The sequence below is a fragment of the Nocardia sp. NPDC049190 genome (genome assembly GCF_040648115.1).
In the GTDB taxonomy this organism is placed as follows: Bacteria; Actinomycetota; Actinomycetes; order Mycobacteriales; family Mycobacteriaceae; genus Nocardia.
Genome location: NZ_JBEZDE010000004.1, coordinates 108250 through 165920 on the forward strand (window position 1 = coordinate 108250; position 57671 = coordinate 165920).

At 67.1% G+C, this 57671-nt stretch carries 56 protein-coding genes (1 of these 56 running past the window's edge); 39 read left to right on the top strand and 17 right to left on the bottom strand.

Going from position 1 to position 57671, the window contains the following annotated elements; all coding sequences use genetic code 11:
- Positions 1-3297, top strand: a 3297-nt coding sequence (locus AB0B25_RS05835) for a HAMP domain-containing protein (protein ID WP_357175291.1), incomplete at its 5' end; no start/stop codon positions are given.
- A gap of 111 nt (positions 3298-3408) precedes the next feature.
- Here the strand turns inward: AB0B25_RS05835 and AB0B25_RS05840 are convergent.
- Positions 3409-3882, bottom strand: a complete 474-nt coding sequence (locus AB0B25_RS05840; protein ID WP_357175293.1) for an A24 family peptidase — start codon at positions 3880-3882, stop codon at positions 3409-3411.
- Between the two features lie 235 nt (positions 3883-4117).
- Here AB0B25_RS05840 and AB0B25_RS05845 point away from each other — a divergent pair, with 235 nt between their 5' ends.
- The 4 genes from AB0B25_RS05845 to AB0B25_RS05860 are packed head-to-tail and all read left to right on the top strand — an operon-like array spanning position 4118 to position 6652.
- Positions 4118-5245, top strand: coding sequence for a Xaa-Pro peptidase family protein (locus AB0B25_RS05845; protein ID WP_357175295.1), 1128 nt, complete (start codon positions 4118-4120; stop codon positions 5243-5245).
- Between the two features lie 48 nt (positions 5246-5293).
- Positions 5294-5857, top strand: coding sequence for an elongation factor P (efp, locus tag AB0B25_RS05850; protein ID WP_357175298.1), 564 nt, complete (start codon positions 5294-5296; stop codon positions 5855-5857).
- 31 nt (positions 5858-5888) lie between these two features.
- On the top strand, positions 5889-6392 hold the full coding sequence (nusB, locus tag AB0B25_RS05855) for a transcription antitermination factor NusB (protein WP_357175301.1): 504 nt from the start codon (positions 5889-5891) through the stop codon (positions 6390-6392).
- Positions 6389-6652 (top strand): YciI family protein, encoded by a 264-nt coding sequence (locus tag AB0B25_RS05860; RefSeq protein WP_357175304.1) that lies wholly within the window; start codon positions 6389-6391, stop codon positions 6650-6652. Before nusB ends, AB0B25_RS05860 begins: the two co-directional genes overlap by 4 nt.
- A gap of 28 nt (positions 6653-6680) precedes the next feature.
- Here AB0B25_RS05860 and AB0B25_RS05865 read toward each other — a convergent pair whose 3' ends face one another.
- Positions 6681-7937 (bottom strand): SLC13 family permease, encoded by a 1257-nt coding sequence (locus tag AB0B25_RS05865; protein WP_357175306.1) that lies wholly within the window; start codon positions 7935-7937, stop codon positions 6681-6683.
- Between the two features lie 203 nt (positions 7938-8140).
- On the opposite strand from AB0B25_RS05865, the gene AB0B25_RS05870 reads away from it, so the two are divergent.
- Both AB0B25_RS05870 and AB0B25_RS05875 read left to right on the top strand, forming a co-directional pair.
- On the top strand, positions 8141-8674 hold the full coding sequence (locus AB0B25_RS05870) for a DUF4334 domain-containing protein (protein WP_357175309.1): 534 nt from the start codon (positions 8141-8143) through the stop codon (positions 8672-8674).
- A 120-nt stretch (positions 8675-8794) separates the two neighbouring features.
- Complete coding sequence (locus AB0B25_RS05875) at positions 8795-10024, top strand: FAD-dependent oxidoreductase (RefSeq protein WP_357175311.1); 1230 nt, start codon at positions 8795-8797, stop codon at positions 10022-10024.
- 55 nt (positions 10025-10079) lie between these two features.
- Here the strand turns inward: AB0B25_RS05875 and AB0B25_RS05880 are convergent, their stop codons facing one another.
- The gene (locus tag AB0B25_RS05880) at positions 10080-11252 is read right to left on the bottom strand and encodes a serpin family protein (RefSeq protein ID WP_357175314.1); all 1173 of its coding nucleotides are present in this window, start codon (positions 11250-11252) and stop codon (positions 10080-10082) included.
- A gap of 79 nt (positions 11253-11331) precedes the next feature.
- Positions 11332-12315, bottom strand: coding sequence for a zinc-binding dehydrogenase (locus tag AB0B25_RS05885; RefSeq protein WP_357175316.1), 984 nt, complete (start codon positions 12313-12315; stop codon positions 11332-11334).
- A gap of 89 nt (positions 12316-12404) precedes the next feature.
- On the opposite strand from AB0B25_RS05885, the gene AB0B25_RS05890 reads away from it, so the two are divergent.
- A complete protein-coding gene (locus AB0B25_RS05890; protein WP_357175320.1) occupies positions 12405-12980 on the top strand; it encodes a helix-turn-helix domain-containing protein in 576 nt (191 codons plus the stop codon).
- A gap of 139 nt (positions 12981-13119) precedes the next feature.
- Here the strand turns inward: AB0B25_RS05890 and AB0B25_RS05895 are convergent, their stop codons facing one another.
- Together AB0B25_RS05895 and AB0B25_RS05900 are read right to left on the bottom strand one after the other, a co-directional pair.
- Positions 13120-13833: an HD domain-containing protein gene (locus tag AB0B25_RS05895; protein ID WP_357175323.1), complete on the bottom strand. Its 714-nt coding sequence runs from the start codon at positions 13831-13833 to the stop codon at positions 13120-13122.
- A gap of 51 nt (positions 13834-13884) precedes the next feature.
- A complete protein-coding gene (locus AB0B25_RS05900) occupies positions 13885-14511 on the bottom strand; it encodes an alpha-ketoglutarate-dependent dioxygenase AlkB (protein ID WP_357175326.1) in 627 nt (208 codons plus the stop codon).
- Positions 14512-14752: 241 nt separating this feature from the next.
- On the opposite strand from AB0B25_RS05900, the gene pyrR reads away from it, so the two are divergent.
- The 13 genes from pyrR to AB0B25_RS05965 all read left to right on the top strand — a co-directional run bounded on the left by pyrR (position 14753) and on the right by AB0B25_RS05965 (position 30568).
- Positions 14753-15385 (top strand): bifunctional pyr operon transcriptional regulator/uracil phosphoribosyltransferase PyrR, encoded by a 633-nt coding sequence (gene pyrR, locus AB0B25_RS05905; protein ID WP_357175329.1) that lies wholly within the window; start codon positions 14753-14755, stop codon positions 15383-15385.
- A gap of 61 nt (positions 15386-15446) precedes the next feature.
- Entirely contained in the window at positions 15447-16406 is a 960-nt protein-coding gene (locus AB0B25_RS05910) for an aspartate carbamoyltransferase catalytic subunit (RefSeq protein WP_357175331.1), read from the top strand.
- Positions 16403-17719, top strand: a complete 1317-nt coding sequence (locus AB0B25_RS05915; protein WP_357175334.1) for a dihydroorotase — start codon at positions 16403-16405, stop codon at positions 17717-17719. Before AB0B25_RS05910 ends, AB0B25_RS05915 begins: the two co-directional genes overlap by 4 nt.
- 124 nt (positions 17720-17843) lie before the next feature.
- Complete coding sequence (locus AB0B25_RS05920) at positions 17844-18365, top strand: transporter (protein WP_357175337.1); 522 nt, start codon at positions 17844-17846, stop codon at positions 18363-18365.
- A complete protein-coding gene (gene carA, locus AB0B25_RS05925) occupies positions 18362-19474 on the top strand; it encodes a glutamine-hydrolyzing carbamoyl-phosphate synthase small subunit (protein ID WP_357175340.1) in 1113 nt (370 codons plus the stop codon). Before AB0B25_RS05920 ends, carA begins: the two co-directional genes overlap by 4 nt.
- Positions 19474-22782 (top strand): carbamoyl-phosphate synthase large subunit, encoded by a 3309-nt coding sequence (gene carB / locus AB0B25_RS05930; RefSeq protein ID WP_357175343.1) that lies wholly within the window; start codon positions 19474-19476, stop codon positions 22780-22782. Before carA ends, carB begins: the two co-directional genes overlap by 1 nt.
- Positions 22775-23629 (top strand): orotidine-5'-phosphate decarboxylase, encoded by an 855-nt coding sequence (gene pyrF / locus AB0B25_RS05935; protein WP_357175345.1) that lies wholly within the window; start codon positions 22775-22777, stop codon positions 23627-23629. The genes carB and pyrF overlap by 8 nt, the downstream gene beginning before the upstream one ends.
- Before the next feature lie 577 nt (positions 23630-24206).
- Entirely contained in the window at positions 24207-24527 is a 321-nt protein-coding gene (gene mihF, locus AB0B25_RS05940; RefSeq protein ID WP_014986450.1) for an integration host factor, actinobacterial type, read from the top strand.
- An 8-nt stretch (positions 24528-24535) separates the two neighbouring features.
- Positions 24536-25120, top strand: a complete 585-nt coding sequence (gene gmk, locus AB0B25_RS05945) for a guanylate kinase (RefSeq protein WP_357175348.1) — start codon at positions 24536-24538, stop codon at positions 25118-25120.
- Between the two features lie 80 nt (positions 25121-25200).
- Complete coding sequence (gene rpoZ, locus AB0B25_RS05950; RefSeq protein WP_357067712.1) at positions 25201-25482, top strand: DNA-directed RNA polymerase subunit omega; 282 nt, start codon at positions 25201-25203, stop codon at positions 25480-25482.
- A 43-nt stretch (positions 25483-25525) separates the two neighbouring features.
- Positions 25526-26749 carry a bifunctional phosphopantothenoylcysteine decarboxylase/phosphopantothenate--cysteine ligase CoaBC gene (coaBC, locus tag AB0B25_RS05955; protein ID WP_357175351.1) on the top strand — a complete coding sequence of 408 codons (1224 nt, stop codon included), beginning with the start codon at positions 25526-25528 and terminating at the stop codon, positions 26747-26749.
- 222 nt (positions 26750-26971) lie between these two features.
- On the top strand, positions 26972-28183 hold the full coding sequence (gene metK, locus AB0B25_RS05960) for a methionine adenosyltransferase (RefSeq protein ID WP_357175354.1): 1212 nt from the start codon (positions 26972-26974) through the stop codon (positions 28181-28183).
- Between the two features lie 93 nt (positions 28184-28276).
- Positions 28277-30568 carry a primosomal protein N' gene (locus tag AB0B25_RS05965; protein ID WP_357175758.1) on the top strand — a complete coding sequence of 764 codons (2292 nt, stop codon included), beginning with the start codon at positions 28277-28279 and terminating at the stop codon, positions 30566-30568.
- A 33-nt stretch (positions 30569-30601) separates the two neighbouring features.
- Here AB0B25_RS05965 and AB0B25_RS05970 read toward each other — a convergent pair whose 3' ends face one another.
- Positions 30602-31447, bottom strand: a complete 846-nt coding sequence (locus tag AB0B25_RS05970) for an NAD(P)H-binding protein (protein WP_357175357.1) — start codon at positions 31445-31447, stop codon at positions 30602-30604.
- Positions 31448-31516: 69 nt separating this feature from the next.
- On the opposite strand from AB0B25_RS05970, the gene AB0B25_RS05975 reads away from it, so the two are divergent.
- The 3 genes from AB0B25_RS05975 to AB0B25_RS05985 all read left to right on the top strand — a co-directional run bounded on the left by AB0B25_RS05975 (position 31517) and on the right by AB0B25_RS05985 (position 33897).
- On the top strand, positions 31517-32098 hold the full coding sequence (locus AB0B25_RS05975; protein ID WP_357175360.1) for a TetR/AcrR family transcriptional regulator: 582 nt from the start codon (positions 31517-31519) through the stop codon (positions 32096-32098).
- Positions 32099-32188: 90 nt separating this feature from the next.
- Positions 32189-32830, top strand: coding sequence for a PadR family transcriptional regulator (locus AB0B25_RS05980; protein WP_357175363.1), 642 nt, complete (start codon positions 32189-32191; stop codon positions 32828-32830).
- 59 nt (positions 32831-32889) lie between these two features.
- Positions 32890-33897, top strand: a complete 1008-nt coding sequence (locus AB0B25_RS05985; protein ID WP_357175366.1) for an alpha/beta fold hydrolase — start codon at positions 32890-32892, stop codon at positions 33895-33897.
- Between the two features lie 63 nt (positions 33898-33960).
- On the opposite strand, the gene AB0B25_RS05990 is transcribed toward AB0B25_RS05985, so the two are convergent.
- From AB0B25_RS05990 to AB0B25_RS06010, 5 genes are all read right to left on the bottom strand, one after another.
- The gene (locus AB0B25_RS05990) at positions 33961-35088 is read right to left on the bottom strand and encodes an FAD-dependent monooxygenase (protein ID WP_357175369.1); all 1128 of its coding nucleotides are present in this window, start codon (positions 35086-35088) and stop codon (positions 33961-33963) included.
- A 166-nt stretch (positions 35089-35254) separates the two neighbouring features.
- Positions 35255-36334: a methyltransferase gene (locus AB0B25_RS05995; RefSeq protein ID WP_357175372.1), complete on the bottom strand. Its 1080-nt coding sequence runs from the start codon at positions 36332-36334 to the stop codon at positions 35255-35257.
- A 161-nt stretch (positions 36335-36495) separates the two neighbouring features.
- Positions 36496-36939, bottom strand: coding sequence for an SRPBCC domain-containing protein (locus AB0B25_RS06000; protein WP_357175375.1), 444 nt, complete (start codon positions 36937-36939; stop codon positions 36496-36498).
- Positions 36940-36987: 48 nt separating this feature from the next.
- The gene (locus tag AB0B25_RS06005; protein WP_357175377.1) at positions 36988-37263 is read right to left on the bottom strand and encodes a hypothetical protein; all 276 of its coding nucleotides are present in this window, start codon (positions 37261-37263) and stop codon (positions 36988-36990) included.
- A 315-nt stretch (positions 37264-37578) separates the two neighbouring features.
- Positions 37579-38805, bottom strand: a complete 1227-nt coding sequence (locus AB0B25_RS06010) for a cytochrome P450 (protein ID WP_357175379.1) — start codon at positions 38803-38805, stop codon at positions 37579-37581.
- A 768-nt stretch (positions 38806-39573) separates the two neighbouring features.
- On the opposite strand from AB0B25_RS06010, the gene def reads away from it, so the two are divergent.
- The 4 genes from def (at position 39574) to AB0B25_RS06030 (ending at position 43304) form a co-directional block, all read left to right on the top strand.
- Positions 39574-40143 carry a peptide deformylase gene (def, locus tag AB0B25_RS06015; protein ID WP_357175382.1) on the top strand — a complete coding sequence of 190 codons (570 nt, stop codon included), beginning with the start codon at positions 39574-39576 and terminating at the stop codon, positions 40141-40143.
- Complete coding sequence (fmt, locus tag AB0B25_RS06020; RefSeq protein ID WP_357175385.1) at positions 40143-41066, top strand: methionyl-tRNA formyltransferase; 924 nt, start codon at positions 40143-40145, stop codon at positions 41064-41066. Before def ends, fmt begins: the two co-directional genes overlap by 1 nt.
- A 425-nt stretch (positions 41067-41491) precedes the next feature.
- The gene (locus AB0B25_RS06025; RefSeq protein WP_357175388.1) at positions 41492-42838 is read left to right on the top strand and encodes a transcription antitermination factor NusB; all 1347 of its coding nucleotides are present in this window, start codon (positions 41492-41494) and stop codon (positions 42836-42838) included.
- Positions 42839-43043: 205 nt separating this feature from the next.
- On the top strand, positions 43044-43304 hold the full coding sequence (locus AB0B25_RS06030; RefSeq protein ID WP_357175391.1) for a hypothetical protein: 261 nt from the start codon (positions 43044-43046) through the stop codon (positions 43302-43304).
- Here AB0B25_RS06030 and AB0B25_RS06035 read toward each other — a convergent pair.
- Both AB0B25_RS06035 and AB0B25_RS06040 read right to left on the bottom strand, forming a co-directional pair.
- Positions 43248-44141, bottom strand: coding sequence for an RNA polymerase sigma factor SigF (locus AB0B25_RS06035; protein WP_357175394.1), 894 nt, complete (start codon positions 44139-44141; stop codon positions 43248-43250). The genes AB0B25_RS06030 and AB0B25_RS06035 overlap by 57 nt on opposite strands.
- Positions 44141-44563 (bottom strand): anti-sigma factor, encoded by a 423-nt coding sequence (locus tag AB0B25_RS06040; protein WP_357175397.1) that lies wholly within the window; start codon positions 44561-44563, stop codon positions 44141-44143. Before AB0B25_RS06040 ends, AB0B25_RS06035 begins: the two co-directional genes overlap by 1 nt.
- A gap of 96 nt (positions 44564-44659) precedes the next feature.
- Between AB0B25_RS06040 and rpe the strand changes: the two genes are divergently transcribed.
- Positions 44660-45316 (top strand): ribulose-phosphate 3-epimerase, encoded by a 657-nt coding sequence (rpe, locus tag AB0B25_RS06045; RefSeq protein WP_357175761.1) that lies wholly within the window; start codon positions 44660-44662, stop codon positions 45314-45316.
- Between the two features lie 6 nt (positions 45317-45322).
- Here rpe and AB0B25_RS06050 read toward each other — a convergent pair whose 3' ends face one another.
- Positions 45323-45793 carry a hypothetical protein gene (locus tag AB0B25_RS06050; protein WP_357175400.1) on the bottom strand — a complete coding sequence of 157 codons (471 nt, stop codon included), beginning with the start codon at positions 45791-45793 and terminating at the stop codon, positions 45323-45325.
- Positions 45794-46356: 563 nt separating this feature from the next.
- On the opposite strand from AB0B25_RS06050, the gene AB0B25_RS06055 reads away from it, so the two are divergent.
- The 4 genes from AB0B25_RS06055 to AB0B25_RS06070 all read left to right on the top strand — a co-directional run bounded on the left by AB0B25_RS06055 (position 46357) and on the right by AB0B25_RS06070 (position 49698).
- A complete protein-coding gene (locus AB0B25_RS06055) occupies positions 46357-46977 on the top strand; it encodes a riboflavin synthase (RefSeq protein ID WP_357175403.1) in 621 nt (206 codons plus the stop codon).
- A 460-nt stretch (positions 46978-47437) separates the two neighbouring features.
- A complete protein-coding gene (locus AB0B25_RS06060; protein WP_357175406.1) occupies positions 47438-48682 on the top strand; it encodes a bifunctional 3,4-dihydroxy-2-butanone-4-phosphate synthase/GTP cyclohydrolase II in 1245 nt (414 codons plus the stop codon).
- 32 nt (positions 48683-48714) lie between these two features.
- Positions 48715-49194 carry a 6,7-dimethyl-8-ribityllumazine synthase gene (gene ribH / locus AB0B25_RS06065; protein ID WP_357175409.1) on the top strand — a complete coding sequence of 160 codons (480 nt, stop codon included), beginning with the start codon at positions 48715-48717 and terminating at the stop codon, positions 49192-49194.
- A gap of 3 nt (positions 49195-49197) precedes the next feature.
- Positions 49198-49698, top strand: coding sequence for a PH domain-containing protein (locus tag AB0B25_RS06070; RefSeq protein ID WP_357175412.1), 501 nt, complete (start codon positions 49198-49200; stop codon positions 49696-49698).
- 191 nt (positions 49699-49889) lie between these two features.
- Here AB0B25_RS06070 and AB0B25_RS06075 read toward each other — a convergent pair whose 3' ends face one another.
- Positions 49890-49988: an SEC-C metal-binding domain-containing protein gene (locus AB0B25_RS06075; RefSeq protein ID WP_357175415.1), complete on the bottom strand. Its 99-nt coding sequence runs from the start codon at positions 49986-49988 to the stop codon at positions 49890-49892.
- Between the two features lie 303 nt (positions 49989-50291).
- Here AB0B25_RS06075 and AB0B25_RS06080 point away from each other — a divergent pair, with 303 nt between their 5' ends.
- Positions 50292-50489, top strand: a complete 198-nt coding sequence (locus tag AB0B25_RS06080) for a hypothetical protein (protein WP_357175418.1) — start codon at positions 50292-50294, stop codon at positions 50487-50489.
- Positions 50490-50508: 19 nt separating this feature from the next.
- Here the strand turns inward: AB0B25_RS06080 and AB0B25_RS06085 are convergent, their stop codons facing one another.
- Positions 50509-52458 (bottom strand): gamma-glutamyltransferase family protein, encoded by a 1950-nt coding sequence (locus AB0B25_RS06085; protein WP_357175421.1) that lies wholly within the window; start codon positions 52456-52458, stop codon positions 50509-50511.
- Between the two features lie 144 nt (positions 52459-52602).
- Between AB0B25_RS06085 and AB0B25_RS06090 the strand changes: the two genes are divergently transcribed.
- The 5 genes from AB0B25_RS06090 to yvcK all read left to right on the top strand — a co-directional run.
- A complete protein-coding gene (locus tag AB0B25_RS06090) occupies positions 52603-53292 on the top strand; it encodes an HAD family hydrolase (RefSeq protein WP_357175424.1) in 690 nt (229 codons plus the stop codon).
- Positions 53293-53428: 136 nt separating this feature from the next.
- On the top strand, positions 53429-53854 hold the full coding sequence (locus tag AB0B25_RS06095; RefSeq protein ID WP_357175427.1) for a hypothetical protein: 426 nt from the start codon (positions 53429-53431) through the stop codon (positions 53852-53854).
- 53 nt (positions 53855-53907) lie between these two features.
- Positions 53908-55914, top strand: a complete 2007-nt coding sequence (gene uvrC / locus AB0B25_RS06100; protein ID WP_357175430.1) for an excinuclease ABC subunit UvrC — start codon at positions 53908-53910, stop codon at positions 55912-55914.
- Positions 55915-56025: 111 nt separating this feature from the next.
- Positions 56026-57006 (top strand): RNase adapter RapZ, encoded by a 981-nt coding sequence (rapZ, locus tag AB0B25_RS06105; protein WP_357175432.1) that lies wholly within the window; start codon positions 56026-56028, stop codon positions 57004-57006.
- On the top strand, positions 57003-57671 hold the 5' portion of the coding sequence (gene yvcK, locus AB0B25_RS06110; protein WP_357175435.1) for a uridine diphosphate-N-acetylglucosamine-binding protein YvcK. The gene runs 378 nt beyond the window's last position; the window shows 669 of its 1047 coding nt (coding positions 1-669); its start codon is at positions 57003-57005; its stop codon lies off the right edge, out of view. The genes rapZ and yvcK overlap by 4 nt, the downstream gene beginning before the upstream one ends.

The window sequence follows — 57671 nt, forward strand, 5'->3', positions numbered from 1 at the left end:
GCCGATGTGAAGGGCGTGTCCGGCACCTGGAAGGGCTTGACCGAGTCGGTCAACGTCATGGCGGACAACCTGACCGACCAGGTGCGTTCGATCGCCCAGGTCACCACCGCGGTCGCGCAGGGTGATCTGTCGCAGAAGATCCGGGTGGATGCCCGTGGGGAGATCCTGGAACTGAAGGACACCATCAATACGATGGTCGACACGCTGTCCTCGTTCGCCGATGAGGTGACCCGTGTGGCCCGTGAGGTCGGTACCGAGGGGCGGCTCGGTGGCCAGGCCGATGTGAAGGGCGTGTCCGGCACCTGGAAGGGCTTGACCGAGTCGGTCAACGTCATGGCGGACAACCTGACCGACCAGGTGCGTTCGATCGCGCAGGTCGCCACCGCGGTGGCCCGCGGCGATCTGTCGCAGAAAGTCACCGTCGAGGCCAAGGGCGAGGTCGCGGTGCTGGCGCAGACCATCAATACGATGGTCGACACGCTGTCCTCGTTCGCCGATGAGGTGACCCGCGTGGCCCGTGAGGTCGGCACCGAAGGCATCCTCGGCGGGCAGGCGCGCGTGCCCAATGTCGCGGGCACGTGGAAAAATCTCACCGACAATGTGAACTCGATGGCGGGCAACCTGACCAGCCAGGTGCGTTCGATCGCGCAGGTCACCACGGCGGTCGCGCGTGGCGATCTGTCACAGAAGATCGACGTCGACGCGCGTGGCGAGATCCTGGAACTCAAGACGACGATCAATACGATGGTCGACACCTTGTCGTCGTTCGCTGCCGAGGTGACCAGGGTGGCGCGTGAGGTGGGTAAGGACGGCCGGCTCGGCGGACAGGCCGAGGTGGAGGGGGTGTCCGGCACCTGGAAGCGTTTGACCGAGAACGTCAACGAACTGGCGGGCAACCTGACCCGTCAGGTGCGTGCCATCGCCGAGGTCACCAGCGCGGTCGCGACCGGAGACCTGACCCGCTCGATCGCGGTCGAGGCGAAGGGCGAGGTCGCCGAACTCAAGAACAACATCAACTCGATGGTGCAGTCCCTCCGTGAAACGACTCGCACCAACGAACAGCAGGCATGGCTCAATACCAACCTGGCGCGGATTTCCGGACGTTTACAGGGGCACCGCGATCTCAGCGCCGTCGCCCAGTTGATCATGAACCAGCTCACTCCGCTTGTCGGCGCGCAATACGGCGCGTTCTTCTTCATGGAGTCGGAGCAGAAGCCTGCCCAGCTGCGGCTGATCGCGGGGTACGGGCGTAACGAAGACGGCACCGTATTCGAGCTCGGACAGTCGCTGGTCGGACAGGTGGCGCTGTCCAAAACGGCGATCGTGGTCGACCGGACGCCGCCGGACTATATCGAGATCTGCTCCGGTCTCGGCGGTGCACGGCCGGTCAACCTCATTGTGTTGCCGATCGTGTTCGAGGACCAGGTGCTCGGCGTCATCGAACTGGCCTCTTTCAGCCGGTTCACGGTCGTACAGCAAGATTTTCTCGAACAGCTGATGGAGAGCATCGGCGTGAATGTCAATACGATAATGGCCAGTGCACGCACCGACTCCCTGCTCGAAGAATCTCAGCGACTCGCGGGAGAGCTCCAACACTCCAACGCGGCTCTCGAAGAAAAAGCGGAATTGCTCGTCCGACAGAACCGTGATATCGAAATAAAGAACTTCGAAATCGAACAGGCCCGGCGCGAAATAGAGGAACGAGCGCAACAACTCGCGCTGGCATCGAAGTACAAGTCGGAATTTCTCGCGAACATGTCGCACGAGCTGCGCACGCCGTTGACCAGTCTGCTGATTCTGGCGGGCATCCTGACGCAGAACTCGACCCGGAATCTGACCCCGAAGCAGGTCGAGTTCGCCAACGTGATCCAGTCCGCCGGTAGAGATCTTCAGCAGTTGATCGACGACATTCTCGATCTGTCCAAGGTCGAGGCGGGGAAGATGGAGATGCAGAAGGAGCCCGTTCCGCTGCGGGAATTGCTGGAGTACGTGCAGACGACTTTTCAGCCACTCACCAGCCAAAAAGGCCTCGAGTTCGATATCGATGTCGAACCGGCCGTTCCCACCCATATCGACACCGATGAGCAGCGGCTACGCCAGGTACTGCGCAATTTGCTGTCCAATGCGGTCAAGTTCACCGAGAAAGGCATGATCCGGCTTCGGGTGCGGCGGCTGGACAACCACATTGCGTTCTCCGTGAGTGACACCGGGATCGGTATCGCCGAGCAGAATCTGGAGACCATCTTCTCCGCCTTCCAGCAAGCCGATGGCACCACCAGTCGGCGATACGGCGGCACCGGTCTCGGCCTGTCGATCAGCAGACAGGTGGCGAATTTGCTGGGTGGTGAGATCCGGGCCGAAAGCCAGTTCGGTGTCGGCAGCACGTTCACCCTCTACTTGCCGGTGACGACACAATCGGAGGTCACCGTCGATGCGACACGGTTGACGTCCATGGAATGTTCGGTGCTCGTGGTAGAGGACCACGGCGATAGACCGCTGACAAAGCTCGTTCGTGAGATCGTTCCGGCGCTGGCGGACACCGCGGGACCGGTCCGTATCGATTCCGTCGGTACCGCCGAGAAAGCGCTGGATATGTTGCTTTTCTGTCCATACCGGTGCGTCTTGCTCGACGCGAGCCTGCCGAGTGCGGCTGCACCGGAGTCGCTACGCGGGCTTCGCGAGGGCACCCAAGCACGAAGTATTCCGTTGCTTGCGTATCCGGTCCATGAGCTGGAGCCTGACCAGGAACGGCTGACCGAGACAGTTGCCCGAAAACATCGGGTCGACCTGCTGGCGTCGCAGGATGAGTTTCGCGAACGGTTCATCCTGGTGCTGACTCATCCGCACCGGACGAAGCTCGAAGCGCCGGCCCACCGCAGGGGGCAGCTCAGGCTGACGGGGCGCAAGGTCCTCATCGTCGATGACGATGCGCGCAATGTCCTGGCGCTGGTAGGACTGCTGGAACTGAACGGGATGTCCGTCGATCATGCGCCCAATGGCCGCAAGGGTATCGAGATGTTGCGGGCCGATCCGGATGTCGACGTGATCCTGATGGACGCGATGATGCCGGAGATGGATGGTTACGCCACCACCGCGGCGATACGGAAGATGCCGCGCTTCGACCGACTCCCGATCATCATGGTCACCGCCAAGGCCATGTCAGGCGATCGGGAGAAGAGTTTGGCCTCCGGCGCCACCGACTACATCACCAAACCCGTCGACGCCGACGAACTCCTGGACTGCATCGACCGCTGGTTGCAGGCCGTCGAGCAACCGAGTGCCGAATCGGCCGGATAGCCGATCTCGGGTTCGGGAATGGGATCTGCCTCGGGCGACCTTCGCCTGCGGCGCTGGTATAGCAGCGTGTGCTCGCCGGACGTCGACTTCGCGCGGCTGCGTCGGTCGCGTTCAGTTCGCCCCCGGTGTGGACGATAGCAGGGCCAGCAGCGTGGCCAGGCACATCGCAGGCCCGTGCGGCACGGTGATCCGGTTGCTCGAGCGGTGGGCGGTGGTTGGTGTTACCACACGCCGCGCGACCAGCACGACCACCGCGAGGCTTGCCGTGAGTGCTGGTGCGCCGAGTGCCGCCCGCACCCACGCCTGGGCGCCACCCAGCGCGGCGGCGGCTCCGAGCCCCGCCGCGAGCTTCACATCGCCGGCGCCGAGCGCCGTGGGGGCGCTCAGGTGCATCAGCAGATACGCCCCCGAAAGGAGTGTCGCGCCGAGTACTGCGACAGTGAATTGCCTTGTAATCAGGGCATATCCGAGAATCGCCAGCGCACCGGGGCCGGTGAGAGTGTTCGGCAGTCTGCGCTCTCGAAGGTCGTACATGGTCAGTGCGGCACACCAGGCGGCGAGCGCGGCGAACACGAGCGGGGGCATGCCTCCCACTCTGGCCGAATTCGACGCCGGACATCCGGGCACCACCGAAATGTGCACAACCGGTCCGGATGTGAACAGCGACTGATCAGCAGTACATCTCCCGCGCATGGAAATTGCCCGGCGCCAACGCATCCTGTCCGGCGCGCCGCAATCCGACCGGTGGGCTGCGGGTGGATCGGGAGCGCCGGCAGGTGTTGCTCGTCGACCCGTGGTGCGTCGGCGGTAGCTTTGAGGTATGTGTGCTGATCACGTTAGCCACGCGCCCGACTACGCGGCGCGACGTGGCGCGCTGCGGAGCTTGCTGGTGGAAAACGGGGTGGATGGTCTGCTGGTCACCGATCTGGTGAACATCAGGTACCTGACCGGGTTCACCGGGTCCAACGCGGCGCTACTTGTGCATTCCTGGGAAACACGCAACGCCGAGGACCGCACCGTGATCGGCACCGACGGGCGGTATCGCACCCAGGTCGCCGAGCAGGTTCCCGACCTGCGAGCCGAGATCGCGCAGGCCACCGCACGCCGGATCGTGGAACTGGCGGGCGAGTGGCAACTCGGCCGGGTCGGCTTCGAGAGCCAGGTCGTCACGGTCGACCAGCACCGCGGCTTCGTCGAGCAGCGCACCGGCCTGGAGTTCGTCGCCACGCCGGGACTGGTCGAGCAACTTCGGATGGTGAAAGACGCCCACGAGGTGGAGCAGTTGCGGGCAGCGTGCGCGGCGGCCGACGCGGGTCTTGCCGCGCTGCTCGAACGCGGTGCGCTGCGTCCCGGGCGCACCGAACGCCAGGTGGCCAGGGACCTGGAATGGGCCGTGTTCGAGAACGGCGCCGAAGGGATGTCGTTCACAACGATCGTGGCGACCGGCGCGAATTCGGCTGTCCCGCATCATCGCCCTACCGAAGCCGTGCTCGCCGCGGGCGATTTCGTCAAGCTGGACTTCGGCGCGGTGGTCGGCGGTTACCACTCCGACATGACCCGTACTTTTGTGCTAGGTACGCCGACGGAGTGGCAGCGGGAGGTGTATGCGCTGGTCGAGGAGTCGCAGCGGGCCGGACGCGAGGCGCTGCGACCCGGGGTGAAGGTCGCCGATGTCGACGCGGCGTCGCGGTCGGTGATCGAGGCAGCCGGGCACGGCAAGCTGTTCGTGCACAGCCTCGGGCACGGCGTCGGACTACAGGTCCACGAAGCGCCGGGAATCGCGAAAACGGGAACCGGTACACTTCTGTCTGGCGTGGCGGTGACCGTCGAACCAGGTGTGTACTTTCCCGGCCGCGGCGGGGTCCGGATCGAGGACACGCTCGTGGTGCGTGAAGGGGGCCCGGAGCTGCTCACCCACACCAGCAAAGACCTGACCGTCGTCGAGTGACGCCGGTCTGCCCGAAACCGAGCGGTAGAACGAGGAGATCCGAGGACAGTGGCGGACACCAGCGACTTCAAGAACGGGCTTGTGCTGAAGATCGACGGTCAGCTCCAGCAGATCGTCGAGTTCCAGCATGTGAAGCCGGGCAAGGGCCCCGCATTCGTGCGGACCAAGCTGAAGAACGTCGTGTCCGGCAAGGTGGTCGACAAGACCTTCAACGCCGGTGTGAAGGTGGAGACCGCCACCGTCGACCGCCGCGACATGACCTACCTGTACCACGACGGTTCGGACTACGTCTTCATGGACGGCCAGACCTTCGACCAGATCTCCATCTCCGAGGAGACGATCGGCGACGGCGCCCGCTTCCTGCTCGAGAACATGACCGTACAGGTCGCTACGCATGAGGGCGAGCCGCTCTACGTCGAGCTTCCGGTGTCGATCGAGCTCGTCGTGCAGCACACCGATATCGGCTTGCAGGGCGATCGCTCCACCGGCGGCACCAAGCCGGCCACCCTGGAGACCGGCGCCGAGGTCCAGGTCCCACTGTTCATCAACACCGGCGACAAACTGCGGATCGACTCGCGTGACGGTAGTTACCTCGGCCGGGTCAACGCCTGATCGCCGGGTACGGCGACCGGGATCTGTGACAGTGGCAGAACAGGACAAGAAGTCCACGTTCAAGAAGCTCGGCGCGCGGCACAAGGCCCGCCGTCGCGCGGTCGACCTGTTGTTCGAGGCCGAGGCCAGGGATATCGACGCAGCCGACCTGCTCGACGAGCGGTCCGAGTTGGCCTCGCACGACCAGGCGGTCGCGCCGGTGCACGCTTACACCCGCACACTGGTCACGGGTGTGGCCGACGACTTGGACCGGGTGGACAACACCATCGAGTCCTATCTGCAGGACTGGACGTTGTCGCGGCTTCCCGCCGTTGATCGCGCTATTCTGCGGATCGCGGTGTGGGAGTTGTTCCACGCGGGGGACGTCCCTCCGATCGTCGCCGTGGACGAGGCGGTGGAGCTGGCCAAGGAGCTGTCCACCGACGACTCTCCCTCGTTCGTCAACGGCGTGCTCGGCCAGGTGGTCCAGGTGGCGCCGCAGGTACGCGCAGCGGCGGCGGCGACCCGCGCCCCGCGCGACGAGCCGGAAACGTGAGCACGTACCTCGTTCTGGTGATGCGCACGCCGCACTTCGACGCCGCCGTGATCGAGCCGCACCGGCAGTTTCTCCGGTCGCTGCGCGAGCGTGGGCAGTTGCGGGACAGCGGTCGCTTCACCGACGGCACCGGCGGCGCCTACGTTATCTACGCCGAAAACCTGGACGCCGCACGGGCAATCGCGTTTACCGATCCGGTGCACACGACCGCCTCCTCGGAACTCACCGTTCACGAGTGGGAAATCACCACGCCGCACTGACCGTTGTCGGTCTCGGCGCTGGTCCCGGCTATCCCACGAGCAGCAGCGTCGTGACCGAGCCGGTTGTGGCGACGGCGGCGAGGACGAGGCCGGTGAGCAGGAACCGCGACCTGGGGACATGCACGTGGTGAGTCCGGCAGAACTCCAAGCACAGCAGCGTGGCCAGCGACGCCCACGGCGTGACGATCGGGCCGATATTCGTGCCGATCAGCAGGGCGAGCAGCTGGTTCTGGTTCGCTGCGGGGACCACCGCTTCCCCCGCGGTGTAGGCGGGCAGGTTATTGGCGACATTGGCGAGGGCGGCGCCTGCCGCCGCCGCCCGGTAAGCCCCTGCGGCGCCGGCGTCGGTGCCGATCAGGGCGTGCATCAGATCGGCGAGCCCGAACCGGCTCAGCGTGGGCACCACCAGGAACAGCCCGACCACGAAGACGAGCAGCTGCCACGGGATGAGGGACAGCCGGAGTGCGCGACGATCGAAGACGGCGAATGCCAGCACCGCGATAGCTGCGGCGAGCGTGGCTGCGATCCCGATCCGGTCGCCGACGACCGGGATCGCCAGGATGAACAGCAGACATGCCCCCGCGGTGGTGCCCATCAGCGCGCGTTCGCGGAAGTTTTCCGGGCGGATCGGCTCGGGCGGCACATAGCGTTCTGTCGCGCGTCGCCCGCGCCGCCAATACCAGACCCACAGGCACACCATGGTCGCCGCGAGCGAAACCAGCTGTGGCGCCCACATCCTCGCGGCGAACCCGGTCGCGGTCAGTGCCACCCGGTCGGCGGCGAGCAGATTGGTGAGGTTGGACACGGGCAGCAGCAGGCTCGCGGTGTTCGCCAGCCATAGCGTGGTCATGGCCAGCGGCAGTGGTGGAATTCGGGCGGGCGCGGCGAGTGCCAGCATGACGGGCGTGATCAACACGGCCGTGGTGTCGAGGTTCAGCAGGATCGTGGTGGCCGAGGCGAACAGCACACACAAGAAGAACAGCGCCGGGTAGTAACCGCGGCCGAGGATCGCCAGACGATGGGCGATGACGTCGAACACCTTGGCCTGCCTGGTGAGCTCCGCCAACACGATCACACTGCCGAGGAATAGCAGCAGCGGGCCGATGCGGCGCATGTTCGCGGCGGCTTCGGCACGCGGCAGCAAGCCGGTGAGTACGCACAGCAGTCCGGCCAGCAACAATGCGAGTCGGACCCAGTCGAGGACACTGAGCCGTCGCCGCGAGCACGACGGCGTCGTGGCAGGCGAGGACAGTTTCCGTTCGAGGGAGTCGACGGGTTCGGGCACGCTGCCATTCTGGCAGCAATGCCATCCACCCCTTGATTGTTGGGGCTGGGCGTTCGCCTCTTCGACCGACCGCAAGCGTCGCGTCCGGTCGCCGGTGTTCCGCTGTCCGATGGACCCGGGTCACCGACGGTCGCATGGGCTGCCAGATTGAGAGACAGATGGGATTACTATCGCAACGTTGCTATCGGGAGGAAGTGGGAGCCATGGCCGCGAACGAGCAGACTCCGATGGATGTCCGCACGGCGGAGGAGGCGTGGGCGCTGTTCGATCGTCTGCCTGCGGTACGGATCGACGAGATCACGACGGGGCGATGGCGTGGTGACGAACTACACACCGGGCACCCGTTCGACGGCGTTCTGGTGGCCTCGGGGTGGTACGGCAAACAGTTCGACGGTCCCGACAGCGTGCATCCGCTGCTGTTCACCGCGGGCGGCACCGTGTTCGCGGTCGATCCGCGTCGCGTTCCGCTCACCCTGGCCGGGCGGGTGCCGCTGTCCGGAGTGCGCGTCGCGCGCAGGTTGCTGGCCTACGTCCGCCCCGCGCTGCGCGCCCACCGACCCGCAGCGCGACTGCGTCACGTCGAATACCGCGGCGTCACCAGTACCGCGATGGTGTACGACCACCTGCCGATCATCGATCACTTTCGTCGTGCGGACGAGCACACCGTGCTGGGGGTGATGGATATGCGCGGGATTACCCAGCCGTACTTCTTCCTCCTGCACCGGGAAAACGGCTGAGTATCCCGCGGGTCCGGACCGCGGTTCTCGATCCAGGTCCGGCGCGGCGCGCCCCGCACTAGTATTCGCGCAAACAGGCGACACCTTGCGGCGATGCGGCGACCGAGGGAGGGACAGTCGATGGAACGCACGACATGCCTTGTGGTCGGTGGCGGTCCTGCCGGCATGATTCTCGGACTGCTGCTGGCTCGCGCTGGCGTCGATGTCACCGTGCTGGAGAAACACAAAGACTTCTTGCGCGACTTTCGCGGGGACACCGTGCATCCCACCACCCTCGACCTCCTCGACGAACTCGGTCTCGGGGCCGAGTTCGCGAAGCTGCCTGCGCGCAAACTGGATCAAGTGCAGTTGCCGACCGCGGCAGGGGTGCAGACGTTGGTCAGCCTCCGAAACCTGCCGGGCAAGCACAAATACATCGCCATGGTGCCGCAGTGGGATCTCTTGGATCTGCTCGCGCGCGCCGCGGAATCGGAGCCCACCTTCCGGCTGCGGATGTCCACCGAGGCCACTGACTTGATCTGGATCGACGGCAAGGTGGCCGGCGTCGGCTACCGGACCGCCGACGGCGCCACCGGCACGATCGAGACCGAGCTCACGGTGGCCTGCGACGGACGCGGTTCAGTGCTGCGATCGGCGGCGGGACTGCCGACCCGGAAGTGGCTCACACCGATGGACGTGTGGTGGTTCCGTCTGCCACGCACCGACATCGACCCGGCGGGTGCGCTGCCGCTCGTCACCGCCCATCGTGCGGCAGTCCTACTCGACCGCGGCGACTACTGGCAATGCGCGACGCTGATCGCCAAGGGCGCCGACAAGGCGGCCCGGAGCGGACCGGTCCAGGACATCATGCGTGTCATGGTCGACGCCGCGCCCTGGCTCGGGGACCGCGTCGACGCGCTGACCAGCTGGGACGAGGTGAAGCTGCTGGAGGTGAAGCTCGACCGCCTGACCAGGTGGTACACCAACGGCCTGCTTTGCCTCGGCGACGCGGCCCACGCCATGTCTCCGGTCGGTGGTGTCGGCATCAACCTGGCCGTGCAGGACGCCGTGGCGGCGGCCCGAGTTCTGGCCGCGCCGCTGCTGTCCGGCGCGGTCGGTACCAGGGATCTGGCGAAGGTGCAGCGGCGCAGGACCTTTCCCACTGTCGTGACGCAGGGCATGCAGCGCTTCCTGCACGCCGTGGCGATCGCCCCGGCGCTCGATGGACGAATCGACATCGCGACCGCCCCGCGGGCACCGCTGGCGGTCCGCGTCTTGCGTCGGATCCCCGTATTGCGCGATGTCCCAGCGTTTCTCGTCGCTCGCGGCGCGCTGCCGGAGCACGCGCCGGATTTCGCTCGACGTCCCTGACTCGGCCACTCGCCTCGCGTGCCCAGCTGTGTCGGCTGCTTCGGACCGTGCGTGACTATCTCGAGCCAGCGGTACCGAATGCTGAATCAGGCGGTGTGGCAACCCATCCCGTGACAACCGCCATGCCGGTCGGTCGATGCACCGCGAGAAAACCGAATGGCCGGTCGAATATCGCGGACACGACGGTCGCGCGATGCCGTCGCAGTGGGGCGCTGGCCGCCCGCAGGGTGAACGTGGTCATCGCGGCGGCCTCGAAGCCTTCGTGGGTGAACCGGGCGAGGACCTCTTGAACTCCTTGGCCGACACACAGCGGCAGGGGGGAGATGGCCGGAAAATGACCATGGGTGCAGTCGCTCGCGGTGGCCAGCCCGAACAATCCGGCTCCGGCCAACAGGTCATGCGTGGATCGAATCTCGAAGGGCGGCACCTGGATTCGTAGCTGGTCGGAATTCGACATGATCGACTCCGTACGCACGGTCAGTCCGGGTGCTTCGGTGCCGACCGGCAGATCGGTGCGGATCGGCACCGCATCGGCCAAGGCCGCCAGCCCCGTGTCGAGTACGGCGTCCGGCGTGCCCGCGCCGATCAGCAGGTGTACATCGAGGTCGGCGACGCCTTCGACGACGACGCGGGTGACGGGCTGTGGCGCGTCCAGAATCGCGGCGTTCGTCGGATCGTTGCTCGTCCGCGCCAACCCTGGGCCGCGATGTCCCTGCCACGGACCATTTTTCGGCATCAGCGTCCCGACCTCGAAGGGGACGCGCCACCGGGTCTTCGCGACAAGGGCGGTGGCGAGGACCAGTAACGCGTCGGGATTTACCTCGAGCGGGAATCGCTCGATGAGTCCGTCGGTATGCCGGGCTGCCCAGGCGTCGAGCACATCCTGCCCGGCCAACCGTGCGATGGTTCCGGCGGGCAAACGATCCGACCACTCCTCGTGTAATGGAAGGTCACGACGTACCCAGATGCCGAGCGCCGCGGAGACCGCCTCGGCGCGTTCGAGGTCTCGCAGCAACCCCAGCGCCGCGTCCTGGCCGGTCTGGATGGGTACGCCGATCGCGGCCGCCAACTCGTCTCGCGCCGGGCCCGCCGCCGCCGACGCGAGCAACGCCAGCAATGGGTACACCCCGGCGCCGGAGACCACGAAGTCATCCGCGCGCACCTGCGCACACCATCGCGCTGTGAGAGCGTTGGCCGCGCTGACATGGGATTGCAGCGATGTCCGCATTACACCCACCCTACGACCCCGCCGACCCGGCACCCTCGCAGCGGGCCGAGACGCCGCCTTTCGGTCCGATGGTGTGGTCTTATCGTCGACTGGGCTCCGGCCGCAGCACGATCTTGCCCAGCGGTACGCGATCCTCCACCAGTCGGTGCGCCTCGCTCGCCTGGTTCAGCGGCAGCACCGCCTCGACCAGTGGGACCAATCCGCCGTCGGCCGTGTGGGCCAGAACCGCGGTGCGCGCCGCGGCGACTCGGCTGAGCCACGCGGGTCCGGCACATCCGGTGAAGGTGAGTCCGCGCATGGTCAGATCGGTCGCCGACACCTGTGCCGGCACGCCGGACAGCCAGCCGTATCCCAGCATTCGCCCGCGCGCGGGCGTCATCAGGTCGAGTAGGTCGAGTGCGGTCGTGCCGCCGATCGAATCGAAGACCACGTCGAGGGTCGCATCGGCGAGAACTTCGCTCAGCCTCGCCGTCCAGGCCGGGTCGTTGTGGTCGATCACCTCATCGGCGCCCAGTTTCCTGGCCTGCGCTACCTTCCCCGGACCGCCGGCCGTGGCGACAACGCGGGCCGCGCCGTAATTCTTGGCCAGCTGAGTCAAGGCGCTGCCGACGCCCGTTGCCCCCGCTTGGATCAGGACGGTCTCGACGCCGGTGAGCGCGGCGGTTTCCAGCAGTGGGATCGCCACCGACCCGTTCATCAGCACAGCCGCCGCGTCCACCGAGGACAGTCCGTCCGGAATGGGCACCACGGATTCCGCTGGTGCGGCAACGAACTCGGCGTAGGCGCCGAAGCCCGTGGTGCTAACGACGACACGCTGTCCGACCAGCGCGGGATCGATATCGATCCCTACCTCGGTGACCACGCCTGCCGCCTGGAACCCGAACACCAGCGGCGGCGGTGCGGCGAGTGGGAACTCACCGGAGCGCAGTCTGGTCTCCGGGAACAGCACGGGGATTGCCTCGGTGCGGATCACCACCTCGGCCGCGGCCGCTTGCGGGGCCGGGACCTCCCGCGCGACCAGCACATCCGGTCCGCCGGTGTCCGTCATTACGATTGCCTGCATTGCACACTCCATAAGTTGACTGATGGTCCATTTAGGTGCATGCCGAACGATATGGACCGTTGGTCAACTTGTCAATGAAAGCGGGCGTGATGACCGACGGAAGGCCGAAGGAACGGGCGGATGCGGCGCGCAACCGCCGCGCGATCCTGGAGGCGACCACGGCATTGCTCGCCGAACACGGCGCCGAGGCGATCACCATGGAGCGGGTGGCGGCCGCCGCCGGGGTAGGCAAAGGCACGATTTTCCACCGTTTCGGCAGTCGCGCCGGACTGCTGCATGAAATGGTCGCCGAGAGCGCGCTCACTCTCATGGATTCGATCACCGGCGGCCCGCCGCCGCTGGGCCCAGGCGCCCCCGCCGCCGCGCGCTTGATCGCGTACTTCGACGCGATGGCACGGTTGGTGGTCGACAATTCCGAGCTGATGGTCGCCTATCGCACGGTGCCACCGCATCCGCGAACCGCGGAGTTCCATGCGTTCTGGGACAACCACATCGTCGCGCTGCTGCGCGAGGCGCGGCCGGATCTCGATGCCGAGGTGGTCGGTCGGCTGCTGCTCGGAACGCTCAGTGGCGAGCTGGTGGCGCGCATGGTCCGTGCCGACGAGACCGACCGGCTGCTGGCCGGTGTCCGCGAGTTGGTCGAATCGGTGGTTCGCGCGCGGTGATCGCCGCCACGAGCGCGGCGCTCGGAGCGTTGATCACCTGGTGGACGAGGAACTGCAGCCAGGCGCTGTCATAGCGCGATCGCGGACAGCGCTGCGACGAATCGCTCGCGCAGATTCCGTGCTTCGTGTCGACCGGTGATCACTCCCGCGCCAGGATGGCGTCGAAACGTTCGTCCGCGCGCCCGAGCTGTTCGAGAATGTGCTGTTTGACATGATCGACCAACGGCGTGTCGGCCCGGGTGACCAACTCGCGGTAGACCTTGGTGAGCGGGCGATACTTGGCCGCGAGTTTGTGCATGGTCGGACCGGTCGCATACAGGATGCCGACACCGTTGTCGGTGAAGTCGGAGAGCTTGATGATCCGCGCCCACGGGTTATGATCCAGGTTCGCGGCGACATGTTCGCGGTACTGGACCTGTCGGTCGATCGACGGATCGGGTTCGGGGTTGGTCACCGCGGCGACGAGATCGGAGACTCGCGCGCCGAATCGTTCGGTGAGCGCTCGCAACGCGGCGGGGACGGCGGGACCGTCCCGGCCCGCGGCCAGCTCGGTCGCATGGTCTTCGACCGAATCATGCAGTAGTCCGGCGGCGACCACGTCCGGGTCTCGGATTTCGTAGTGGCTGATGATCCGAATCGCCACACGGAGGAGATGATTGAGATACGGTTCGCGTCCGTAGCGATCTTCGCGGTGCAGATCGGCTGCCACATCGAGCGCGGCGGCGAGCCGCGCCGGATCGGGCAACCCATCGATCTCCAACAACAGTCGGTCACGCAGCCCCGACTCGCCGTAGACCTCGCTGATCGTGTGCAGCGGCATCACGGCCAAGACTCCCGCCCCGGGATTGCTCATGCTGCCAATCTAACCGCGCCAGGTGGCATACGACATCCGGTTCGGAACGAACTACCGCACGCCACGCGGGCGGAACTGGATGCTGATGCGCGGGCCGGCGGGTCTGCGCGTCTTCGGTACGGCGTGCTCCCACGTCCGCTGACATGAACCGCCCATGACCAGCAGATCGCCATGTCCCACAAAGAATCTGCGGCTCGCCCCGCCGCCGCGGGGACGCAGCATCAACGCTCTCGGCGCCCCGATCGACACGATGGCGACCATGGTGTCGCCGGTCGCGCCCCGGCCGACGGTGTCGCCGTGCCACGCGACGCTGTCACGCTCGTTCCGGTAGTAGCACAGCCCAGCCGTTCGGAACGGTTCGCCGAGCTCGCGGTGGTAGTGGGTGCTCAACGCCGCGCGCGCCGCGGCCAGTGCCGGGTCGGGCAGCGGTTCGTGCTCCTCGTAGAACTTCACGAGCCGGGGTACGTCGACCACCCGGTCGTACATCGGCCTTCGCTCGGCTCGCCACGGCACGTTGTCGACCAGCCGATCGAACAGCGCGTCCGCGCCGGCGAGCCATCCCGGCAGCACGTCCACCCAGGCGCCGCGGTCGAGCCCGGTACGGCGCATCCGGCGCAGCGACCCGAGTTCGGTGTCACCGAATCCGTCGAGCAGCGATCCCTGCAGTGGTGTCGACATGTCGTCGAGCGTAGCGCCGATCGAACATATGTGCTAGTTGATTGCGGCCGGCGTCGTGCGCGGCCCTCAGGTGATGGTCGGCGCCAGCCGTGAACGGAGGGGTGGTGCGGCCCATATCGCGGTCGTGGTCCTGCTCACAGGGTGATATGCCTGGGTAACGCACGGGAAAGTTCGCTGTTACGCTGCTGCCCGTAAGACATCCTTTAACGGACCGTCCGGTGAGGCGGGGAAGGAGGTCGGCATGGCTGTGCCCGAACAGCGGGCCGCCAAGTCCGGCGCTGCCGAGAATTCGCAGCGACACACCCCGGAGTGGGTAGCGGCGGGGCGGGAGCTGTTGTCGCCGTCGGATGTCGGCCGGACCATCGCGCGCATCGCGCACCAGATCATCGAGAAGACCGCGCTGGACGCGGGTGAGCCGGACGCTCCTCGCGTAGTGCTGATCGGCATTCCTACCCGGGGCACCACCCTGGCCGCGCGGCTCACCGACAAGATCGAGGAGTTCTCGGGTGTACGCCCGGCGCTCGGCTCGCTCGACATCACCCTCTACCGCGACGATCTGCGTAGCCGCCCGCATCGTCCGCTGGAACGCACCTCGGTCCCTGAAGGCGGCGTCGAGGACGCGCTCGTCGTCCTGGTCGACGATGTCCTGTTCTCCGGCCGCACCGTCCGCTCCGCGCTCGACGGTCTACGTGACCTCGGCCGTCCGCGCGCCGTGCAGCTCGCGGTACTGATCGACCGCGGCCATCGCGAACTGCCGATCCGCGCCGACTACGTCGGCAAGAACGTGCCGACGAGCCGGTCCGAGGACGTCTCGGTGCTGCTCACCGAGCACGATGGTCGCGACGGCGTCTACCTGCACCAGGAGGAGGCGTGATGTGCCACCTCCCCATGGTGTCGCCGGGCGCGGTGGTCCAGGTGGCCACGGAGGTACGGGCGTGAGGCATCTGCTTACCGTCGCCGGCCTGGATCGTGCTGCCGCGACCGAACTACTCGATGAGGCCGAGCGGTTCGAGCAGGCATTGCTCGGGCGCGAGGTGCACAAGCTGCCTACGCTGCGCGGACGCACCGTGATGACGGTCTTCTACGAGAACTCCACCCGCACCCGGGTGTCGTTCGAGGTCGCGGGCAAATGGATGAGCGCGGATGTGATCAACGTCAGCGCAAGCAGTTCGTCGGTCTCCAAAGGCGAATCCCTGCGCGACACCGCGCTGACTCTGCACGCCGCGGGCGCCGACGCGCTGATCGTGCGGCACCCGGCCTCCGGCGCCGCACACCAGATCGCGCGCTGGATGGACGAGTGGGCGGTCTCGGCGGGACGCGCCGGCGGCCCGGCGATTGTCAACGCGGGCGACGGCACTCACGAGCACCCGACCCAGGCCCTGCTGGACGCGCTCACCCTCCGGCAGCGGTTGGGTGACATCGAAGGCAAGCGGGTCGTCATCGTCGGTGACATCCTGCACAGTCGGGTCGCCCGGTCGAACGTCTTCCTGCTGGCCACGCTCGGTGCCGAGGTGGCTCTGGTCGCGCCGCGCACGCTGCTGCCGGTCGGTGTCGAGGCCTGGCCCGCCCGTGTCTCGCACAGCCTGGACGCCGAGTTGATCGGCGCCGACGCGGTGCTGATGCTGCGGGTGCAAGCGGAGCGGATGAATGGCGGGTTCTTCCCGTCGGCCCGCGAATACTCGATCAACTATGGATTGTCCGAGCGCAGGCTGGCCCTGTTGGACGACCACGCCGTCGTGCTGCACCCCGGCCCGATGCTGCGCGGCATGGAGATCGCGTCCTCGGTCGCCGACTCCGCGAAAGCCGCTGTGCTGCAACAGGTGACCAATGGCGTGCACATGCGGATGGCGGTCCTGTTCCGTCTGCTCGTCGGGACACAGGAGGCCCTTGTATGAGTGTGAACACCACGGTGCTGATCAAGGGCGTACTGCTCTACGGCCAAGGCGAACCGGTCGACGTACTGGTCGCCGACGGTGAGATCCGCCGGATCGGCACCGATCTGGGCGTCGAGGATGCCGAGATCATCGATGCACCGGGACAGATTCTGCTGCCCGGCTTCGTCGACCTGCACACCCACCTGCGCGAGCCGGGCCGCGAGGACACCGAGACCATCGAGTCGGGTTCCGCCGCCGCCGCGCTCGGCGGGTACACGGCGGTATTCGCGATGGCCAACACCACTCCGGTCGCCGACTCGGTCGTCGTCACCGACCACGTATGGCGGCGCGGACAGGAAGTCGGCCTGGTCGACGTGTATCCGGTCGGGGCGGTCACCGTCGGGCTGGCGGGCGAGCAACTCGCCGAAATGGGCACGATGGCCGCGGGTGTCGGCGCGGTACGCATGTTCTCCGACGACGGCCACTGCGTCTACGACCCGCTCATGATGCGGCGCGCTCTCGAGTACGCGAACTCGCTCGGCGTGCTCATCGCCCAGCACGCGGAGGAGCCGAGGCTGACCGAGGGCGCCGTCGCGCACGAGGGCCCTACCGCCGCCCGGCTCGGCTTGGCGGGCTGGCCGCGCGCGGCCGAGGAGTCGATCGTGGCCCGCGACGCGCTGCTGGCCCGGGACGCGGGCGCGCGGGTGCACATCTGCCACGCTTCCACCGCCGGGACCGTGGAGCTGGTGAAATGGGCCAAGTCTCAGGGCATCTCGATCACCGCCGAGGTCACCCCGCACCACCTGCTGCTGGACGACTCCCGGCTGGAGACCTACGACGCGGTCAACAAAGTCAACCCGCCGCTGCGCGAGGCATCCGACGCCGCCGCGCTGCGGCGGGCACTGGCCGAGGGGATCATCGACTGCGTCGCCACCGATCACGCCCCGCATGCCGAGCAGGACAAGTGCTGCGAGTTCGCCGCGGCCCGCCCCGGCATGCTCGGGCTGGAGACCGCACTGTCGATCATCGTGCGGACCATGGTCGAGCCCGGACTGCTGGACTGGCGCGGCGTCGCGCGCGTGATGAGCGAGCGCCCCGCCGAGATCGTCGGCCTCGACGAGCACGGCAGGCCGCTCGAGGTCGGCGAACCGGCCAATCTCACGCTGGTCGATCCGGCCGCCACCTGGACGGTGCGCGGGGCCGAACTCGCCAGCATCTCGAACAACACGCCCTTCGAAGCGATGACGTTCCCGGCCCGGGTGACCGCGACGCTGCTGCGCGGCCGGGTGACCGCCCGTGCGGGCATGGTGGTGGGGAATCGTGCGGAGGTGTAATCGTGCGGAGGCAGGGATGAGCGATCGGGCCGGTGCCGCGCACCGAACCCCGTCGGGTGCGGGTGTCTCGCGGAATACCGCCGGGCATCGGGAGCGTCGCGGATCGAGCACAGGAGGTTCGTGAGTGGAAAGAACACTGTGGGTGGTCGGCTTGCTGGCGCTGTTCCTCGGATGCCTGTGGCTGATGTATCGGGGATGGCAGAACCGCGCGGCGCGGCAGGCGGCGCGGATCGGTGAACTGCCCGCTGCGCCTGCCGAACTCGGTGCGCAGGTGGTGGAGCCGACGACCGGTCTCTATCTCGGCAGCACTATCGCGCCCAGCTGGCAGGACCGGATCACGGTGGGTGATCTGGGTTTTCGGGCCACAGCGGAACTCACGCGATTCGAACGAGGAATTCTGCTCGAACGCCACGGCGCGACGCCGCTGTGGATTCCGCAGGAATCCATCGTGGCGGTGCGCACCGAGCGCGGCCACGCGGGCAAGGTGATGACGGAAAACGGTGTGCTGGTCATTCGCTGGAAGTTGCCCACCGGAACCGACATCGATACCGGTTTCCGAGGTGACGACAAGTCGGTCTACCCGGCATGGACGCAGGATCCGACAGCGGATCAGACCAGGACGACAACGGGAGATGATGAGGGATGACAGCTGAAGCAGCGCTCGTGCTGGAGGATGGCCGGGTGTTCCGCGGTCAGGCCTACGGCGCGGTCGGCCAGACGCTCGGTGAGGCGGTGTTCTGTACCGCGATGACCGGGTACCAGGAGACCCTCACCGACCCGTCCTACCACCGCCAGATCGTGGTGGCCGCGGCACCGCAGATCGGCAACACCGGGTGGAACGACGAGGACGACGAGTCTTCGAAGATCTGGGTCGCCGGGTACGCGGTGCGCGATCCCGCCCGGCGCGCGTCCAACTGGCGCGCCACCACGACCCTGCCCGAGGAACTCGAGCGCCAGCAGGTCGTCGGTATCGCGGGTATCGACACCCGCGCCCTGGTGCGCCACCTGCGTACGCGCGGCTCGATGAAGGCAGGCATCTTCTCCGGCGCCGCCCTCGCCGCCCTCGACGAGCTGGTGGCCAGAGTCAATGGTCAGGCTTCTATGCTCGGCGCCGACCTGGCTGGCGAGGTGAGTACCGACACGCTGTACACGATCGAGCCGGACGGCGAGCACCGGTGCACTGTCGTCGCGGTCGACCTCGGCATCAAGACCAACACACCCCGCATGTTCGCCCAGCGCGGCATGCGGGTGCATGTCGTGTCGTCGAATACACCGCTGGACCAGATCCTGGAGTTGAACCCCGACGGCGTCTTCCTCTCCAACGGCCCCGGCGACCCGGCCACCGCCGACGGCGCGGTCGCGCTGACCCGCGGCGTGCTGGAGCAGGGACTCCCGCTGTTCGGTATCTGCTTCGGTAACCAGATCCTCGGCCGGGCGCTCGGCCGCGACACCTACAAGATGAAGTTCGGCCACCGCGGCATCAACATCCCGGTCGTCGAGCACGAGACCGGCCGGATCTCGATCACCGCGCAGAATCACGGCTTCGCCCTGGAGGGCGAAGCGGGTGAGCGATTCGATACTCCGTTCGGCACGGCCGAGGTGAGTCACATCTGCGCCAACGACGGCACGGTGGAGGGCATCCGGCTGGTCGACGGCCGCGCCTTCTCGGTGCAGTACCACCCGGAGGCCGCCGCCGGCCCCCACGACGCCGCATATCTGTTCGACCGTTTCGCCGGTCTCATGGAAGGAGCCTGATGCCTCGCCGCGAGGATCTCGAGCACATCCTGGTGATCGGCTCTGGCCCGATCGTGATCGGCCAGGCGTGCGAATTCGACTATTCCGGTACGCAGGCGTGCCGGGTACTGCGGGCCGAAGGTCTGCGGGTGTCGCTGGTGAATTCCAACCCGGCGACCATCATGACCGACCCGGAGTTCGCCGATGCGACGTACGTGGAACCGATCACGCCCGAGTTCGTCGAGAAGGTGATCGAGAAGGAGCGGCCCGACGCCATTCTCGCCACCCTCGGCGGGCAGACCGCGCTGAATACCGCCGTCGCGTTGCACGAGCGTGGCGTACTCGCGAAGTTCGGTGTCGAGCTGATCGGCGCCGACTTCGAGGCCATCCAGCGCGGTGAGGACCGGCAGAAGTTCAAGGACATCGTCGCCAAGGTGGGTGGCGAGAGCGCTCGGTCGCGCGTCTGCTTCACCATGGACGAGGTCCGTGAGACGGTTGCCGACCTCGGCTTCCCCGTGGTGGTGCGGCCGTCGTTCACCATGGGTGGACTGGGTTCGGGCATGGCCTACAACGACGAGGACCTCAACCGCATCGCGGGCGGTGGTCTGGCCGCCTCACCGACGGCGAACGTCCTCATCGAGGAGTCGATCCTCGGCTGGAAGGAGTACGAACTCGAGCTGATGCGCGATGGCCGCGACAATGTCGTGGTGGTCTGCTCGATCGAGAACGTGGACCCGATGGGCGTGCACACCGGTGACTCGGTCACCGTCGCCCCGGCCATGACGCTCACTGACCGCGAGTATCAGAACCTGCGAGATCTCGGCATCGCGATCCTGCGCGAGGTGGGTGTCGACACCGGCGGGTGCAACATCCAGTTCGCGGTGAACCCGGAAGACGGCCGGCTGATCGTCATCGAGATGAACCCGCGCGTCTCGCGGTCCTCCGCGTTGGCGTCCAAGGCGACCGGCTTTCCGATCGCCAAGATCGCCGCCAAGTTGGCCATCGGCTACACGCTGGACGAGATCGTCAACGACATCACCAAGGAAACGCCGGCCTGCTTCGAGCCGACGCTGGACTATGTGGTGGTCAAGGCGCCGCGGTTCGCCTTCGAGAAGTTCCCGGGCGCGGACCCCACGCTGACCACGACCATGAAGTCGGTCGGCGAGGCGATGTCGCTGGGCCGCAACTTCGCCGAGGCGCTCGGCAAGGTACTGCGCTCCTTGGAGACCAAGGCCGCCGGCTTCTGGACCCAGGACGACGGCGACTGGACCGACGCCGAGGCCATCCTCGCGGATTTGCGGACCCCCACCGAGGGTCGGATCTATCAGGTCGAGCGGGCGCTGCGCCTGGGTGCGAGCATCGAGGACGTCGCCGCGGCCTCGGGTATCGACCCGTGGTTCGTCGCGGAGGTGGCTGGTCTGGTCGATCTGCGCGACGAGGTCATCGACGCGCCGGTGCTGGACGAGCCGCTGCTGCGCCGTGCCAAGCACTACGGCCTGTCCGACCGTCAATTGGCCGCGTTGCGGCCGGAACTGGCGGGGGAGTCCGGTGTGCGCGCCCTGCGACACCGGCTCGGTGTGCGCCCGGTCTTCAAGACCGTCGATACCTGCGCCGCCGAGTTCGAGGCCAAGACTCCATATCACTACTCGGCCTACGAGCTCGATCCCGCGGCCGAGTCCGAGGTCGCGCCGCAGCGCGACCGCGAGAAGGTGATCATCCTCGGCTCCGGTCCGAACCGGATCGGCCAGGGCATCGAGTTCGATTACTCGTGTGTGCACGCGGCGCAAACGCTGTCGCAGGCGGGGTACGAGACGGTGATGGTCAACTGCAACCCGGAGACCGTCTCCACCGACTACGACACCGCCGATCGCCTCTATTTCGAGCCGCTGACCTTCGAGGACGTGCTCGAGATCTATCACGCCGAGAGCGAGTCGGGCCGGGTCGCAGGCGTCATCGTGCAGCTGGGCGGCCAGACCCCGCTGGGGCTTGCGCAGCGGTTGACCGAAGCGGGCGTCCCGGTCGTCGGCACCAGCGCCGCCGCCATCGACCTGGCCGAGGACCGCGGCGAGTTCGGCGATGTGCTGGTCGCGGCCGGGCTCCCCGCGCCGAAGTACGGCACGGCGACCACTTTCGCCCAGGCCAAGAAGATCGCCGCGCAGATCGGCTACCCGGTGTTGGTACGCCCGTCCTACGTGCTCGGCGGACGCGGCATGGAGATCGTCTACGACGAGGACTCCCTGGAGGGCTACATCTCTCGTGCGACCGAGCTGAGCCCGGAGCACCCGGTGCTGGTCGACCGGTTCCTGGAAGACGCGATCGAGATCGACGTCGACGCGCTGTGCGACGGTGACGAGGTCTATCTCGGCGGTGTGATGGAGCACATCGAAGAGGCCGGCATCCACTCGGGCGACTCCGCCTGTGCGCTGCCGCCCATCACCCTGGGTCGCAGCGATATCGAGGCGGTGCGCCGTTCCACGGTCGCGCTGGCCAAGGGCATAGGTGTCAAGGGCCTGCTCAACGTGCAGTACGCGCTCAAGGATGACGTCCTCTACGTGCTGGAGGCGAATCCGCGGGCCAGTCGGACCGTTCCGTTCGTGTCCAAGGCGACGGCGGTGCCGCTCGCCAAGGCCGCCGCGCGGATCATGCTCGGCGCGACCATTGCCGAGCTGCGCAAAGAAGGCATGCTGCCGAGCGAGGGAGACGGCGGGCACGTCCCGCTGGACGCCCCGGTGGCGGTCAAGGAGGCGGTGCTGCCCTTCCATCGGTTCCGTCGCGCCGACGGTTCCGGGGTGGATTCGCTGCTGTCTCCGGAGATGAAGTCCACCGGCGAGGTGATGGGCATCGACGCCGATTTCGGCACCGCCTTTGCCAAGAGTCAAGCCGCCGCCTACGGCTCGTTGCCCACCGAGGGCACCGTGTTCGTCTCCATCGCCAACCGGGACAAGCGCGCGATGGTCTTCCCGGTGAAGCGTCTGCACGACCTCGGCTTCCGCATTCTCGCTACCGAGGGCACGGCGGAGATGTTGCGTCGCAACGGAATTCCGTGCGAGCAGGTGCGCAAGCACTCGGAGGAAGGGCCCGCTGACGAGCCGACCATCGTGGAGCAGATCCGCGACGGGGAGATCGATATGGTGTTCAACACCCCGTACGGCAACTCCGGTCCCCGCGTGGACGGTTACGAGATCCGCAGCGCCGCCGTCGGGGTGGACATCCCGTGCATCACCACCGTGCAGGGCGCGGCAGCCGCGGTCCAGGGCATCGAGGCCACCATCAACGGTGGTATCGGGGTGCGTTCGCTGCAGGAGCTGCACGCGGTGCTGCGTGGGTGAGTCGCGGGAGGAGGCGAGCGAGCGGGCGCCCTTCGGCGAGCGGTTGCGCCGTGCGATGCGACAGTTCGGCCCGGTGTGTGTCGGTGTCGATCCGCACCCGGAACTGCTGCGGGCCTGGGGGCTGACCGAGGATGCGGCGGGGCTCGAGCAGTTCGCCGAGATCTGCGTGGAGGCCTTCGACGGCCGGGTCGCGCTGATCAAACCGCAGGTCGCGTTTTTCGAGGCCTACGGTTCCGGCGGGTTGGCCGTGCTGGAGCGGACCATCGAGGTGCTGCGCGCCTCGGGGACCCTGGTGCTGGCCGACGCCAAGCGCGGCGACATCGGCTCCACCATGGACGCCTACGCTCGCACGTGGCTGGCCGACGGCCCGCTCGGCTCCGATGCCGTCACGGTCTCGCCGTACCTCGGATTCGGTGCGCTGGCACCGGCTTTGGCGCTCGCCGAGGTCAACCACCGCGGCGTCTTCGTGCTGGCGGCCACCTCGAATCCCGAGGGGGCGCAGGTACAGCGCGCAACTACGGCGAATGGGCGAACCGTCGCCCAGACCATGGTCGACGAGGCCGCCGCCCGCAACGCGGACGCCGAGTTCGGTTCGGTCGGCGTGGTGGTGGGCGCCACACTGACGGCGGCGCCGGAGTTGTCCGGGCTCAACGGTCCGATCCTCATGCCCGGTGTCGGCGCACAGGGCGGGGGTCCGGAAACGATCCGTGCACTGGTCCCCGAGTCGATGCTGCGGGCTGTGGTCCCGACCGTCTCGCGCGAGGTGCTGCGGGCAGGACCGAGTGTTCCGGCGCTACGGGCCAGCGTGGCAGCACTCCAGGACGGGTTCGGTTTCCTGGAGAAATGACCGAGGGTCGGCGCCGCGGCGCCGACCCTCGGTCATTGATCGGACCGGGTCCGTGTTCGCGGACAGTCGACGCGCGCCCGCGGGGTCCGTAGCGGGGCCTGTGCGCCACTCTGCGCCGATTTCAGGGCTCCGGGGTGTACCGGGATGGGTGAATCGCCTCGGGACCGGCGTACAGGGCAATTCGTACTACGTCCGGTACCCCGATTTCGGGTGCATCGACGATCCGCGACGCCCGACACGCGCCACCAACTCGCGACACGCAGAAATTTTCGAGAAAGTTCCTGGTAGGGGGGGTGGCCGGTTGCTGGAGCGGTGCTGGACGGTCCCGCAAACCGCTCGCAACCCATTCGGTTTGCCGAAAACGTGCAGCTGGCGACGTATTTCGCGGGTTCGAAGGCCTGGCGGGCGCGGTCGCGGAGGCAGGGTGCGCGGGGCGCCGCACGCGCGTCTACGGCATCCGAAATCATGCGCTGACCTGGGGGGTGGGTTCGCAATCGGCGGACGTCGTGGGTACGGTCGCTGAGACTGCCGGGTTACCGGCAGGAGTTGATGCAATGAACGATGAGACGGAGGAACCGTGGCCCTTCCCCAGCTGACTGACGAGCAGCGCGCCGCTGCTTTGGAGAAGGCGGCTGCCGCTCGCCGCGCTCGGGCGGAGCTCAAGGAGCGCTTGAAGCGTGGCGGCACCAACCTGAAGCAGGTGCTCACCGACGCCGAATCCGACGAGATCCTCGGCAAGATGAAGGTGTCGGCGCTGCTGGAGGCCCTGCCGAAGGTGGGCAAGGTCAAGGCAGCGGAAATCATGAGCGAGCTGGAGATCGCCCCCACCCGGCGGCTGCGCGGACTGGGCGATCGGCAGCGCAAGGCGCTGTTGGCCCGGTTCGATTTCGACGCCTGACAACGAGGGTGGTCGAACACACGCAGAAGGGTCGGCTGGTTGTACTGGTCGGCCCCTCGGCCGTGGGCAAGTCCACCGTGGTCCGTTGCGTCCGCGAGCGGCTGCCCCACCTGGTCTTCAGCGTGTCGGCAACGACCCGGGCCCCCCGGCCCGGGGAGGTCGACGGCCTCGACTACCGGTTCGTCTCCCGCGCGGAGTTCGACGCGATGATCGCGGCGGACGAACTGCTCGAGTGGGCGGACATTCACGGCGGGCTGCAGCGTTCGGGCACCCCGGCCGGTCCGGTGCGCGCCGCCTTGGCGGAGGGCCTTCCGGTGCTGGTCGAGGTGGATCTCGAGGGCGCCCGCTCGGTGCGCCGGGCGATCCCCGAGGCGATTCTGGTGTTTCTCGCCCCACCGAGCTGGGACGAGCTGGTGGCCAGACTACGGTCGCGTGGCACCGAATCGCCCGAGGCCATCGAGCGGCGGCTGGAGACAGCGAGGACCGAATTGGCGGCTTGTGACGAGTTCGACATCGTCATCGTGAACGACGAGGTGACCAGTGCCTGCGAGCAGTTGGTATCGTTGTTCGTTAGCACAAATTCGAGTTCGTGACCCCCACCTGCGCATGAGCGATCAGAGCCCGGAGGGCCCTTCGCTCGTGCGACATCCCGATACCAGCAGGAGCCTCCCTAGTGAGCAGTACGGACACCACCACCGCGCCCGCCTATGACACGCCGGTCGGCCTCACCAACCCGCCGATCGACGAGCTGCTGGAGCGCACCTCGTCCAAGTACGCCCTGGTGATCTACGCGGCCAAGCGGGCCCGTCAGATCAACGACTACTACAACCAGCTCGGCGACGGCATTCTGGAGTATGTCGGTCCGCTGGTCGAGCCCGGTCTGCAGGAGAAGCCGCTGTCGGTCGCGCTCCGGGAAATCCATTCCGACTTGCTCGAGCACTCCGAAGGCGAGTGAGGCGAACCGAGTTCGCAGTGACCACAACTAAGCCGGAGGCGTAGTGACCACACGGATCGTTGTCGGCGTCGGCGGAGGGATCGCCGCCTACAAGTCATGCGCACTGGTCCGACGGTTCACCGAGACCGGACATCAGGTTCGGGTGATCCCCACCGAGTCGGCGTTGCAGTTCGTCGGCAAGGCGACCTTCGAGGCGCTGTCCGGGAACCCGGTGCACACCGGCGTGTTCTCGGACGTGCCCGAAGTCCCGCACGTTCGGCTGGGCCAGGAGGCGGACCTCGTGGTCATCGCGCCGGCTACCGCCGACCTCATGGCGCGCGCGGCGTCCGGCCGTGCGGACGACCTGCTCACCGCCACGTTGCTGACGGCCCGATGTCCGATCCTGTTCGCGCCCGCGATGCACACCGAAATGTGGGAGCACCCGGCTACCGTCGCCAATGTCGCGACGCTGCGCGCGCACGGCGCGATCGTCATGGAGCCCGCGGCGGGCAGACTCACCGGCACCGATACCGGCCCGGGGCGGCTTCCCGAACCCGAGGAGATCTTCGGTCTCGCCGCACTGCTGATGGAACGCGCCGACGCGATCCCGCGTGATCTGGAGGGCCGCAGAATCGTGATCACGGCCGGCGGCACCAGGGAGCCGCTGGATCCGGTGCGTTTCCTCGGCAACCGCAGCTCCGGTAAGCAGGGCTACGCGCTCGCCCGAGTGGCGGCCCAGCGTGGCGCCCAAGTGACGTTGATCGCGGGCAACACGATCGAGATGGCCGCTCCCGCGGCCGTCGACCTGGTGCACATCACCACCGCTGAGCAGTTGAAGATCGCTGTCGACAAGCACGCGGTCGATGCCGACGCGGTCATCATGGCCGCGGCCGTCGCCGATTTCCGGCCGACCAACGTCGCCGCCGCCAAGATCAAGAAGGGCGCGGGCGAACCCGACGTCATCAAGCTGACCAAGACCGACGACATCCTCGCCGGGTTGGTGCAGGCCAGGCGTGATGGTCAGCTGCGCGGGACCGCGATCGTCGGCTTCGCCGCGGAGACGGGTGACGAGCACGGCGACGTCCTCACCTATGCGCGAGCCAAGCTCGCCCGGAAGGGGTGCGATCTGCTGGTGGTCAACGCGGTCGGCGAGGGCAAGGCGTTCGAGGTGGACACGAACGACGGCTGGCTGCTCGGCGCGGATGGCACCGAGCAGGCGCTCGACCACGGCTCGAAGGCGTTGCTCGCCAGTCGGGTGCTCGACGCGCTGGGTGCGTTGTTGCGCTGAGTCGCCTGCGTCCGGGCCACGATGGCCGATCGGAGGCGGTGCAGTCCGTTTGTCCGTATCCGCCGAGTCGTCATTTGTTCGGCTGTCTGGGATGGCTGTGTGGCCGAGGACCCGCCGCGTCGGCGGTTTGGAATAGTCTGAGATGTAAGGGTTGCGTCGTAGTGGCATCGCGTTACTGTCGCAACCCGATACGAGTAACCCGTTGAGGGAGAGGGAAGAACTGTGCGCACGTCCGGCAGTCGGCTTTTCACCAGTGAGTCCGTGACCGAAGGTCATCCGGACAAAATCTGTGATGCCATCAGCGATTCCATCCTCGACGCGTTGCTGGCGGAAGATCCGCGCAGCCGGGTCGCGGTGGAAACCCTGGTGACGACCGGTCAGGTCCACGTCGCAGGTGAGGTCACCACATCGGCTTATGCGGATATTCCACGCATTGTCCGGGAGAAAGTCCTGGAAATCGGATACGACTCGTCCGCAAAGGGTTTCGACGGAAATTCTTGCGGTGTGAATATTGCGATCGGTGCGCAGTCGCCGGATATCGCGCAGGGTGTCGACACCTCGCACGAGGCGCGTGTCGGGGGTTCCGACGACGAGATCGAGCGGCAGGGTGCCGGCGACCAGGGCCTGATGTTCGGGTACGCCACTACCGACACCCCCGAGTTGATGCCGCTGCCGATCGCGTTGGCGCACCGGTTGTCGCGTCGGCTCACCGAGGTGCGCAAGTCCGGGATGCTGCCGTACCTGCGGCCGGACGGCAAGACCCAGGTCACCATCGAATACGACGGAGATCGTCCGGTTCGACTGGATACGGTGGTCATCTCCACCCAGCACGCCGCCGACATCGACCTCGACAACCTGCTCGCGCCCGATATTCGGGAGAAGGTGGTCGACGCGGTCCTGGCCGACCTGGAATTGCCCTCGCTGGACACCTCCAACGTCCGCCTGCTGGTCAACCCGACCGGAAAGTTCGTGCTCGGTGGTCCCATGGGCGACGCGGGTCTGACCGGCCGCAAGATCATCGTGGACACCTATGGCGGCATGGCCCGCCACGGCGGCGGTGCGTTCTCCGGCAAGGACCCGTCGAAGGTGGACCGCTCCGCGGCCTACGCCATGCGCTGGGTCGCCAAGAACGTGGTCGCGGCGGAGTTGGCCGAGCGTGTCGAGGTCCAGGTGGCCTACGCGATCGGCAAGGCCGCACCGGTCGGTCTGTTCGTCGAGACCTTCGGTACCGAGAAGGTCGATCCGGCGCGGATCTCCACGGCGATCACCGAGGTGTTCGATCTGCGCCCCGGCGCGATCATCCGCGACCTGGACCTGCTACGGCCGATCTACGCGCCGACCGCCGCGTACGGCCACTTCGGTCGCACCGACGTCGACCTGCCCTGGGAGCACACCGACCGCGCAGACAAGCTGCGCGCGGCCATCGGCTTCTAACCCGACCGGGTCCGAGTGAACGAACCCGCGGCGGACGCCCTCGCCACTCCAGGGGACCGTCCGTCCGCGGGCCCCGCGGCCGTTGCGCGCCCGATCGCTCGGGTGCTCCCACTGCTGTCACCGGCACATCTCGACCGCGACTTCGACTATCTGGTACCCCCCGAGCTGGATGAACTCGCCCAGCCCGGGGTCAGGGTGCGCGTTCGCTTCGCAGGCCGCCTCGTCGACGGTTACCTGCTCGCGCGGCTCGCGCACAGTGATCACGACGGCAAGCTGGTCAAGCTGGAACGAGTTGTCTCGGCCGAGCGGGTCTTGACACCCGACATCCTGACGTTGGCTACCGCGGTCGCCACGCGATACGCGGGCACCCGTGCCGACGTACTTCGTCTGGCCATCCCACCCCGACATGCCCGCACCGAGTCCGGCGGTACGAAGAAGGTCGCGAATTCGCCGGTTCCGCAGCGGGACTCTTCTGCCCATCCTGATCTCGATGATCCAGATGCGACGCCGCGGCCCGATTCGGAGCCTGTGACGAGCATGTCCGACGCGGTGTCAGGGTCTTCCGCGCGGACGCCCGCGTTGTCGAATCCCGAACTGGCCGCATCCGGTACGGCTGCCGATGTGCCGGCGGGGGCCGATGCCGTCTCGGCATCGGTTGTCGGATCTGTGGTATTCGACACAAGCGCTGATTCACAAGTCGTTCCCGAGGCATCGGCCGCCGGGGTGCCCGATGGCGCTGACGCGGGGAACGCGCGGCCCACCTCTACCTCCGTTGTCGATCCGGCAGCCTGGGGGCGGTATGTCCACGGTGTCGCATTCCTCGCCGCGCTGGGCGAGGGGAAGGGGCCGCGGGCGGCATGGCAGACATTGCCGGGGGAGGACTGGCCGCGTCGGTTGGCGGAGTTGGCGGCGGTGGTCGTCGAGCGCGGGCGTAGCGCGATCCTGATGGTGCCGGACCAGCGGGATCTGGACCGAGTGTTGGTGGAATGTGTTCGACTGCTGGGGGATTCGGCGGTGGGTTTGGCCGCCGGATTGGGGCCTGCCGCGCGGTATCGACGGTGGCTCGCGGTATTGCGCGGGTCCGCCCGGGTGGTGGTCGGAACGCGTAGTGCGGTGTTCGCCCCCGCAGGTGATCTCGGGTTGATCGCGATCTGGGACGACGGGGACGACACCTATGCCGAGCTGCGGGCGCCGTATCCGCACGCGCGGGAGGTGGCGATGCTGCGCGCGCATGAGACCGGTGCGGCGTTCGTCGCGGCCGGTTTCGCGCGGACCGCGGAGATCCAGGCGGTGGTCGATTCCGGTTGGGCACATGACCTGGTGGCTGACCGGGCGGTCGTGCGCACGGCGGCGCCGCGGATCAGTGCGCCTGGGGATAGTGACATCGCGATGGAACGCGATCCGGTCGCCCGCGCCGTCCGCATCCCCGCAGTGGCGTTCGCGGCCGCCCGTGCGGCGCTGAAGGAGGGGGCGCCGGTCTTGGTGCAGGTGCCGCGACGCGGGTATATCCCGTCGCTGGCCTGCGCGAAATGCCGAACACCCGCTCGGTGCAGACACTGCAACGGACCGCTCGCTCTGCCGGAAGGTCGCGCGCAGCGCACCCCATCGCTCGCCGAGGCGCACAGTCCCAGTTGTCGTTGGTGCGGCATCACCGATGCCGCGTTCCGCTGTGCGGCCTGCGGTTCGCGAGCGTTGCGCGCGGTGGTGATCGGCGCTGCCCGCACCGCCGAGGAGCTCGGTCGCGCGTTTCCCGGCGTGCCGATTCGGGGTTCGAGCGGTGGCGCGATGCTGGACGTGGTGGAACCAGGCCCGCAGGTGGTGGTTTCCACTGTCGGCGCCGAACCTGTGGCACCGGGTGGCTACGGTGTCGCGCTGCTGCTCGACGGTTGGGCGCTGCTCGGCCGCGCCGACCTGCGCGCCGCCGAGGACGCGCTACGGCGCTGGATGTCGGCCGCCGCGTTGGTCCGCGCCCACGGCCAGGTCATCGTCATGGCCGAACCGTCGATCCCCACCGTGCAGGCCCTGGTGCGCTGGGACCCCGTCGGGCATGCCCGCGCCGAGGTCGCCGCCCGCGCCGAGGTCGGATTCCCCCCAGCCGTCCGGATGGCCGCGATCGATGGCGCGTCCGATGCCGTCGCCGAACTGCTATCCTTCGCAACCCTGCCGGAGGGCGTGGACATCCTCGGTCCGGTTCCACTTCCGGAAGGTGCGCGCAAACCGTTCTCCGGTGATTCCCCCGCCGAAGTCGAACGCATACTGCTGCGTGTCCAGCGCGGCTCCGGTGCCGCACTGGCCCGCATCCTCGCCGCCGCCCAAGCCGTCCGCAGCACGCACCGCTCGGACGCACCCCTACGTGTCCAGATAGATCCGGTCGACATCGGGTGAACGGCGATAGTCCGTGGGAACGGAACGGTGGACTTATCGGAAGGCGCCGATGTTTCGTCGTGCCCACTCCGCGAACGCGCGGGGCTCGCGGCCGAGCACCTTCTCGACATCGGGGCTGATCCGCTGCTCGGCGGCGTGGGGCACACCGAGGATGGCCAGGGTGGTCTCGACGACAGGCTCGGGCATGAACTGCAGCATCTGTGCGCGCGCCTGGGTGCCGGTCTGCTCGACGAATTCGATCGGCTCGCCGAGTGCCTCGCCGATCGCGGCGGCCCGCTGTCGTGGCGTGCTGAGGGCAGGCCCGGTCAATTCGTAACTCTGTGCGGAATGCTCGTCGTCTCGTAGGGCTGCGGCGGCAACCTCGGCGATGTCCGACGGATCGATGACGGGCAACCCGATGTCGCCGAACGGTGCGGCGACGGTCCGATGGGCACGCACCGACTCGACCCAGGCGAACGCGTTGGACGCGAACCCGCTCGGTCGCAGGATCGTCCATTCCATGCCCGACTCCCGCACCGCGTCCTCGAACGATCGTCCCAGATTCCCGTGTGAACCCGACTGTGGCCGAGTGACGACTCCTTGCGATGACAGCTGCACGATCCGTTGGGCGCCACCCCTTCTGGCGAGTTCGAGGATCGTCCGCGGATCCAATAGATGCGCACTCGCGCCGGTGTCGTGCAGAAACACTGCGTCGGCTCCGGCGAACGCGGGGGCGAGGGTGTCGGGTCGGGTCAGGTCGGCGCGCTGGTGGCGCACGCCGTCGGGCAGTGCGATGCCCTCGCTCGCGCGGGACACCGCGACTACCCGTTCTCCTGCTTCGGCGAGGGTCTGCACAAGGCTGCGTCCGACATTGCCGGTGGCGCCGGTTACTACGATCACGATTGCTCCCAAGTTAGTTGGCTGACTAAAACGTAGCCGACGTTTGACGAACTGTCTATATTTAGTTGTATGACTAACTCAGCCGGCGTGACATCGAAGGCGGGCAAGCGGGAGCGGTTGGCCGCCGCGGCGGCTCAGGTGTTTCACGAACAGGGCGTCGAGAAGACCACGATCGCCGACATCGCCCGGTCTGCCGGGGTTCCGGTGGGCAACGTGTACTACTACTTCAAAACGAAGGATCAGCTGGTGCAGGCCGCGCTCGGCGCGCATGCGCGGAGTCTGCGGGATCTGATCGATGCGCTGGAGCGGCACGACGCGCCGCGGGATCGACTCAAGGCGCTGGTGCGTGGTTGGGTCGATCAGCGGGAGGTGGCCGCGCAGTCCGGGTGCCCCACCGGGACGTTGGCTGCGGAGTTGGGTAAGCGCGGCGACGGGCTGGACCGAGAAGTGGCAGCTGGCATGCGTGAGTTGATCGACTGGGTCGAGCGGCAATTCGCGGCCATGGATCGCGGCGACGCCGCCGAGCTCGCGGTCGCGTTGATCGCGTCGTATCAGGGGATCTCGTTGCTCACCAATGCCTTCCACGACCCCGAACTCATGGTTGTCGAAGGGCGTCGGCTGGAGCGCTGGATCGACTCGCTGGCGGGTTGAACCCAGGCGCACGCACGCTCGTTGCTTTCGATGCATTGTCGATATATCGTCGATAATATGAATCGAATACATGAGCCGTGGGAGGCCGACATGGAACACAGAGAACATCGAGCTTTCGGCCGGCATGGTCGCAGGCCGCTGCCGGGTGTGGAGGGATTGGAGTCGCAACGGCGATTCCGCCGCGGTGGACGCCACGGGTTCGGGCCGGAGTTCGGGCCGGGCTTCGGGCCTGGTTTCGGCCCGCAGTTCGGGCGTGGTCGCGGTCGCGGTGGTCGGGGCCGACGCGGCGACGTCCGTGCCGCCGTGCTGTTGCTGCTGGCCGAGCGGCCGATGCACGGCTATGAGCTCATCCAGCAGATCCGCGAGCGCAGCGACGACATCTGGCGGCCGAGCCCTGGGTCGGTCTATCCGGCGCTCGCGCAGCTGGAGGACGAGGGGTTCGTGCTGATCGAGAAGGTCGCGGGACGCAAGACCGCGAAACTGACCGAGACGGGCGTCGAGTACGTCACCGCCCACCGGGACGAGCTGGGCGATCCGTGGGCGGAGGTCCAGCAGGACGTCGGCGCACAGGCGATCGACCTACGCGGGCTGGTGGGGCAGCTGATGGGCGCGGTCGCACAGGTTGCCGCCGCCGGTACTCCGGAGCAGGCCGCGCGGGCGGCTCAACTGCTCACCGAGACCCGCAAGTCCCTCTACCGGATCCTCGCCGAGGACGAGACCCCGGAAAAGTAGAGATATGAAACACCCCCTGAGGGCGAGCTTTTCGCGCCGATCGGGTAGATCATGGTCGAATGGGACAGCCGCGGGGTTGGTGGAGCTTCGGTTATGCGCAGTTGGGTAGCGTCGTACTGGCGTGCGTGCTTGCCGGAGCCGCGGCGCTCGGCCCCGGCGCGGCGTCCGCCGAACCGCTCGGCGTCCGCCCGCCGGAGGTGCCGACCCAATCCGCTCCGCCGCAGCAGGACCACTTGCTCGCCGCGCAGTACCTCAAGGCCCATCCGAATGCGGCGCCGATGGGCACCAACAACTTCGACTGCGTGCCGAGTGCAAGCCATCCCCGCCCGGTGGTGCTCGCGCACGGAACCGACTCGGCGGCCTACTCCGACTGGTCGGCCATCGCGCCGCGGCTGAACGCGGCCGGATTCTGTGTGTTCGCGCTCAACTACGGCGGCAAACCGGGTGCGCAGACCTACGGCACCGAAGATCTGGTGCTGAGCTCCTACCAGGTCGGCGCTTTCGTCGACCAGGTGCTCGCGGCGACCGGTGCGAGCAAGGTCGATCTGGTGGGATTCTCACAGGGCGCCACTGTGACCCGCTACTACGCCAACAAGCTCGGCGGCGCGTCCAAGGTCGGGCAGTGGGTAGGCATCGCCTCGCCCAGCTATGGCGGCGTCATGTACGGGCTGGTGCCGATAGCCGAGTCGATCCCCGGCGCGTTGCAGGCATTCGCCCAGGTGACCTCGCTCGCCGCGGTTCAGCAGGCCGAGGGGTCGCCGATCCTCGTCGACCTGAACGCGGAGGGCGACACAGTGCCGGGTGTGCGCTATGTCACGATCGGTAGCCGGGTCGACGAGATGATCCAACCGTTCGACAACATCGCGCTGCGCGGCCCGGGTGCGCAGAACATCGTCCTGCAGGATCTGTGCCCGTCCGATCTGACCGGGCACTTTCACATGGTCTACGACCTGTTCGTGCAGGAGTTGCTGCTGACGGTCCTCGATCCGAACAGCCCGGCTCCGGTGTGCAGGCCGGTGCCACTGGGCACCGGAATCCCCGAAGTGATCATCGCCGGGCATTCCTGAGTCGGCCGGGCCGGCGAAGTGCGTGACACTCCGCGCAGTCGCCTTGTTCGCGGTCGGCTGTCCTCACGCCGGCGCAGCCATCGCTCGGTGGCAGCGCTGCTGCACCTCGTCGGCTTCGGCGTGTCGGCCGGTGCGGCCGAGGTCGGCGATGCGGACCGAGGATTCGACGACCAGTCGGCAGCGTTCCAGCCGTCGCTGAGTGAAAGCACTCAATGCCTGCTCGATGTCGGTCGCGGCAGCCACTTCCTCGGCGAGCAGAACGCCGTCCTCGATGGCCAGAGCGGCGCCACTGACCAACTGTGGGGAGGGCGCATGCGCGGCATCACCGATGATCACGGTGCGGCCGCGGTGCCACGGACCCTCGACCATGACCACGTGCACCGGACGCCGCACGACGACCGACGAATCGGTGATGAGTTCACGGACTTCGGCAACTCGCCCGCCGAAGGGAGCCAGCAGCTCGCGCATGCTCTCGGCCAGGGTGTTCTCCGCTATCGGCGTAGGGTCCGCTCGGTTCTCGGTGAGGAATACGTATGCTCGGTCGTCCGCGATCGGGACGAGCCCGGCGTTGCTTTCGGTGCCCGCGAACGTGTGCAGTGACGTCGCCCAGCTCGGGCGAGGTATGAGAGCCCGCCAGACCATCTGTCCGATATAGCGCGGACCGCTGGGGATGTCGAGCAAGGACCGCACCCGGGAATGGACCCCGTCGGCGCCGATGACGAGATCGGCGAAGCGCTCACTGCCGTCGCTGAGGGTGGCCCGGACGGTTTCTCCGTCGTCGTGCAACCCGTCGATCGTGCGGTCGTAACCGATCACGACGCCGGCCGCCAGCGCACCCTCACGCAGGATGTCGTACAGGGCTGGGCGGCTGAGCCCGATCTGGCTGGGACGATTCGGGCCGAGCAGTGGCGGCAACGGGATGACGTGACGGACTTCGCCGTCCGAGTCGCAGTTGCTGATCGCCGTGATTCCGTAGCCCGCGGTCACGCATGTGTCGGCGAGGGCGAGGGCATCGAGAGCTCGCAGACTGGGCCCGGTGAGGCTGAGTCCCCAGCCGGCGATCGCGTGGCTGGGCTGGATATCGATGACCTCGACGGTGACGCCACGTCGCGCGAGCGCGATCGCGAGGGTAAGGCCGCCGATGCCTGCGCCGATCAGCAGGGCACGGCGAGGGGAAGACGACGAACTCACAGCAGCTCCAAACGCTGTCGATGGGGAAGGGGAGAGGTCGCTCGCCCGGCGATGCCGGACCGTCCACCGCCTTGGCAACGACGGATCCGATGGCGGTGGCAGAGCGCGACCACGCGGCGCCCCCACTCATCCGGGTGCGGGCACCGCATACTTCGCGAGTATCCGGTCAATCCGCCCTGCGTGCTTCCAGGATGCTGTCGGGCGTCGCGGTGGGGATTATGCGGACCAACTCGAATCCCGCGGCCGAGAGAAGCTCGCGGAATTCCCGTTCGGTTCGCTCGCGGCCACCGGCGCTGACCATCATCTCCAGATCGAGGAAATTGCCTCGGTGCGGCCGATTGTCTTCGGGGAGAACTACCTCCATCAACAGAAGTTGTGCTGATCCGGTCATTGCGCGGTGCACGGTGCGCAAAATCTTCTCCGCGTCACTGTCGACCCAGTCGTGCACGATGTGTTTGAGGAGATAAGCGTCACCGCCCTCGGGAACTGTATCGAAGAAGGAACCGGCAACGACGGTGCACCGATCCGGTGCCTGCACGTCAGCGACGATTTCGGGCAGATCGAACAGAACGCCACGGGTTTCGGGTGCGCGGGCGAGAATCTCGGCGAGCATTCGGCCTCGTCCGCCGCCGATATCGACGATCGTTCCGAAGCGGCCGAAGTCGCCGGCGGCAAGCATCGGTTCCAGCATCAACTCCGAGATACTCGTCATGGCGCCGTCGAAGACGGCGCCGAATTCGCGGTCTTTGCGGACGTAATCGAAGAACGGCAGTCCGTCCATGCCCTCCGGGATGACCACGGTCCCGGTACGCACCGCGCTGCTCAGATATGACCAATACTGGCGATGCTGGGGAGAGCCGATGAACAGGGCGAAATCGCGCATCGACACCGGCGCGTCCGCGCGGAGGGGCTCGGCGAGCGGTGTCAGACCGTAGGTTCCGTCCGGGTGCTGGGTGAAAATGCCCTGGGTGATCAGCCAACGAAGCAGTCGCCGCAGGTAGTCGGGATCGGCGTCGATGTCTGCCGCCAGATCCGCGAGCTGACGCGGACCCGTGGCCAACGCATCGGCGATGCCGAGTTGAGCGGCAGCACAGACAGCCTGTGCGGTAGAGGCGGCGGCGATCATCTCGAACAAGGCCAGCGGCGGCGGCGACAGCTTGCGGTTCAGCGCCGTCAACGCGGTCCGAATCCGCTCCACGACACGGATCACTGGCAGTGGTGGAACTTTGTTCTTGCGTGCAGCCATCCGGATATTGTGCGGTACTCAGCCGGTTTCGGCAGGCCGAGGGTGCACTATGCGGCAGCCCTTGACCACCCCGAGTTCGTCGCGGACCCCGATCGGTGGGTCCGGAGCAACGCGCGAGGGGGCGCGAGCGACTACGGATCCCCTCCGAATCGAGGCGACGCTCAGTTCCAGTTGTCGATTTTGACATCGTGTGGATCGGGAGCGCCTTTCCCGGTTTCGAACAGCGACTTCAGACTCAACAGAAAGACCGCCCATTTGGTGCTGCAGTGGTGCATGAATTCCACCGGCTCTTTCCAACCCTTGTGATTGAACCGAACAATGGTGTAATCGTCGACCTGGTCGAGGTCCCAGGCCACCTGCGTGCCGATCCATTCTTCAGGTCCGTCGACCACCTTCCACAGCACGTGCTTGTCCGGGGTGAGCTCCACCACCTTCATGTCGAATCCACCGGCCCCGAAACGGAATTGGAGCACGCGACCGAGAGAGCTGCCGTCGCCCCGGGTGTCCGTCGTCCACCAGCCGGCGAGCCCGTCGACAGTTGTCAAGGCTGTGTAGACCTCGGCCGCCGAAGTTTTGATTCCGACTCTGTGCAGGATGTCGACCATTTTCTATCCTTCTTCCGGTGTTTGTTCTCGTTTGAATTTCATCGAAGGTCACCAGTAGCGAGTGGGTTGGGATCGTCGACTGTGCCGTCGGGACAACACCTGCGGAACGAGAACAATCGCGGCGGCTCTGCGTTCACCACAGTGATCGCGACGACCTCGGCCCCGATCGCCCCAGACGAACTCACCTACCACGCCGGGAGTCGCTTCGAACCCGGCGTCGTCGGTCGACCATTCCGAGATGTGCGCCGGGCTGCTGACGACCTCGAAGGCCACCTCGGGCGAGGCGTCGACGTGGATCTCTCGTTCGATGCTGCGGTACTCCATACGCCGCCCCGCTCAAATATGCAACGTTTGGTTGCGCATCACGCTAGTCGACGATGCGCTCTTACACGACCATTGGTTGCCTATCGTCGGCCTCGAATTCAGTCGTATCCTGTGCCTGTAGCGCCGCCGATCACTTGTCGGACAAAACGCGACAACATGGTGGTGGCCGTCCAGCCATCAGCGGCCGCACCGAATGACCTCGTCCCGCCACAGGCTTCGAAATCCGCCGGGTGGGCTTGCCGCTGACGTGCGTTTCGGTGGCAAGCCCGCTACGGGTGGCGTCGGTGTCCGGATCGTCGGACACGGCGGTTCTTCTCAGAACAAATTCAATGGCGGTGACTTGGGGAAGACCACCGGAAGCGCAGCCAGCGCCCGATGGAACGGACCCGGCCGCCAGATCAATTCCTCGGATGGGACAGCAAGGCGCATCTCCGGCAGTGCATCGAGCAACTGGTCGATCGCTTCCTGCGCAATCAGCGATCCCAACGGCTTGGCCGGACACGCGTGCGGACCAAGGCTCCATGCCAAATGTGAACGGTTGCCGAGGAATTCGCCACCCGATAGCGCGGGGTCGTTGTTGCACGCGGACAAGCTGATGACCACCGGCTGGTGTGCGGGCAGCCAGGTGTCGCCGACCAGGATCGGCTGCCGTGGATAGCTGGTGGCGTAGTTCGCCACCGGTGGGTCGGTGAACAAGACCTCGTCGAGCGCGTCGCGCGTCGACTGACTGCCACCCAGTACATCAGCCGCGAATCGGTCGTCGGTGAGAATCAGCAGCAGCGTATTGACGATCAAGTTCTGCTGCGGTTCCAGCGCGGCGCCGTACATGCTGATGACGTTGACCAGTATCTCCTCCTCGCTGAGGTTGTTCGGGTGCTGCACGAACCTGGTGACCATGTCGTCGCCCGGTTCCACGCGTTTCTGAACGACCAGTTCCAGCAACGCCTCACTGAGCATCTTCATACCCAAATCGGCGTTGTCGTCGATGGCGTTGAAGAGGTGCGCCATGCCGACCGCGACCCGCTGGCCCAACTCTGGTGAACAACCCAGCATCTCGTTCAACCCCGCGAAAACGAGGGGGAACGCGTATTGACTGAGCAAGTCGGCTTCGCCGGCCTCGCAGAAGGTGTTGATCAGCTGGGTGGCCGTCTTCTCGACCGCGGCGTGCCGGCCGTACAGATCGACGCCGTCGATCGCCGCCACGTTGGCCACCCGGTATCGAGCGTGCAGCGCCCCGGCGTTACGCGCCACGCCCGGATACCACCGCATCATCGGCTTGACCGGGCAGCTGTCGGGGATTGATTCTTGCCACACCCGCGGATCGGCTGGGAAATGTTCGGGGTCGTGCAGGATCCGCACAGCCTCGCGGTACCCGATCACCAAGGTGGCCGGAACGCCGGGTGACAGCTCCACCGGCACGAAAGGGCCGTAACGGCTGCGCATCTCGCGATACGCGCGATGTGGGTCCGCCGCGTATTCCGGGGTGTACAGCGCGATGCGGGGGCCGTCGGTATCGCCCGACGATCCGATGGGGGCGTTCAAATGCATGACTCCTGACGCGAATGAAACAGGAACTCGACGAGGTTGATCGGGATTGCACGTCCGTGCGCCGAGATCACGTGCGTCCGAAAGGGGGGCGAAGAAGCACGCGGCGTGGAATCGAGCGTTCCGTAGAATGCATTACGGTCACCGAACTGGTTCAATAGTTAACGAATACACACCCCCCACGTTCTCGAAAAGCTGAGCACCTCATCGGTTTGCTCGAGCTGCCGAAGGTCGACCACCATCGCCGCACCGAGCGGGCCGCTCGGCAATGCGCGGCGACCGTGATTTCAGCGAATCATCGTGTCGCACATCGACAGAGCTCCTTCGATCGCAGGCCGAGTGGACCAAGCCAGAAAGTATCCCATCGAAGTAAACCTTCGCCGACGAACGAGAAGAATTTCAGGCGCGCGATCTGATCGCCTCCCGCGGGACGCCGGCACGGTGTCGGGGTCGATTCGAGGCGCGTTCGACGCGCCGGGGAGTGCCGTCTCGCCGGCGCGGCAGGCAGCGAGTTCCGACTTGTGGTGTGGCGTCGTCGCCACGGCGTCGGCAACCCCGTCGTGAACGGCAAGGGCGTGTCGTGAATCGGCGAGGTAGCCTGCTCACAGGGCACTGACCTGGTCGTTTTCGGGCGGCCGGGCGGAGGGCTCGGCACCCCGCCCGGACCGCATTGGAGTTTTACCAGTTTCCGGCCGGCGAATCCTGGATTTTCGGTTGTCTCACTAGAATGAGTCGACCGTGTTCATCCGCTTCCGGGAGCCAGCCGTGACCATTCAGCCCGTTCGCCTGTTCGGCGATCCCATCCTGCGTGCCCGCGCCACGGAGGTCACCACGTTCGACCGGGACCTGCGGCAGTTGGTGACCGACTTGACCGAGACCATGTACGACGACGGCGGAGTCGGGATGGCCGCGCCGCAGATCGGCGTCGGGCTGCGCGTGTTCGTCTACGACACCGGCGACGCCGCCGGACACCTGGTGAACCCCCACTGGGAGGTCGTCGGCGACGAGGAACAGGTCGGTCCGGAGGGTTGCCTGTCGATACCCGGCGTGCGGTACGACACGCGGCGCGCGCTGCGGGTGCGCGCGTCCGGCGTGGACCTGGACGGGACGCCGATCGGGTTCGAGGCCGAGGGGCTGCTCGCGCGGTGTGTGCAGCACGAGACCGATCATCTCGACGGGGTGCTGTTCATCGATCGACTCGACCCGGCCCAGCGCAAGGAAGCGATGCGGACCATCCGCGAATCCGACTGGTTCGCTGCCGGATTGACGGTGCGCCCGGCGCGGTCGATGAGCGGAACAGGTCAGGCCGCCGCTCCGTTCGGGCGGGGCCGCTGATGCGCATTGTTTTCGCGGGAACCCCGGAACCTGCGGTGCCGTCACTGCGCCGCTTCCTGGAGTCGTCGCGCCACGAGGTGGTCGCCGTGCTCACCCGGCCGGACGCGGTGGCTGGGCGAGGACGCAAGGTGACCAGATCGCCGATCGGCCGGCTCGCCGATGAGCACGGTATCCCGGTGCTGACGCCGCGGCGTCCGTCCGAACCGGAATTCATCACGCAGCTGACCGCATTGGCGCCGGACTGCTGTCCCGTTGTCGCCTACGGCGCGTTGCTGCCGCAGCCGGTGCTCGACATCCCACGGTTCGGCTGGATCAATCTGCACTTCTCGCTGCTGCCCGCTTGGCGCGGGGCCGCGCCGGTGCAGGCGGCGATCGACGCGGGCGACGAGATCACCGGCGCGTCGACCTTCCAGATCGAAGCCGGATTGGATACCGGGCCGGTGTTCGGCACGGTCACCGAGAAGATTTCCGTCATCGACACCGCTGGCTCGCTGCTGGCGCGCCTCGCCGACAGCGGCGCCCGGCTGCTCGAGGCGACCCTGGACGGTGTGGAAGACGACACGCTACAGGCGGTCCCGCAATCCACCGACGGCGTCTCGTACGCGCAGAAGGTCGTGGCCGAAGCCGGGCACGTCCGATGGGATCAGCCCGCGCTGGCCATCAGCAGGCGGATCCGCGCGGTCACCCCCGCACCGGGCGCCTGGACCGAGGTCGACGGCTCCCGGTTGAAACTCGGCCCGGTGGAGCTGGTCGAGGAGGTGTTGCCGGAGCGGGCGATCGAGGTCCGCAAGAGTGGCGTCTTCGTCGGTACCGCGACCACTGCCGTGCGGCTGGATCAGGTTCAGCCGCAGGGTAAGCGCATGATGGCTGCCCTCGACTGGGCTCGGGGTGCGCGCTTGCGGCTCGGGGCGGTGGTCGAGTGAACCCGGGCGGCGGTCGGCGCGACGAGGACAGCGCCCGCGGCGGTCGGCGGGACGACCGGCGTAACGCCGCAGCTGATCGGACGTCGCCGCAGACGAATCGGTCCGGCCGCACCCGCCGAGCGCGTGCGGAGGGCGCGCCGACGACCGGCGCGCAGCAGCGGAATTCGCCCGAGAGCGACCGACGTCCCAACCGTGCGACATCGCATCGGAATGGCGCGCCGGCCGGTGCCGGGCAGGCCCGCGCGGCCGATCAGCGTTCCGGCGGCGGCAAGGGCGAAGGACGCGGGCGCCACCATGACGAACGGCGCGAATCTACGAGGCAGCCAGGGACGGCGAGTCGAGCGGAACGCTCCGCGGACCAGCGCAAGGCGCGTCCTGCCGCCGCGAAAAGCGATGCGCGCCAAGGTGCCCGGGGCGCAGGTCGGGTGTCGCGTGCCGAGCATGCCGAGTTGCCACGGTCGGTCGCCAGGGATGTGCTGCGCGCGGTGCGCGGGCGGGATGCCTATGCCAATCTCGTTCTGCCCACACTGCTGCGGGAACGCGGGTTGTCCGGCCGGGACGCGGCCTTGGCGACCGAACTCGCCTATGGCGCGTGTCGGTCGCTCGGGTTGCTCGACGCCGTGATCGCGGCGGGCGCAGGCCGGCCGATCGAGGAGATCGACGGGCCGCTGCTGGACGTGCTGCGACTCGGCGTCTACCAGCTGCTGCGCACCAGGATCGGGGCACACGCCGCCGTCGATACCTCGGTGGCGTTGGCCCGTGCCGAATTCGGTACGGGCAAGGCCGGTTTCGTGAACGCCGTACTGCGTCGAGCGGGCGAGCGAACCACCGAGCAATGGGTCGATGCGCTCGCACCCGAGGACCCGGTGGGCCGGTCGGCCTTCGAATACGCACATCCGGCGTGGATCGCGCAGGCGTTCGCCGACGCGCTCGGCGCGCGGGCGGGAGAACTCCGTGCGGTGCTCGCCGCCGACGACGCCCGACCGCTCGTGCATCTGGTGGCCAGGCCCGGTGACATCACCGCGGAGGAACTCGCGCTGGTGACCGGTGGTGCGGAAGGTCGGTGGTCGCCGTACGCGGTGTACCTCGACGGAGGCGATCCCGGCAAGCTCGAGCCGGTGCGCGAGGGCATGGCAGCGGTGCAGGACGAAGGTAGCCAGCTGGTCGCGCTCGCACTGACGCGGGCTGTGCTCGACGGCCAGGACAACGGCCGCTGGCTGGATCTCTGCGCGGGACCGGGCGGCAAGGCCGCGTTACTCGGAGCGATCGCCGCGATCGACGGCTTCCGGGTCGACGCCGTCGAGCCCGCCGAGCATCGGGCCGAACTGGTCCGCAAGGCGGTGCGCGACCTCCCGGTCGACGTCCACGTCGCAGACGGTCGTGCCAGTGGGCTGTCGCCCGGCTACGATCGCATCCTGGTGGACGCCCCGTGCACGGGTCTGGGCGCGCTGCGCCGCAGGCCGGAGGCGCGCTGGCGGCGCACCCCGGCCGATGTCCGCGATCTGGTCGTGCTGCAGCGCGAACTACTCGCCGCCGCCTGGGCTCTGCTGCGTCCGGGCGGGGTTGTCGTGTACTCGACCTGTTCGCCGCACCTGGCCGAAACGGTGTCGATCGTCGCGGATGCCGTGCGTCGTCTGGGGGCCGAGCAGATCGACACCCGCGACCTGCTGCCTGGCGTCACCGATGTCGGCGACGGCCCCGGAGCGCAGCTGTGGCCGCACCGGCACGGCACCGACGCGATGTTCCTGGCCGCGCTCCGCAAGCCGCGCTGACCGCGGCGGATTCCCGGCGTCCAAGTGTGGGCGTTCGGTCCCGTCGCACACTCAGGGCATGACGATGACCTCACTGGACGTAGTGGCGCTGGCGACCGAACTCCCGGGTGTGGAGGAATCGACCTGGTGGCGTAGCCCGGCGTCGAAGGTCGGCGGCAAGGGGTCCACCCGGTAGCGCACGCCGGAGGAGGGCTGGTCCTGACTTGTGACCGTCCGGGGAAGCGGCGTCGCTGGCTACTGGCGATCCGCGTTCTACACCGCGCCGCACTATGACGGCTACGCCGCGGTCCTTGTCGACCTGGATCGCGTCGCCCCCGACCAGCTGCGCGAATTGCTCTACGACGCCCGGTGGCTCACCGCTGTGGCGAAGGTGCGCACCCTGCGAGACGGCGGGCCGCACGGAGCGCCGTCATTCTCGGCTGGACTGCTCGCGCAGGCGGGCAAGGGTTTTCGCCAGGATGCGTGACACGTGCATCTGCGAGATCCCCATCTGCTGTGCGATCTGGGTCTGCGTCATCGATTCGAAGAACCGCATGGTGAGGATGCGCCGTTCCCGCTCGGGCAACCCGGCCAACAGCGGACGAATCGCGACATACTCCTCGACCCGGTCGAATTGGGACTCCTCCTCGCCGAGGGTATCCAGCAGGGATGCCTCGGTGTCGCGGCCGAGCGCGGCCGCGTCGATCGAGCTGGGCTGGTAGGCATTGCCCGCGATGACGGCCTGAGTGACCTCGTCCGGGTCCACGTCCAGCTCCGCGGCGATCTCCTTCGCGGTCGGCGAACGGCCGAGGGTTTGGGAGAGAGCGTCGATCGCCGCTCCGATGCGAAGGTGGGTCTCCTTGACTCGCCGCGGCACGCGCATCGCCCAGGTGTTGTCGCGGAAGTATCGGCGGACCTCGCCCATGATGGTCGGGACCGCGAAGGACAGGAAGTTCGAGCCGCGCGCGACGTCGAAGCGGTCCACCGCATGCACCAAGCCGACCCTGGCCACTTGAGTGAGGTCGTCGAACGGCTCGCCGCGTCCGCTGAACTTGCGTGCGATGTGGTCGGCGAGCGGGATGCAGCGGCCGATCAGTTCCGCACGCAGTGCGGTGTGTTGTGCTGTGCCCGGCTCGCTCGCGGCGAGCTGGGCGAACAGCAGTCCGACATCGTCGTACCCGGTGACCGCGGCTGCGGCTTCGAGGGTTTCGCTCTCTTCGACGTCCTCCTCGGTGGCCGGGGTGTCGACGTCGCCGTCCTCGGTGGTCAGCGTGTCGGCGTCATCGTCTCGTTGGGAGTCGAACATGGTCTCCTCGTCCGCCACTACGCTTTCCCCCGGACCCGACGGAACTCGACCGTCGTCGGATATCCGGAAACCGTCGCATCGAACGAATCCTGTGTGGCGTCCACCGAGTCGGTGAGGGTGCGCAGCACATGCCAGCCGAAGCTGCGCTGGTCGGGCAGTCCCGGTTTCTCCGCGATCCCGTCGACCCGGACGAGTAGCTCGGTCTCACCGACGGTGAACCGGCAGTGCAGACTTGTCTCCGGCGCCGCGACCGCGATCAGGGTCGAGCAGACCTCGTCGACAGCCAGCCGGATGTCGGCCACCTCGTCCAGCGTGAAATCGCTGAGTAGGACGAGGGTTTCGGCGAGCCCACGCACGATGGGCAGCTGTGTCACCGATGCAGCTACCCGAATTTCCACCGGGGTGCTGTAGAGCCCCTGTTCCGCCGAAATATTGATCACCCTATGCAGGCTACCCACTCCCGCGCTGGGCAACCCTGACTACCGTTAGACTGCCGCGTTGTGTCCACCCCGACTTTCTCGCGTCCGGTCGTCCCGATGATCGCCCCGTCCATCCTGTCCGCCGACTTCGCGCACCTCGCGGACGAGACACGGGCGGTCGCGGGGGCGGACTGGCTGCACGTCGATGTGATGGACGCGCATTTCGTGCCGAATCTCACGATCGGTCTTCCCGTGGTCGAAAGCCTGCTCGGGGCGACCGACATCCCGCTGGACTGCCACCTGATGATCGATGATCCGGGCCGTTGGGCCCCGCCGTACGCCGAGGCGGGTGCCTACAATGTGACATTTCACGCAGAGGCGACCGACGATCCGATCGCGGTCGCTCGGGACATCCGCGCGGCAGGCGCGAAGGCGGGTCTCTCGGTGAAGCCCAACACCCCGATCGAGCCCTATCTGGAGATCCTGCGCGAGTTCGACACGCTGCTGGTGATGAGTGTGGAGCCGGGCTTCGGCGGGCAGTCGTTCATTCCGCACGTGTTGGAGAAGGCGCGCGTCGTGCGCAACCTCGTCGATGCGGGCGAGCTGCGGTTGATCGTCGAGATCGACGGCGGCATCAACACCGACACCATCGAGGCGGCCGCCGAGGCGGGCATCGACTGCTTCGTCGCCGGCTCCGCGGTCTACAACACCGCCGATCCCGGCGCCACCGTACAGGCATTGCGCCGGCAGGCCGCCTCGGTGCGGGTGCTCTGAAACGCCTTATCCGGTACGGTTTTTCCGTGCGCCGACCTCCCGCGTCGCCGCGATCACGGCACTCAGCGGCGGCTGCGGCGCAGCGACCTCGGGTGGCCGGATCCAGGTGCGGTAGCCGGTCCGCTCGTCCTGCGGCGACGGCAGTACGACTTGGCTGCCGGTGCCGGCGACCGTCGCGTACAACCGGAACAGTTCCGCCGAGACAGCCGTGCTGAGGGTGTCCGAGTGGGCGGGGCCGGTGAGGAACGTCCAGCGCAGCGCGCGCGGATGCGCCACGACCGGACCGTCGATCCCGGACTCGGCGAGCCATTGCTGTACCCCGTCGCCGAGATCGGCGGGCATCGTGATGGCACCGAATTCGGTGCCGATAGTCAGCAGAATGTGACGCGAGGCGCCATCGATCGATGCCGGCAGATGGAATTCAGTGCGGTACTGCCCGCAGCGGAATTCCAGCGTCGAATCGAGCAGGGCGGTCACACCGCGCTCCCGAGCTTGGCGAAGTTGATTTGACCCACTGTGGTTTTCCGGCTTCCTCGAGTTGTGAACATCCTGGTCGAACTCTTGGTCGTACGCTGCGTCTCCAGGTTGAACCACTGGACATCGAACTGCTCTGGGAAGTTGAACGGCGGGAATCGTCGACATAACGATATCGCTTACTTTTCCATTTGTGTGCGAGTTCGTGGTTTAAGCGTGTTCGACTCGGGTATCGGCTGGGAAGTGGTTTGGGCGTTCAGATAAATTCTGGCTAATGGTTTCGAATATGCGTCCGAACGAAAACAGCCGCTTGCCCGCATCGGTAATTTCGGGTTATTCGGCAGGGTTTCTTCCCGCTTCGATGCACGATGCTCGTTCAGGCGCGGCGTTGCCTGCCCGATGGTCTGGTTCGGATTCCGATACCGGAACCACTCCACTCCTGTAACCGAGGCTGTCGGCCCTGACCCGCGTCGTTACGCTGTGGGCGGGCGCCATAGGCGGGAATAGCGGCCGGGGCCCGCGCAGTTGCGCAATCGGGAAGTCAACGACGACAGGAGTCGAGGCATATGTTCACAGGCATCGTCGAGGAGCTCGGCGAGATCGTTGCCAGCGAGCAGTTGACGGATGCTGCCCGGCTGACGATCAAAGGCAAGCTGGTGACGTCCGATGCCGGACACGGTGATTCGATCGCGGTGAACGGGGTGTGCCTGACCGTCGTCGAGGTGGTCGCTGGCGAGTCGTTCACCGTCGACGTGATGGCCGAGACGCTGAACCGGTCGAGCATCGGTGCGCTGGAACTCGGCTCGAAGGTGAACCTGGAGCGCGCCGCCGCGCTCGACAGCAGGCTCGGCGGCCACCTGGTGCAGGGTCACGTCGACGGCACCGGCGCCGTACTCTCGCGAACCCCCTCGGAGAACTGGGACGTCGTGCGGATCTCGTTGCCGGAGAACATCGCTCGCTACGTCGTGGAGAAGGGTTCGATCACCGTAGACGGCATCTCGCTGACGGTCTCGGGGCTCGGCGTCTCCGACGATCTCGAGGACGGCGGCCGCGACTGGTTCGAGGTCTCCCTCATCCCGACCACGCTGTCGCTGACCAACCTCGGCTTCGCCACCGTCGGCACCACGGTCAACCTGGAAGTAGACGTGATCGCCAAATATGTCGAACGTCTCCAACAACGCGGCTGATGCACTACGAAGACCCACCCTTACAACGCGCGGCCGTCCATCGCCCTGCGTGGGCCACCCCGCGCGCCACCCCTGCTGACAACGGAGCTACCTCGCCGAACCCGCGCGCTCCGGTCGCCAACCGTCGTGCGGCCCCACCAGCTACCTGCCGCCCTTCTGCGCACAAACGCCCGGTCCGCTGCGCGCTCGGCCCCTGCTCGGTGCGAGCGTCACCCGCCACACACCTGGTTCGACTCGCACCCCCACCGGTCGCACCCCCGACCCCGTCCGGTGCAAGTCATGCGAGTACGTTCGCGGCCCGGCTCGCGTCTCAGCGGTCGCAGCGCATGCGCCGAAGGCGCGAGTCGCGGCCGCTGAGACGCGAGCCACAAGGGGGCCGCGAACACGCAGCGCCGCAGGCGCTGCAAATTCAACACAGTACTGTGGTGAGGCACCTATTTCGAGATGGAGCACAGCAGACGTGACCAGGTTCGACAGCATCGAGCGCGCAGTCGCTGACATCGCCGCCGGTAAGGCGGTCGTCGTCGTCGACGACGAGGACCGCGAGAACGAGGGCGACCTCATCTTCGCGGCGGAGAAGGCGACCCCGGAGCTGGTCGCGTTCATGATCCGCTATACCTCCGGATATATCTGTGTGCCGCTCACCGGTGACGACTGTGATCGCCTCGGCCTTCCGCCGATGTACGCGATGAATCAGGATAAGCACGGCACCGCGTACACCGTCTCGGTGGACGCGCGCGAGGGGGTGACGACCGGTATCTCGGGCGCCGATCGGGCGACCACCATGCGGCTGCTCGCCGACGCCGATGCCAAGGCCGACGATTTCACCCGGCCAGGTCATGTGGTGCCGTTGCGCGCGAAGGATGGCGGCGTGCTGCGCCGTCCCGGCCACACCGAGGCGGCCGTCGATCTCGCCAGGATGGCTGGGCTGCGGCCCGCGGGCGTGATCTGCGAGATCGTCAGCCAGAAGGACGAGGGCCACATGGCGCGCACCGAGGAACTGCGTGTCTTCGCCGACGAGCACGAGCTGGCGCTGATCTCGATCGCGGACATGATCGCGTGGCGGCGCAAGCATGAGAAGCATGTGGTGCGGGTCGCGGAGGCGCGCATTCCCACAGCGCATGGTGGGTTCATGGCGGTCGGATATCAGAGCATCTACGACGAGGTCGAGCATGTCGCGCTGGTGCGCGGCAACATCGGTGACGGCGAGGATGTGCTGGTGCGCGTGCACTCGGAGTGCCTCACCGGAGATGTGTTCGGGTCGCTGCGGTGCGACTGCGGTCCGCAGCTGGATGCCGCGCTGGAGATGGTCGCGGCCGAGGGCCGCGGCGTGGTGCTGTATATGCGGGGTCACGAAGGGCGCGGCATCGGTTTGATGCACAAGCTGCAGGCTTATCAGCTGCAGGATTCCGGCCGTGACACGGTCGACGCGAATCTGGACCTGGGCCTGCCCGCGGATGCCCGCGACTACGGCACCGGCGCTCAGATCCTGGTGGATCTCGGTATCCGCTCGATGCGTCTGCTCACCAACAACCCGGCCAAGCGAGTCGGCTTGGATGGCTATGGGCTGCGGATCACCGAGCGGGTGCCGATGCCGCTGCGGGCCAACGCCGAGAATCTCCGCTACTTGCGTACCAAGCGTGATCGGATGGGCCACGACTTGATCGGGCTCGACGAGCTCGACCTCGGCGAGACGGCGCACTGAACCACGAATAGATCCGGAAAGGCGGACAATCGATGAGCGGTACCGGCGTACCGATATTCGCGCTGGAGGATGCCAAGGAACTCTCCCTGGGCATCGTCGCGTCGCGCTGGCACACGCAGATTTGCGACACCCTGCTCGCGAACGCGGAGCGGGTTGCCAAGGACGCCGGTGTGCACCGGATCACGGTCGTTCGGTGCGCGGGTGCGATGGAGCTGCCGGTGGTGGCCCAGGAACTCGCGAAATCGCATGATGCGGTGGTGGCGCTCGGTGTGGTGGTCCGCGGTGACACACCGCACTTCGAGTATGTGTGTGATGCCGTGACCGCGGGGTTGACCCGGGTCTCGCTGGACGAGGGCACGCCTGTGGCGAACGGGGTGCTCACCACGAACAACGAGCGGCAGGCGCTGGATCGGGCCGGGCTGCCCGATTCCCATGAGAACAAGGGAGAGCAGGCGGCTGCCGCGGCGTTGGATGCCGCGCTGACCTTGCGTGCCCTGCGGCAGCCCGCGTAGCCGATGCCGGTCGTCCGCATCTTTCGCAGGAACGCCGAGTCGCCGACGACCCGGCGCGATTCGCCGGAATGGGAGTTCGAGGTGCGTCCTCGCCGTGCGGTACGGACGGCCCGGGCGGTGGCGGTTCTGATCGTGGCCGGGTTCGGCGCGGCTGGTATCTGGCTGCGCAGTGGGTCGACGGGCGTGAACTTTCGTGTCGCCGACCAGATCGCGATGATCGGGATCGGTCTACTCGGCGCCGCGGCGGTGTTGCTGCTGACCAGGCCGAGGGTACGGGTGGGGGCCGGTGGTGTCTGCGTGCGGAACATCCTGGGCGACAATGATTTTGGCTGGGACTACATCCGGGGCGTGTCGTTCCCGGACGGCAAGTCTTGGGCGCGACTGGAATTGGTCGACGACGACTATGTCCCGATGTTGGCGATTCGCTCCAACGACAAGGAGCATGCCGCGCGGGCGATGGCCCGGCTGCGCGAACTCGGCGGGAAGTACTCAGCACACCGGTGATGGGCGCGGGTAGCGCTATCGATACTCCGATCGCGGAGGCTGTCCGGCGAGTGGGGGGACGGTGGTTCGGTCTCGCCGCGGAGAACCGGCATCGGTCGACCACGCAATCCCGATCCCGGGTTGATCGCCGATGGCAGCGAAATCCGGGACCGGGACTCCGTTCGCATGACGATGACTGTTCATAGCGTCAGTCACGAACGTAGTAGTGGCCCATCGTGTCGTCGAGACGTCCGGTAGGACGGCAGCAGCGGCGGAAACCGGCGGCCGGAGCCACATGGGCAGGGGTCCATGCCTCCGAGTTTTTCGATGAGTTCGGTGTCGTTGCCGACCAGGCGGGCACCGCGTTTGACCCTCGACTCGCTAGAGGGAACCCCTTACGGCGCTTACTGGTTCGTTCAAAAGGAAGTCTGGAACTCGTCGTGGTACATGATGTCCTCCTCGGTCGATCGAATGAATCGCGTGACGGTAACACCGCTGCATCTGCTCAGCATCTGATTTTCACGCCGCACCCGAATAGCGAGACGAACGCCCCCACCGACCTGGCCGACCGCTACCTCGCCCACCCCGAGCACCTGAAATCGTGACTGCGCTGCATGCGCCTACACGAGGTCGCGACCCGGTACACGGTGATCGCTCACGACGGTGAAGAGCAGATACCGGCCACGACCCGGGCGGCCGCGATTTTCGAGACCAAACTCCACGCCGTCGGCGTCCATCACCCGACCGGACTCCCGATGGCCGTGCTGTGCTCCGGGTCCTTCGATTCGGCGACCGGCCGGGCCTGCTCGTAGAAACCGCTCGAGCGGCTGGTCAGTGGGTGTCGCCGAGGACCACACCCTCGCGCCGGGGGTCGGCGCCGCCGATCCAGCCTCCTGCGCTGTCGCGTTTGAGGGCGCTGAGGCCGCTGGACTGTGGTGCGACCGAGACCTGATGGCCCAGCTCGCGGAGCCGGAGTACGAGCGGATCATGGTCGCCGTTGTCAGTGGCGTCGATCGCGGGATGCTCGCCGCCGACGCCGGTGGACGGGCTGTTCCCCGCACCGAATGCGACCGCGGAGACAGCCTGCTGTGGGTCGAGGCCCCAATCGAACATGTTGACCAGGGACTTCACCACGAACTGGATGATCACCGCACCACCAGGGGAGCCAGCGACGTGGGTGAGTTCGCCACGGGAGCCGTCGGCGGCCTTGTCGAACACCAGGGTGGGACTCATCGAACTGCGTGGCCGTTTGCCTGGTTGGACGCGGTTGGCCATCGGCATACCGTCGGTGCCGAGCGGGTCGGCATTGAAGTCGGTGAGCTGATTGTTCAGTACGAAGCCATCGACCAGGTGGAACGAACCGAATGCCGACTCGACCGTGGTGGTCATGGACGCGGCGTTGCCATATTTGTCGACCACCGAGATGTGGCTGGTGCCGTGCTCGGGAGGCTGAGGGCCGACGCCGAGCGGGACCGGGCCGAAGTCGCCGGGCTGCGCGGTGCCCATGCTCCGGTTCGGGTTGATCAACCCGGCGCGCTGCCGCAGGTAGTCCTTGTTCAACAGAGTCTGCGCCGAATCCCCCGGCAGTGGAATGAAATCCGGGTCGGCCACATACTTGTTGCGGTCGGCGTAGGCGAGTCGTTCGGCCTCCGAGACGAGGTGCACCGCCTGGGCGTTCGGCTTTCCGCCGTTGCGGTCGATGGCGTCCGGCCGCAATGCGGCCAGGTCGAAGTTCTCCAGGATGCCGAGGGTGGCGGCGACGGTGATGCCTCCGGAGGACGGGGTGGGCATGCCACAGATCTCGCGCTCGCGGTAACTGGTGCACAGTGCGGTGCGCTTTTTGGCCTGGTAGCCGGCCAGGTCCTTGGTAGTGATCAGGCCAGGGGTGCGTCCGCCGGAGGACCGACCCGCCGCGTCGACGATGTCGCGGGCGATCGCGCCGGTATAGAAGGCCTGTGCGCCGTCGGCGGCGACGGCGCCGAGCGTTTTCGCCATGGCCGGATTGGTGAGCATGGTGTGGGCGGCCTTCGGGCTTCCGTCCTGGTTGAGGAAGTACGCCTTGGCGTCCTCGTCACCGGAGAGTTCCTTCGCCGACTCCGCGATCTGACCCGCCAGGCGGGGACTGATCGGGAAGCCGCGATCGGCCAAACCGATCGCCGGGTCGAACAGGTCACGCCAGGCTGTTTTGCCATGGTCGTGGTGCGCCAGCTCCAGCATGCGCAGGGCACCGGGCACTCCGATGGAACGACCGCTGGCACGTGCGTTCGGCTTCGGCTCGATCCGATCCGTGTCGCCGACCCAGCGCAGATAGTTCTCGGTCGCCGCCGCCGGCGCGACCTCGCGGCCGTCGTAGGCTTCGACGGCTTTCGTGTTCGCGTCGTAGTAGAGCAGGAATGCGCCGCCGCCGATGCCGGATGCCTGCGGTTCGACAAGTCCGAGCACCGTCTGTGCCGCGACCAGGGCATCCGCGGCGGTGCCGCCATCGCGGAGCACCTCGCAGGCTGCCTTCGTCGACACCGGGTTCGCCGTGGAGACCGCGAAGGTGTGCGTGCGCACCGGTGTCATTCCGGCGCGATACCCGGTCGCGATCTCCGGATTCGTGCTCAGATCCCGGGTGCTGCCCGCTGGCTCGGGCGAGACAGCCGTCACCGGCGCGCCGTTCGGTACCGGCACGCAGATTCCGCTCGTCTCGTGCTCATCGGACGAACAGGCCGTGGCCATCCCCATGGTGAGTGCCAACGCCGCGACAGCGCCGACCCAGATTCCTCGCTTGCGACTCATGCCGGGACTCTATCGCCCCACCGACAGCCGCGCGACTTTCACCAACCACCTGCGAAATCACCCTGACCGCAGAGGTTGTCGCAGCTGGGCGCCCCACCCGCGACGGCACGGCGAAGTGGAGCGGTCCGTCGGTAGGCTGGCGCGGTGACGATCGACGCGGTCTTGTTCGACTTCTCCGGGACACTGTTTCGGCTGGAGGACGACGAATCCTGGTACACCGACCTGACCGGGCCGGACGGACAGACCTTCGACGTGCACGAGAAGGCCGAGATCCTGCGGCGGATGACGTCGCCGGCCGAGCAGAGTGTGCAGTTCGACGCCGAGCAGCAATACGCGTGGGACAATCGTGACCTCGACCCGGTACTGCACCGCACCGCAATACTCGAGGTGCTGCGCAGATCCGGCGTGCCGTGCGTCGCCGACGCCGAACGGCTGTATGCCCGGCTGCTCGACCCGATGGAGTGGACGCCCTATCCCGACACCGCCGCGGTTTTGAAGCTCCTTGCGGCACAGGATGTTCCGGTAGCGGTCGTGAGCAATATCCCCTTCGACATCCGTCCCTCGTTCACCGCGCGTGGCTGGGACAGGTCGATTCGGGCATTCACGTTGTCGTATGAAGTCGGCGTGATGAAGCCGGACCCGGCGATCTTCCATGCCGCCTTGGCCGAACTCGGCGTGCCCGCCCAGGCGACGCTGATGGTGGGTGACAGTGCCGAGGCCGACGGCGCCGCGACGGCACTCGGCTGCCGATTCGCTCTGGTCGACCCGCTCCCCACCACGGAACGCCCGGATGCTCTCTTGGCCGCCCTGCGCCGGCACGGCCGCCTCGCGTAATCGCCTTCGCAGCGGTCCGATCGGTGCGATCGGCCGTTCTGTGAACTCCCGGTGGTCCGAGCCGGTGTCGTGTTAGCGTGCGGCTCGGCGTGTTCGCCGATGTGTCGATTCCCTTCGGTCGAACGGAGGTACGTCTGTGGGTGTGGCGTATTCGGGTGAGGATCCGCCCGTTACCGTGGAGTCGGGGATTCCGGCGGCGATTCGAGATGTGCGAGAGGCCATCTGGGGCCTGGCGGGATTCGCGCTCGCCTATCCGATGATCATGGGCGTGACGTGCGGCGGTAAAGCCGCTGCCGCGGCGTCGGCCCAGTTCTGCGTCGCCTGGGCACTCGGTCTGCTCGGGTTCGGATTCGCCGAAGGTGCGCGCGGTGTGCGCGCTCTCACGCTGATTCTGGCGATCGCGCAGGCCATCGTCGGGTGGTACGCGATCGGCGGCCCCGCCCCTATCCCGCCCGCTGTCGCTGTCGTCGCCGCCTGCTACTCGCTCGGCACGACGGCGGCCGTCGTCCACCTGCCGCGTCGCCCGGAAGTCAAGGTCTGGTTCGGCGCCCGCGAACGCTGACGGTTGCCGCCGGCCGTCCGGGGGCTGTCGGACCCGGTGGATAGGCTTGTTATGTGGCAGATCCAGCGACGTACCGGCCCGCACCCGGCACGATTCCCGTTGAACCCGGTGTCTACAAGTTCCGGGATGCCCATCGGCGGGTCATCTACGTCGGCAAGGCCAAGAGCCTGCGCAGCAGGCTGAACTCATACTTCGCCGACGTCGCCGGTCTGCATCCGCGCACGCGGCAGATGGTGACCACAGCAGCGAGTGTCGAGTGGACAGTCGTCTCCACCGAGGTGGAGGCACTGCAGTTGGAGTACAACTGGATCAAAGAGTTCGACCCGCGGTTCAACGTCCGCTATCGGGACGACAAATCGTATCCGGTGCTGGCGGTCACCCTGGACGAGGAGTTCCCTCGGCTTTTCGTCTACCGTGGCGCGCGTCGCAAAGGCGTCCGTTACTTCGGCCCCTACGCGCACGCCTGGGCGATCCGGGAGACACTGGATCTGCTTCTCCGGGTCTTCCCCGCCCGGACCTGCTCCAATGGAGTCTTCAAGCGGCACAGCCAAATCGGCCGCCCGTGTTTGCTGGGATACATCGACAAATGCTCGGCGCCGTGCATCGGTCGGGTGAGCGCCGCGGAGCACCGCGACATCGTCGATGACTTCTGCGACTTCCTCGCCGGCCGCACCGACCGCATGGTCCGCGAGTTGGAGCGTCGCATGCACGACGCCGCCGAGGACCTGGACTTCGAGGCCGCCGCTCGGCTGCGTGACGATGTGCAGGCCCTGCGCCGCGCCCTGGAGAAGCAGGCGGTGGTCCTCGGCACCGGCACCGACGCCGACGTGATCGCCTTCGCCGCCGACGAGCTGGAGGTCGCGGTGCAGATCTTCCACGTTCGCGACGGCCGGGTGCGCGGTCAGCGTGGCTGGGTGGTCGACAAGTCGGGCGATGCCGTCGACACGCCGGAAGCGGGCGGCGGTGAGCTGGCCGCGCTCGTCGAACAGTTTCTCACCCAGTTCTACGGCGAGCAGGTCGCCGTGGCCGAACAGGGGACCGATGAGCAGCTTGCCGCCGTGGTGCCGCGCGAGGTGCTCGTTCCCGAGTTGCCCGCCGATGTCGAGCAGGTGCAGCAATGGCTGTCGGATCTGCGCGGCTCGGCGGTGCGATTGCGCGTGCCGCAGCGCGGCGACAAGAAAGCTCTCGCCGAGACCGTGCAGCGCAACGCGCGGGAGGCGCTGGCCCAGCACAAACTCAAGCGCGCGGGCGACCTGACATCGCGATCGCAAGCGTTGCAGGACATCCAAGACGCACTGGAACTCGACAGTGCCCCGCTGCGCATCGAGTGTGTGGATATCAGCCACGTGCAGGGCACCGACGTGGTCGCCTCACTGGTGGTGTTCGAGGACGGTCTGCCGCGGAAATCCGACTACCGGCACTATGCGATCAAGGAGGCCGCGGGCGAGGGCCGCTCCGATGACGTCGGGAGCATCGCCGAGGTGACTCGCCGCCGGTTTCTCAAGTTGCGGCGCGACCGCGATCTGATCGAGCAGCACGACTTGTCCGCCACCGACGACGACACGCCGGAACTCCTCTCTCGGCCCGGCATCGACCCGAGCACCGGGCGTCCGCGTAAGTTCGCCTATCCGCCCAACCTGTATGTGGTCGACGGCGGCGCGCCGCAGGTGGCGGCTGCCGCCGAGGTACTCGACGAACTCGGCATCACCGATGTCGCGGTGATCGGCTTGGCCAAGCGCCTCGAGGAGGTATGGGTGCCCGCGGAGCGCGAGCCGGTCATCATGCCACGCAATAGCGAGGCGCTGTATCTGCTGCAACGGGTCCGTGACGAAGCGCATCGGTTCGCCATTACCTTCCACCGCAGCAAACGCTCACGGCGGATGACGGCATCGGCGCTGGACTCGGTGCCCGGTCTCGGCGCGGCACGCCGAACGGCGCTGGTCACCCATTTCGGGTCGGTGGCCAAGCTGAAGGGAGCCACGGTCGAACAGATCACCGAGGTACCCGGCATCGGGCTGGCGACCGCGAAGGCGGTCCTTGCCGCGCTGCATGCGGAATAGTCGCTCGACTGCGCACCGGAAGTTTCGGTTTCGCGTACGTTGTGTCTGTGCCCGATACCGAAACGGGTGCGGGATGATCGGAAGGCAACCGAGAGACGGATCCGGTAGGACATGACACGCATCGAACCGAACAGTAGTGCGGGCGGTCCGCCGACGAGCGGAGGGCGAGCGAACTCGCCCGAGGTCCACACCGGAGTGCCCCCGCAGGTCGAGGTGGTGATCGTGACCGGGTTGTCGGGCGCGGGCAGGGGCACCGCCGCGCGCGTGCTCGAGGACCTCGGCTGGTACGTCGCGGACAATCTGCCGCCCGAACTGTTCGGTCGGATGGTCGAACTCGGCGCCTCCGCGACACCGCCGATCGGTCGGCTGGCTCTGGTCATGGATGTGCGCAGCCGATTCTTCACCGGCGATCTCTCGGTGGTAACCGAACAGTTGCGGACGCGGGGTGTGCGCACCAGGGTTCTGTTCCTCGAGGCGTCGGATGATGTGCTGATCCGACGCTTCGGGTTCGCGCGGCGCCGTCATCCGTTACAAAGCGAGAGCGAGGACGGGACATTGTCCGCAGGCATCGCCGCCGAACGGGTGCGCCTGTCGGCGGTGAAGACCGCCGCGGATCTGGTCATCGACACCACCGAGTTGTCCATCCATCAGCTGCACCGCAAGCTGGAGGAGGCGTACGGCGGCGGCGCCCCCAGCGCGCTGCAACTCACCGTGCAGTCCTTCGGCTTCAAGTACGGGGTTCCCCTCGACGCCGACATGGTGTTGGATGTGCGTTTTCTACCTAATCCGCATTGGATACCGGAATTACGGGAACATACAGGTCAGGAGGCGGTGGTCAGCGAGTACGTGTTGTCGCGCCCTGGCGCGACCGATTATCTGGGTACCTGCCACCACCTGGTCGATCTGACGACGAACGGTTACCGCCAAGAGGGGAAGCGATACATGACGGTGGCAGTGGGCTGCACCGGAGGCAAGCATCGAAGCGTCGCGATAGCCGAGGCGCTGGGAGAGTTGATGGGCGAGGTCGCCGGTGGCTCGGCGGGGTCCGTCGACGTGGTGCGGGTCGTGCACCGAGATCTGGGGCGCGAATGACCGGTTGGGAAGCCGATCCCAGCATCGTCGCGCTGGGCGGCGGGCACGGTCTCTACGCGACGCTGACGGCGCTGCGACGGCTGACCAGGAAGATCTGCGCGGTGGTGACCGTCGCCGACGACGGGGGCTCCTCCGGGCGACTACGCGCCGAATTGGGGGTGCTGCCGCCGGGGGATCTTCGCATGGCGCTGGCCGCCCTGTCCGCGGACGCCGACGGGGTGTGGACGCAGACCGTTCAGCACCGTTTCGGCGGTACCGGTGCGCTGGCGGGGCACTCGGTCGGCAATCTCATCCTGGCCGGGCTCACCGAGGTGCTCGGCGATCCGGTGGCCGCGCTCGATGAGGTCGCCAAGATGTTGCGGATCACCGGAAGGGTGCTCCCGATGTCGCCGATCGCGCTCGATATCGAGGCGGATGTTTCTGGGCTGGAAGCAGATCCGCGGGTGAGTCGGTGTATTCGCGGCCAAGTCGCTATCGCCACAACGCCGGGCAAGGTGCGGCGGGTGCGGTTGATCCCCTCGGATCCGCCTGCCAGTTCGGCGGCCACCTCGGCGATCGAGCACGCCGACGTCGTCGTGCTGGGCCCTGGGTCCTGGTTCACCAGCGTGATACCGCATGTGCTCGTGCCCGAGTTGCGCGAGGCCCTGGTGTACACCAGGGCGCGT

What these genes read in the sequence shown, in the direction of transcription:
- AB0B25_RS05980 (WP_357175363.1), top strand. Translation starts at nt 32,189, where the DNA reads ATGGAACACAGAGAACATCGAGCTTTCGGCCGGCATGGTCGCAGGCCG.
- carB (WP_357175343.1), top strand. Translation starts at nt 19,474, where the DNA reads ATGCCTCGCCGCGAGGATCTCGAGCACATCCTGGTGATCGGCTCTGGC.
- AB0B25_RS05885 (WP_357175316.1), bottom strand. Translation starts at nt 12,315, where the DNA reads ATGCAGGCAATCGTAATGACGGACACCGGCGGACCGGATGTGCTGGTC.
- ribH (WP_357175409.1), top strand. Translation starts at nt 48,715, where the DNA reads ATGAGCGGTACCGGCGTACCGATATTCGCGCTGGAGGATGCCAAGGAA.
- AB0B25_RS05875 (WP_357175311.1), top strand. Translation starts at nt 8,795, where the DNA reads ATGGAACGCACGACATGCCTTGTGGTCGGTGGCGGTCCTGCCGGCATG.
- AB0B25_RS06085 (WP_357175421.1), bottom strand. Translation starts at nt 52,458, where the DNA reads ATGAGTCGCAAGCGAGGAATCTGGGTCGGCGCTGTCGCGGCGTTGGCA.
- AB0B25_RS05840 (WP_357175293.1), bottom strand. Translation starts at nt 3,882, where the DNA reads ATGCCCCCGCTCGTGTTCGCCGCGCTCGCCGCCTGGTGTGCCGCACTG.
- rpe (WP_357175761.1), top strand. Translation starts at nt 44,660, where the DNA reads ATGATCGCCCCGTCCATCCTGTCCGCCGACTTCGCGCACCTCGCGGAC.
- AB0B25_RS05895 (WP_357175323.1), bottom strand. Translation starts at nt 13,833, where the DNA reads ATGAGCAATCCCGGGGCGGGAGTCTTGGCCGTGATGCCGCTGCACACG.
- rapZ (WP_357175432.1), top strand. Translation starts at nt 56,026, where the DNA reads ATGACACGCATCGAACCGAACAGTAGTGCGGGCGGTCCGCCGACGAGC.
- AB0B25_RS06000 (WP_357175375.1), bottom strand. Translation starts at nt 36,939, where the DNA reads ATGGTCGACATCCTGCACAGAGTCGGAATCAAAACTTCGGCGGCCGAG.
- fmt (WP_357175385.1), top strand. Translation starts at nt 40,143, where the DNA reads ATGCGCATTGTTTTCGCGGGAACCCCGGAACCTGCGGTGCCGTCACTG.
- AB0B25_RS06070 (WP_357175412.1), top strand. Translation starts at nt 49,198, where the DNA reads ATGCCGGTCGTCCGCATCTTTCGCAGGAACGCCGAGTCGCCGACGACC.
- AB0B25_RS06080 (WP_357175418.1), top strand. Translation starts at nt 50,292, where the DNA reads ATGCGCCTACACGAGGTCGCGACCCGGTACACGGTGATCGCTCACGAC.
- AB0B25_RS05915 (WP_357175334.1), top strand. Translation starts at nt 16,403, where the DNA reads ATGAGTGTGAACACCACGGTGCTGATCAAGGGCGTACTGCTCTACGGC.
- AB0B25_RS05870 (WP_357175309.1), top strand. Translation starts at nt 8,141, where the DNA reads ATGGCCGCGAACGAGCAGACTCCGATGGATGTCCGCACGGCGGAGGAG.
- AB0B25_RS05900 (WP_357175326.1), bottom strand. Translation starts at nt 14,511, where the DNA reads ATGTCGACACCACTGCAGGGATCGCTGCTCGACGGATTCGGTGACACC.
- AB0B25_RS05890 (WP_357175320.1), top strand. Translation starts at nt 12,405, where the DNA reads ATGACCGACGGAAGGCCGAAGGAACGGGCGGATGCGGCGCGCAACCGC.
- AB0B25_RS06005 (WP_357175377.1), bottom strand. Translation starts at nt 37,263, where the DNA reads ATGGAGTACCGCAGCATCGAACGAGAGATCCACGTCGACGCCTCGCCC.
- pyrR (WP_357175329.1), top strand. Translation starts at nt 14,753, where the DNA reads ATGGCTGTGCCCGAACAGCGGGCCGCCAAGTCCGGCGCTGCCGAGAAT.
- AB0B25_RS06075 (WP_357175415.1), bottom strand. Translation starts at nt 49,988, where the DNA reads ATGGACCCCTGCCCATGTGGCTCCGGCCGCCGGTTTCCGCCGCTGCTG.
- AB0B25_RS05975 (WP_357175360.1), top strand. Translation starts at nt 31,517, where the DNA reads ATGACTAACTCAGCCGGCGTGACATCGAAGGCGGGCAAGCGGGAGCGG.
- carA (WP_357175340.1), top strand. Translation starts at nt 18,362, where the DNA reads ATGACAGCTGAAGCAGCGCTCGTGCTGGAGGATGGCCGGGTGTTCCGC.
- AB0B25_RS05995 (WP_357175372.1), bottom strand. Translation starts at nt 36,334, where the DNA reads ATGGCTGCACGCAAGAACAAAGTTCCACCACTGCCAGTGATCCGTGTC.
- AB0B25_RS05845 (WP_357175295.1), top strand. Translation starts at nt 4,118, where the DNA reads ATGTGTGCTGATCACGTTAGCCACGCGCCCGACTACGCGGCGCGACGT.
- AB0B25_RS06055 (WP_357175403.1), top strand. Translation starts at nt 46,357, where the DNA reads ATGTTCACAGGCATCGTCGAGGAGCTCGGCGAGATCGTTGCCAGCGAG.
- AB0B25_RS05985 (WP_357175366.1), top strand. Translation starts at nt 32,890, where the DNA reads ATGGGACAGCCGCGGGGTTGGTGGAGCTTCGGTTATGCGCAGTTGGGT.
- AB0B25_RS05880 (WP_357175314.1), bottom strand. Translation starts at nt 11,252, where the DNA reads ATGCGGACATCGCTGCAATCCCATGTCAGCGCGGCCAACGCTCTCACA.